Origin of the sequence: Shewanella mesophila (assembly GCF_019457515.1) — a bacterium.
GTDB classification, from domain to species: Bacteria; Pseudomonadota; Gammaproteobacteria; order Enterobacterales; family Shewanellaceae; genus Shewanella; species Shewanella mesophila.
Map to the genome: position 1 here is coordinate 3,517,963 of NZ_CP080421.1, position 57,671 is coordinate 3,575,633.

Here is a 57,671-nt window from a genome sequence, read left to right on the forward strand (position 1 = left end):
TGACCTGCCGCCCGGGTGCGCCTCAGATCATCATGATATGCGTCGATGACTTGTTGGTCATTCATTGCTGAGTGGATAGTGGTGATCGCCCCACTTTTAACCAGGAAGGCTCTATCGAGCACCTGAATAATCGGCACCAGACAGTTGGTGGTACAGGATGCATTAGAAACGACTGAGTGCTCGGCTTTCAAGTCATCATGATTAACGCCATAGACAATCGTGGCGTCGACATCGCTTGATGATGGGTGGCTGATCAATACTTGTTTAGCCCCTGCTTTCAGGTGCGCCTCACAAGCTTGCCTGTCGATTAAGACGCCCGTTGCTTCATAGACAATATCGATTCCCATTTCTGCCCAAGGCAGCTTTTCTGCATCGGCTTCATGAAGCAAAGTAATATGATCGTCGCCGACAGTTAATACATTATCATTGAGTGACGTCGGAGATTGAAAACGACCATGAGTGGTATCGTATTGAGTCAAATGTAACATGGCTTCTGGATTAGCAAGCTCATTGATGGCGACAATCTGAATTCGATCACGCTTACCCGATTCATAAAGGGCACGAAGAATTGAACGACCAATACGGCCATATCCATTAATAGCAACTCTAATCATTAAGCGCTTTGACTCCTCAAACCATCCCCGTAAGGGCAGACTTTTGATGCGACAACGGCTTATCTAATATTGCTATCAGATAAGCCGCTCCATCAGGCATTAGTTCTACAAAACCCAATGCCTCGACTACTGCTAACGCTTAAAATAAGCCGTTAACGGTAGCGACTACGTTATCAACGGTGAAGCCGAAATGTTTCATCAGTTCGCCACCAGGTGCAGACTCACCAAAGGTAGTCATGCCTACAACAGCGCCGTCGAAACCAACATACTTGTGCCAGAAATCAACATGTGCCGCTTCAATCGCAACACGCTTAGTCACAGCGCGTGGCAGTACTGACTCTTTGTATGCGGCATCTTGCGCATCGAAAGCATTGGTCGATGGCATAGATACTACACGAACTTGCTTACCTTGTTCTGTTAGGGCTGCTGCAGAATCAAGCGCGAGTTGCACTTCGCTCCCCGTCGCAATCAAGATCAGATCAGGCGTACCAGCACAATCACTCAGTACATAACCACCTTTAATGACGTTAGCTAACTGCTCTTCGGTACGCGCTTGAGCAGGTAGATTTTGACGGCTAAAGATAAGTGACGTTGGCGCATCACGACGTTCAATCGCATTTTTCCACGATACCGCGGTTTCAGCCGCATCACATGGACGCCATACCATCATGTTAGGGGTCATGCGTAGGTTCGCAAGCTGCTCAACAGGTTGGTGAGTTGGACCATCTTCACCTTGACCGATAGAGTCATGGGTATAAACGAAGATATTTTGAATACCCATCAAGGCAGACATACGCACTGCGTTACGGGCATACTCCATAAACATCATAAAGGTCGCGCCGTAGTTGATGAAACCACCGTGCAAAGAGACACCATTCATGATACCGCTCATACCGAATTCACGTACACCGTAATAGATGTAGTTACCCGCTGGATCGTCTTGAATACCTTTAGAGCCTGACCATAGGGTCAGGTTAGAACCCGCAAGGTCAGCAGAGCCGCCTAGAAGTTCTGGCAACATAGCGCCAAAGGCACCAATGGCGTTTTGTGACGCTTTACGGCTGGCAATGCCTTCGCCTTTCTCTTGACACTCTTTAATGAAGGCCTGTGCTTTGGCTTCAAAGTCCGCGGGTAATTCACCATCGATAACGCGGCGCTTATATTCGACAGCAAGCTCTGGATAGGCTTCGGCATATGCTGCGAGTTTGCCATTCCAGTTAGCTTCATTGGTTGCACCGGTATCTTTTGCATCCCAACCTGCATAAACGTTGTCAGGGATCTCAAATGCAGCGTGATCCCAGCCAAGGAATTCACGTGCCGCCGCGATTTCAGCATCACCCAGTGGTGCGCCGTGACAGTCGTGGCTGCCAGACTTGTTAGGTGAACCAAAACCAATGGTGGTTTTACAGCAGATCATGCTTGGCTTATCGGTAACCGATTTAGCTTCTTCGATTGCCGCGCGGATAGCGTCGCTATCGTGGCCATCAACATTAGCAATCACGTGCCAGCCGTATGACTCAAAACGCTTAGGTGTGTCGTCGGTGAACCAGCCTTCAACGTGACCATCGATAGAGATACCGTTGTCATCCCAGAACGCAACCAACTTACCAAGACCTAAGGTCCCTGCTAGTGAGCAGGCTTCGTGAGAGATACCTTCCATCAAACAGCCATCGCCTAGGAAGCAGTAAGTGAAGTGATCCACAATGTCATGACCTGGACGGTTAAACTGCGCCGCCAAGGTCTTTTCAGCAATCGCCATACCCACAGCATTGCTGATTCCAGCACCAAGCGGGCCTGTAGTCGTTTCAACACCAGGTGTATAACCATATTCAGGGTGACCTGGCGTTTTAGAGTGTAGTTGACGGAAGTTTTGTAACTCTTCAATCGGCAATGCGTAGCCAGTAAGGTGCAGCAAAGAGTAAATCAGCATAGAACCATGACCGTTTGACAGAATAAAACGATCGCGATCAGCCCACTCAGGGTTGTTTGGGTTGTGCTTAAGGAAGTCATTCCAAAGCACTTCAGCGATATCAGCCATTCCCATTGGGGCACCTGGGTGACCAGAATTGGCTTTTTGAACGGCATCCATAGTTAAAGCGCGAATGGCGTTTGCGAGTTCTTTACGAGATGACATGCTCTCTCCTGCTGATAGTTGGGGATTTTGCGGGCAATTGTGGACGCATATTTTCCCCTACTAGGCGGTGGGACGCAAATAAAAATCACCATTTGATGCAGATTAAACCGATATTACTGCCGATAGGCGTATTTACCTCGTCTACCCTAGGGCTTGTTGCGAGCTAAATTGAAATATTACGCTGCCTATATTGCAGTCAAATCAAGCGGACAGTGACAATAACCAAGCTTAACGCTAGATTTTCTAGCCTCTGTCATGGTCTATCACCTTGAAAAAATATTCATAATAAACAATAAAATAAAATCACCCACTCATTTATATAATGTGACCCATTAGAAAATTTACTGGGCTTTACAGCACAATTTTTATCGAAAAGGGTGTTATCCATTCTGTTTTCCACTAAAATAGCCGTCTAGATGTAGATACTTCTACACATTCAAATTGTTTAGACACGAGATTTTCCAATATGGCAAAGCACTTGTTCACCTCTGAGTCGGTCTCAGAAGGTCATCCAGATAAAATCGCCGATCAAATTTCTGATGCGGTACTCGACGCGATCTTAGAGCAAGATCCTAAAGCTCGTGTTGCGTGTGAAACATACGTAAAAACCGGCATGGTAATGGTAGGTGGAGAAGTAACCACTTCAGCATGGGTTGATATCGAAGAGATCACCCGTAAAACCGTGCGTGACATTGGTTATACTCACTCAGATATGGGCTTTGATGCCGATTCTTGTGCCGTGCTAAATGCCATTGGTAAACAGTCTCCCGATATCAACCAAGGTGTTGATCGCGCCGATCCTAAAGAGCAAGGTGCTGGTGACCAAGGGCTAATGTTTGGCTATGCCAACAACGAAACCGACGTTTTGATGCCAGCCCCTATCACATACTCGCACAAGCTAGTGAAACGTCAATCTGAAGTTCGTAAAGACAAAACCCTTCCATGGTTGCGTCCCGATGCAAAAAGTCAGGTGACTTTTGCCTATAACAGCGATGGCAGCATAGCGGGTATCGACGCAGTGGTATTGTCTACTCAACATTGTGACAGCGTAAGCCAAGCGGATCTGATTGAAGGCGTGATGGAAACCATCATTAAGCCTGTGTTGCCAGCTAAATGGTTAACTAAAGATACTAAATACTTCATTAACCCAACAGGCCGTTTTGTTATCGGTGGTCCAGTTGGCGACTGTGGACTAACGGGTCGTAAGATCATCGTTGATACCTACGGCGGTATGGCCCGTCACGGTGGTGGAGCTTTCTCTGGTAAAGACCCATCGAAAGTTGACCGCAGTGCGGCTTATGCAGCGCGTTATGTTGCTAAGAACATTGTTGCAGCAGGTCTTGCCGATCGCTGTGAGATCCAAGTTTCTTACGCCATCGGTGTAGCAGAACCTACGTCAATCAGCGTTGAAACCTTCGGCACGGGTAAAGTCTCTGAAGAAGTAATGATTAAGCTTGTTCGTCAACATTTCGACCTGCGCCCATACGGCCTCACTGAGATGCTAGATTTAGCTCGCCCAATCTATCAAGCGACCGCAGCTTATGGTCACTTTGGTCGTAACGAGTTCCCGTGGGAGCGCACCGACAAAGTTGAAGCACTTCGCGCAGACGCTAAGTTGTAATTAGCGTCGATAATAAAAAACCGCCTACATGGCGGTTTTTTTGTATTGATACCTTACCTTCATTAAATTAGTACCCATCAATCAGGGTTAACAGCTTGCCTGGTTTTACACAACTAATACCAATCAGTATAAAGATGTGATCGCCCAGCGAGAATTTAGCGCTTATGAGGCAAGGCCCTTAATTGCTCCCCCGCTCTAGCATCCTCGGTAACCGCTCCAAGCGTTACCCTATCGCCTAAATCCATATAGTCGTGCATTAAGGGCATTCACAACATCTGACGTCCAGAGATGGAGGAAATGTCTTAAGTATGTCGGCAACATGCAAGACCCTGTTGATTGCAACGAGTGAAGAGCATAGCTGTTCTTGGGCCTGTTGAACCTTCAAGGTTATTTTTGCAGCGAGTTGTTGGGTATTTATACAAGTAAAGAAGCTATGTGATGTAGTTATTCTACATAAGAAGCTGAGAACACAGTAGAAATGACCAACAAATGCTGCCCGAAGGGTTCGGCTAAAAACGTTTTACTCTTTGTTAAGTGAATTTTGCTTAGATCACTATACTGCAATCCACTCGCCTCGATTAATACGTTTTTGTCTCGAACAAAATTCAACCAGAAAAGAGCAACAGGCCCTAGGGACAAACTCGTTAACACAGCATCGAAAGCGCTAAAACTCACCTGTTAGGTGTGTTTTTCTTCCTACTTCTCAGCACACTTAAGGTACCAAACAATCTCATCATATCAATTGCCCATTCCTACCCAGTCGCTATGAGTGACTATATTAACAATGGTCAAAATGGCTGTATTCCATACACATAAAAGAAACTTGCTGTAACGTTAGTGTCGGAACGGCAACCTTTCGAGCAGTCTCTATTGCTTGTTGTGATGGCGGTAATACCTGTTCAATACTGGCACTGTAATCGTTGGTCCATCCACAATCGAACCAGTTACCTTGCCAATTCACATAATAGCCATTACGTGTTTCGCCTCCCTCTTTTATACGAGGTAGTTCAAGGCAATCACACCCTTCACCAAGCTCGTTTAATAAAGCCCTTATCAACTTCATATTGTCAAAGGCGCTTAAACTGAACTCTTCATAGGGTTGTAACAGTGTACTTAAATTTATCGACTTCATTGTTTTCCCCAAAAGCCTAAGCCTCATTGGCCGTAGCGAGCAGGTAGTAATCCCTACCGTCGAAACCGAAAAAGTCGACAACCTGCATAGAAGCCTTACGCGTATGTGCGGCAAAAGAGCGTTCATTATCCTCAGAGATAAAAGTCAGCATATAAGGATATTGCTGTTTTACCGCGAGTTTCAGCTCGGCCACCATAGCTTCAAATAGTCCTTGGCCACGGTGGTTAGGGCTTATCCAGATTGGCCCATACTGACAACAATTGGCTTTGGTCAAGGTTCGCCCTCCAATCTGATGCTCACCTAAACGAGTTAACAGGCGGCGATATATGGGCCAAGATTCGAAAAAGGACCATTTCCCCGCCATAACATAACCAACAATCTTGCCCTCAACTTCAGCGATAACGATCCAATGTTGCTCGACAAGTGTTGTTATATCCTGTTTGGAAAAAGCCTGCCCTTGCATGGTTCCACCGCGCTGAGATGGCTCAAGCTCGGCTTCGAGTTGAGACTGTTCCAGCTGCGCGATAGCTTGCACATCTGCCAGTATTGCTTGTCTTATTTCCATCAAATTTCTCAAAATTAAATCGACTCTAGGTTAATTGCGCTTAAAACAGATAAAGCAATGAAAAACCAGCGTTGATATTTGCTAAAAGCCGATTTGGCAACCACAATTAACCTACTTTTAACATTGAAGGTCACTGCTCTTATGCTGCCTGAAAACATCCACACTGGCGTTAGTATACTTGAAAACGATAATGCACAGATAAACTTAGTCCGTTGGATGCATCAATGTGAGCTGATGAAACGCTACTATCAAGCGGATGTCGCCTTTGTGGTTCAGAAAACCGACTTAGGTTTTGAGGTGATAGTCAGCTCTATCAACGACACCCGAAAATATCTGTCTGGCACTGTCTATAGTGACAAAATAGACCTATTTAACCGATTATCAAGCAGTCAGCCTGATGGCATTAACCTAGAGTTATCAAGTAACACCATGGTATTGCCCGATGACCTCGCCTCGGTGACCAACATTTTATCACGTCCAATTCTCTGGCCTGACGGCAGCATTTTCGGTTGCCTATGTGTGCTCAACACTGCCGATGATGGCACACCAGGGATCAACTCTTTCATGCTTGAACCTTTCCAAATCTTGCTGCAGCAAGATTTAGCCTTGCTATGCCAGAGTCAAAGGATCGAGTCGCTATCTATGCGTGACCGTGAAACGGGTATGCTCAATCACTATGGTTTCATCATGATGGCACCAAGGCAGTTGAACCTTGGACGCCGCTTTGGTGCCCATGCAGGCATTCTCTTTTTTGAGTTGTATCCTACGCCTCCTAGGCTTGAGGCCATTGAAGATAAACACATAAGACTGCTGGGAAATATCATCCAAGATACCATCCGCACTGCAGACATCGCCGCTCACTATAGTAAAGCCCAGTTTGTTGTTTTAGTCTTTATCGACTCTGAGCGAGACCTGCCCCACATAGGAAAACGTGTAGAAAAACTACTGAATCAACAAAATGATCAGCTACAACTCGACTGTGGATATGCCTTCTTCGCACCAGAATCCAGTGCTAAGTTAGCGCCCATGCTAGAGAAAGCAAAGAGTCAATTACGCTCTCAAAAATCGACCCAAGAAATAATCGAAACAGGTGAAACCACGAAGAGCTAAGATGATGACTCGATATAATCAAGCTTGATACACAAATGTGGTGAATTCTACAGAGTTAGCAATGAAGGTTCAGACAAAAAGCAGACAATGATCTCAAAAGTAAAGTTTACATTCTCACAACAATTGAATTTTGGTTATGATATGACCAGTATGGATTGTTGTGATTTTTCCTGATAAAACCAATATATTTAACAATAATAAGAGAGCAATATAATGCTACTGCAATGTACCGACCAAACTTTATGGTTAAGAGAGCGCGATCATCCCGCAATTACCCTTCCTCGCTGGCAACAACAAGTTGATCTGTTAAATGAGTTCTACCAAGCCGATGCCTGTGTTGTTTTACAATATATTAAGGATGAATTTCAGGTGGTCTGCAGTCGCCAAGCGACAAACTTGGATCTATACGCAGGCACAAAATTTAGCGATCCCCAGTTGTCTTCTTCGCTACTTGCACATGGTGGCTATGGCGTTTTAACGCTAACTCAGACCCAAGTAACCAGCAGTAAACTTTCACAATTTGAAAAATTTTGCGCCTTACCCATCTATTGGGCCGATGGTCAACTATTTGGTCTTATTGCGGTCTGTAACACTAAGCAAGCTAAACACTTTAATCGCTTACTTCCCATGCTTGAAAGCAGCAAAGCACTTCTGCAAGCCGAATTAAAGCATCTTTTCTTGATGCAACAAATACAGATGATGTCTGTACAAGATGAACTGACCTGCATGCTAAATCCCTACGGGTTTAATCTCATGGCTCCCAGACAACTAAGCCTTAGCCGCCGCTTTGGTTCTCATGCCGGCATAGTGCTGATTGAAGACATCAGCGAATACCCAGATAAAACCTCTCAAACCCAAGGGTTAAGGCAGTTGGCAAGGGTGATTCATCATCATATGCGGGATGCTGATGTTTCGGCGCGAATTGAAGATCGGTTATTTGCCATCCTTGCATTTGTCGATAATCAAGTGAACTTAGATAGCCTCACTAGACGCCTAAGAAAACAGATTGCTAAAGAGGAGATTAATGCACAAGTCGCTATAGGCTGCAGCTTTTTTACACCGAACACCCATCTTGCTATAGAGCCTATGCTGGAAGCCGCGCGACAAAATTTAATAACCAATAAATCGGACACGGCGAACCGGATCCATATTCCGTAACAACGCATTGCTCTAAACCACAGAGACGCGCAAGCCTGCAGGAGTGATATCTAGCAGGCGCTAACCAACGTCGTTATTGGGGTTCTTCCTGAGATCTTGCCCATTGAATAAACATAACAATCGGAAAGGGTGACATCATGACTAAGCCTAAACCAATTAAGGTAGCGACGAGCAGCATGCCGTTCACCTCTTGAGTGAGCGAAGTAAAACCATAAATGGCTAACCCCACAACTAACATACATAGCCCAAGCCAATGAGCAATTTTCAACCCTATCATCATCTCGTAATGGCCCTCTCAATACCATCTCTGACTATGATTCATGGGTTCATCAGTGTTCGCCACTCTAGATGAACTAAAAATCATGTGAAAACTCGCTATCATCTCTTTTTTATTACCACTAACATTGTCAAAATAGCGATCATATTTTTTTCTGGATTTCGTCATGTCAAACAAGCTCTTCATCGTCTCCAGCATGCTTATAGGTTTATCTGCTTGCCAAACAATCCCTGCAGAGGATACACCGGATATAGCCATTAATGGAACATGGTTAATTGAAGCGGTACAAGGTGAAGCTGTCATCGATTACAGCCCCGCCCAATTAGTATTTGCAGAAGATGGAAAACTCAGTGGCAATAACAGCTGCAACCAGTTCTTTGGTCAATATAAGCTAGATGGCCAACAACTTGAACTTTTACCTGCCGGTAGCACAATGAAAGCCTGCGTCGATGCGTTAATGAATCAAGAGCAACGCGTAATGCAGGCTATGGTACTAGTGACTCAAGCAGATGAATCAAAAGGTAAGTTATTACTTAAAGACGTCGACGGCAATATTCAATTAACGCTGACAAAAAGTAGCGCTGAGTAAAAATAGTGAGCGTTAGAATCGCCATGCTCGGCGATTTTAACGCTCCTCAACACAAAGGCAAGCTTTAGCTTTCGAGCCTTTCGGCCAAGATCTGACTCTGCTCGGCATCGGCATTGTAGTGCTCAACATCGAGTTCGTTTTCTGACTTTGCAATAATTGTAGTCGCTACTAAATCACCAGAAACATTCACCACTGTACGCGCCATATCTAAAACACGATCGATACCCGCAATAAGAGCAACACCTTCCAATGGTAATCCCACTGTCGTCAATACTAACGTCAGCATAACTAAACCCGCTCCAGGCACACCTGCGGTACCAATAGAGGCCAAGGTCGCCGTTAAGATGATGGTGATATAGTCAACCCAAGTGAGGTCGATACCAAATGCTTGCGCCACAAACAGCGCTGTCACGCCTTGATACAGCGCGGTACCATCCATGTTAATGGTCGTCCCCAACGGTAACACGAAACTGGAGATTTTCTTATTAACCCCTAAAGACTCGCTAGCGCACTTCATACTCGCGGGTAAGGTTCCTGCCGAACTCGAAGTCGTATAAGCAACCGCAAGCGCACTGCGGATCCCTTTAAAGAATTGCAGCGGATTAAGCTTAGCTACCGTGCTCAGCAACAGGCTATAGAAGCCAATAATGTGTAGCGCACAACCGACATAAACGGCAATGATCACCTTAAGCAAAGGGGCCAGCATGTCGACACCATATTGCCCTGCGACCCAGGCCATCAAACCAAACACACCGTAGGGTGCTAACTTCATCACCATATCGGTCAGCTTATACATGGCCTCTGCCAAGCTCTCAAACACTTTTATCGCGGGCTTACCATGATCACCGATTAATACCAAAGAGATCCCCAGCGCCACGGCGAAAACGATCACTTGCAGTATCTGGCCATTAGCTAACGCTGCAATAGGATTAGTTGGCACGATATTGATTAAGGTCTCCATCACAGAAGGGACCTCTTTTGCCACAGCAACGCCGAGATCAGAGGTCATATGTAACCCTGCACCAGGCTGCATAATATAACCAATAGCAAGACCTAGCGTGATGGCAATCGAGGTCGTTCCTAAATAGAAAGCAAACGATTTGAAACCGATCCGCCCCATCTTTGCCGTATCCTGCATAGAGGTCACGCCAACAATCAGAGAGCAAAACACCAGAGGAACGATTAACATCTTAATCGTATTAACAAAAAGCGTCCCGATAGGCTTGAGTACCACAGCTTGTTCGCCAAGCCCAATGCCCACTACGATCCCCAAGATCATACCAATAAGAATTTGCAGCCAAAGAGGCACAGACATCCAGCCAGACCAGACTCGGCCCAACCAAGAGGAGGATTGTTGAGACATGTTTTTAACCTTGAATTAGAGAGTGATTTCGCCCAGCGATAACTTAAGCTACTAGATACGCAGCCTGACTATCATGCAGACACAGTAAGGAACTTAATTTTATCACAGCAAACGCTAATGGTGTGTGATGCATGTCATGGCCAATATCAATTAAGACTGACGCCTCAAGCCTCAAACTGATAAGAGGGTTTTGGCTTATCAAACTCTAATGTATGTAACGCTGCAGGCGGCTGCTCTCTCTCAATTAAGTGACTCCAGTAAGCATCATCGAAGCCGTGAAAAAACTGCCCCTGCTTACCTTGTGACCGTAAGATAATTTGCCACCAGACGAGTCCCCAGACCCCAAAAGTGACTAAGGTTAATAGGAAGTGCCAATGATGTTCGATCTTATCGAGCTGAAAACGATACGCTTCTATACAACTAATATTGCAGTGATTTTTTCTAGATGCAGCCTTATCTTTATTCCTGGTGCGTAGCGGTTTTTGTGGCTGTTCATGTTTCATAACCTCACCTATTCCAGCTAACCATAGTGCATAATAAAAAGTCTAGCAGAGTTAGACTTTAGTCGTAGCCTATTGCTGAAATATTCTCTCTAACTCGCCGTAGAATACATGCTAAAGTAGCGATCTTATTAAGGAGAAAATGATGCAAATAAGAAAAGGTCAACAAGCAGATCTGAGCGCTTTAGTGCAATTTAATCAGGCGATGGCCAATGAAACCGAAGGATTACAACTCGATGAACAGATCCTATCTAAAGGGGTAAAAACCTTATTAGATCATCCCGAAAAAGGATTTTATCTAGTTGCTGAACAAGCTGGGGAAATTCTAGGATCACTCATGGTCACCTATGAATGGAGTGATTGGCGCGCCAAAGACTATTATTGGATCCAAAGCGTCTATATTCGTCCGCAGAATCGTCGCCAGGGGATCTATGGCAAGCTCTATCAAGCAGTAAAAAATATTGCCGAGAAAGACGGTGGCGCAGCTAGCTTTAGACTCTACGTTGAGCAGGAAAACAGTAAGGCACAACAAACTTACCAAGCCCTGGGTATGGAACAGAGTTACTACTTGATGTACGAAGAGAAATAACCAGACGTACAAATAGCAACGCCCTAGTCACTCCTAGGGCGTTTTTTTAGTTGTTAGCGCTAATACAAATCGTTATAACCAAAAGGTTAAGCACAAATACTGGTAACTTTAATAGCCAATCCACCTTGACTGGTTTCACGGTACTTCACGTGCATATCTTTGCCCGTTTCATACATGGTCGCGATCACCTTATCCAAGCTGACTCTAGGTTCGCTGTTACGACGCATCGCCATTCGAGTTGAGTTAATCGCTTTAACCGCTGCAATCGCATTGCGCTCGATACAGGGCACCTGAACTTGTCCAGCAACAGGATCGCAAGTCAAACCAAGGTTGTGCTCCATACCAATTTCGGCGGCGATACACACCTGAGATGGATTAGCGCCCATCAATTCAGCAAGTCCGGCAGCCGCCATTGAACAAGCCACACCCACCTCTCCTTGGCAGCCAACTTCGGCTCCTGAAATTGAAGCGTTGCGCTTGTACAAGCCACCAACCGCTGCAGCAGCGAGAAAGAATCTTGTATATTCCTTCTGACCAACAGGTTGAATGAACTTATCATAATAGGCCAGTACAGCAGGAATAATGCCCGCGGCACCGTTAGTGGGCGAAGTCACCACTCGACCACCAGCCGCATTTTCTTCGCTTACGGCAAGGGCAAACATATTGATCCAGTCAACAACCACCATAGGATCGGAAGAGAGACGTTCATTAGTGACTAACTGCCTAAACAGCGCTGGAGCACGACGCGGGACCCGAAGCGGACCAGCCAAAACGCCTTCGGTATGACAGCCGCGCTCAATTCCCTCTTTCATGGTTTGCCAGATAGCATCGAAACCTTGAGAAATGCGCTCTTCGCTATGAAATAGCTTTTCATTGGCCAGCATAATCGCACTGATACTCATACCTGTATCATCACATAATTTGAGCAGATCACTCGCATAGGCAAACGGATATGGCACCACAACCTCATTCGCAGCCGATAAGCCAAAGTGGGCCTCGTCAACAATAAAGCCACCGCCAATAGAGTAGTAGGTCTGGCTATAGACGCAGCTTTCACCAATCCAAGCACTTAGGGTCATGCCGTTTTCATGTAACGGCAAAGCGTGCTGATGAAAAACGACCGCTTCCTTTGGAAAATCAACCTTGTGCTTCTCACTACCTAAGGGTAAGGCTGAAGTGAGCTCAACTTGACGGATAAACTCAGGTGTTAAATCGATATCAACGCTTTCAGGCGTATTCCCAGCTAACCCCATAATAATGGCGGTGTCGGTATGATGCCCCTTGCCAGTTAATGATAATGAACCATAAATATCGACGGTGACAGAAGTGATATCAGTAAGCTCCCCACGTTGACGTAAATCATCAACAAAACCTTTAGCGGCCTTCATCGGCCCGACGGTATGTGAGCTGGAGGGACCCACACCTATCTTAAAAATATCAAATGCGCTAACCATAATTTACCCCAAATAAAGCAGGAAGGGCCGCTTACTTAACCTGTAAATAAGCGACCCAAAACAAACATCAAGCGAGAGATTAAGACAACATACCAAACACGATAGCTGTCATTGCCAATAGACCCGCAATGATGACGAAAATATTGCTAATACGACCGCGATACGCCTTTAACGCCGGCACCTTATAAACCGCGTACATTGGCATTAGATAGAGAATAGCCGCAATGATTGGGCCACCTAACGCTTCGATCATGCCAAGAATGCTTGGATTGATGATGGCAACGCCCCAGATAGTGAGGAACATAAAACCAAGGATGAACTTCTCAATTTTACTGTCGGCAACCTCTTTGTTAGCACTGCGTAGTTGCTTAGTAATAATCCCTTTCATCCCTTCTGTAGCCCCCATGTAATGACCAAAGAACGAAGAGACAATCGCAATCACCGCGATGATCGGGCCAAAATAGCTCACAAAACCACTAGAGTGGACGTTGGCTAAGTAAGAGAGAATAGGCAGATTCTGTGCTTTCGCTTCGGCAAGTTGCGCAGGACTTAATGACAGCACACAAGAGAAAACGAACAGCATCACAAAACCAACCAACATCAAGGTAGTGTTACGTAAAATAACGTCGGCTTTCTTTGCCGCGTTCTGACCATGTTGCTTCTTAAGTGATACAGAGAACTGAGAGATTGCTGGGGAGTGATTAAATGCAAACACCAATACAGGAATGGTTAACCAAACGGTACCGAGGAATTCTCCCGCGGCAGGCACTTGCATCAAGGCGTCGGTTTTCCAACTAGGGATAAGGTACAGCGACATGAAAGCCAAGATAGCAACCAGAGGGTAAACCAATAATTGTGTCACCTTAAGCATAAATTTCTCGCCAGCGACCATAACCGACATCATGCCCAGAATGAGCACTCCTGATAAAATGAAACGCGGTGGCGACGCCATGCCAAGCTGATTAACAATAAAGCTATCGACGGTATTGGTAATACCTACGCCATAGATCAACACGATTGGGTAGATAGCAAAGAAATAAAGCAAGGTGATCGCTTTACCTGCGCCGACACCAAAATACTCTTCAACTACATGGGTAATATCACTGCCCTGCTTTTGTGATGAACACACAAAGCGAGAAAGACCTCTATGGGCTAAATAGGTCATAGGGCCGATAATTGCAGCCATCATCACTAATGGCCAAAAGCCCCCCATTCCGGCATTGATAGGTAAAAATAGGATCCCTGCACCTACTGCAGTGCCAAACAGGCTTAACATCCAAGTGGTATCGGTGCGTGACCAACCCTGTTTGGTTGAAATCATTACTTCAGAAACGGTTGCTTCATTTTGCATAGATAAGACCTTTCGATGCTCTCGCATCTCAATGTTTCCAAGACTTCTAGTAGCAATAATCTAACTAGAAGGTCGACTAAATTCGCGCTCAGAATATAGGAGAAATGACTCGAAAAATTGATCCAACACGTTATTTTGTAGTTAAATTTCAGAATGAGCTAATGTTGTGAGCAACCTCTAAATAAGCCTGTAACTAATTTTCACATTAGCAATGAAGCCATAACCAGAGCGTACCGATCATTAACAGTTTCATCACTCAGCCCCCTTGCTACGCAGGAGATCATCGAGTACACAACATAGAAAGCACGCCGATATTTTGCTCTAAAAGCAACAGGCGCAAGAAGCCAAACGGTGCCTTATGCATTGTTCTCAGCTTTTCATGTAAAATGACGACACCACAAAGCTTCCGACTTGTATAAGTAATCAACAACTCTCTGTAAAACAACCAACAAAGGTCAACAGGCCCTAGAGATAACCGATGCCAACACTCAACAGCAAAAATACCATCCGCATTACCGTAGGATCTAAAAACCCAGTCAAAATTGGTGCAGCCAACAAGGCAATCTCATTACTATTTCCAAGTGCTCAAGTGATTTGCCAAGGCATGCACGCTCCTTCAGGCGTTGCCGACCAACCTATGACAGACTGCGAAACGAAAGCCGGCGCCATTAACCGCGCACGCTACTGCGAGCAGCAAGCACAATTAGATGCAGAGCTCAGGGCCGATCTTTATGTTGCAATGGAAGGTGGAGTCGACCGCTTTGACCACGGTGCGGCGACCTACGCTTATATGGCTGTGATCTATCAAGGAGAATTATCGATAGGACGAAGCGCCCAACTGCCGCTCCCCGAATCTGTCTATCAAGCACTCGAGGATGGTGAAGAACTCGGTCATGTGATGGACAGATTGTTTAATACTGTGAATATTAAACAAAAAGGCGGGGCGATAAGCTTATTTACCTATGGTAAGGCCAGCAGAGAAAGCGTCTATACTCAAGCAATAGTGCTTGCCATGGCACCGTTTTTAAACCCCAAGGTCTTTTGCTAGTCGAATAGATTTAAGCAGCTTAAGTTGAAGATCTTAAGCTGCGTCAGGTATTTGTAGTGGTTTTTTAGTTGCATTAGTAAAAACTTGCATTTCTAAATTAGGCCGTCTAAGTTAGATGTAAAGCGCAACTATATTTACTGATACGGATCGCCAATGTCATCGCCTTGCCAAGCCACCATAGATGAAAAGAGTCAATTGACTACGATAGAGCTGCCTCAAACCTGTTCCTCACTACGCAGTTTATCGAGATTATTAGTGAGACAATTAGGCCTGCTCAATTCAGCTTGTGGCGATCTACCTTTATCGCCGGTTCAGGCCCATGCAATGATAGAGATTGATTCACAAGAACTGTCGATCAAACAGATCTCTATGGCACTCAATATTGATAAGTCTAATGCCAGCCGAGCCGTAACCCAGTTGTGCGAAAAAGGCTATGCCAAAAGCCGCAATAATCCCCGCGACAGCCGCAGCTCTCTATGTCAGCTCACAGCCCAAGGCAAACGGCAACTCAAATGCCTTAATGAGCAGCAAAACCAGATGTTTACCCAGATACTGTCGCAATTGTCAGCCAGTCAAATCAACCAGCTGGAATCGTCATTAGCGCAATACACACGAGCGATTGACTATGCCAACATGCAGCAGGGGTACGAGATCCGCAGTATCACCCCAGAAGACAATCCGCATATTGCCAGAGTCATTCGCAATGTCTCTGCCGAGTATGGTCTAACGCCCGATAAAGGCTATGGTGTTGCCGATCCCACATTGGATGCCCTGTATCAAGTGTACGATAGGCCCAATGCTCACTATTGGGTTATTGAGTCTAAAAGTCTCATTTTAGGCGGAGCAGGCATTGCTCCACTTGATGGACACCCAAGTGTCTGCGAGTTACAAAAAATGTATTTTGACAACAAGATACGAGGCAAAGGGTTGGCTAGACGCCTAGCGCTTCAAAGCTTAGATTTCGCTCGTAACCAAGGTTATGACAGCTGCTATTTAGAAACCACGGCATGTTTAAAAGAAGCTGTGTTACTTTATGAAAATCTGGGCTTTAAGCATCTAGATAAACCACTTGGGAATACCGGGCATGATGCCTGTGAAATCCCCATGATGATTAAACTTTAACCAAAAATTTAACATAGAAATCATCGAGATAATCTATTAACAAATCGTGAAATAAATTATCTAGTGTTTCACAACAAAGCTTGCTAGCCTCAAAGGTAATCCTTGCTCATTCTGGAGATTTGAATGGACTATAGACGACTACCACATTCGAGCCTAGACGTTAGTCAGCTTTGCCTCGGCACCATGACCTGGGGCGAACAAAATACCCAAAGCGAAGCATTCGCACAACTCGATTACGCCATAGGTAAAGGGATCAACTTTATCGATACCGCCGAGATGTATCCGGTACCACCAAAAGCAGAAACTCAAGGTGAAACGGAGCGTATTCTAGGTCACTACCTTAAGTCGCGAGGTAACCGAGATAATTTGGTCATCGCCACTAAAGTTGCTGGCCCAGGTGGAAAGAGCGACGGTATCCGCGACAATATGGCGCTAGATTGGCGTAATATTCATCAAGCCGTCGATGATTCTCTCGAGCGATTACAGATAGAGACTATCGATCTGTATCAACTTCATTGGCCCGATAGAAATACCAATTTCTTCGGTGAACTCTTCTACCAGCAACAAGATTCGGAAAAACTCACCCCGATAATAGAAACCCTGGAGGCATTAGCTTCGCTCATCGCCGCGGGAAAAATTCGTTATATCGGTGTTTCAAATGAGACTCCTTGGGGTGTGATGAAGTACCTGCGACTCGCTGAAAAACATGGGCTACCGCGGATCATTAGCGTGCAGAACCCCTACAATCTGCTTAATCGTAGCTTCGAAGTGGGCATGGCAGAGATTGCTCACCGTGAAGAGTTACCGCTACTGGCCTACTCACCGTTAGCCTTTGGTGCGTTAAGCGGTAAATATATGGATGATCAATGGCCTGAAGGGGCGCGTTTGACATTGTTTAAGCGCTTCGCTCGCTATACTGGGTCAAGCATCGCACTCGAAGCAACCAAGGCTTATGTCGAACTGGCTCGTGAATTCAATCTTAGTCCGGCGCAGATGGCGTTGGCCTTCGTTAATACACGGCAATTTGTCGGCTCAAACATTATCGGGGCAACCAATCTTGAGCAGCTCAAAGAGAATATCGACAGTATCGAGGTGACGCTAAGTGCTCCTTTGCTTGCCAGACTCAATGAATTAGCAGAGCTATACCGTATTCCCTGCCCATAATCTAAGCGAACCTAGCTAAAAAGCCGCTTGCAATAGGCGCTAAGATCTCCCAAGATCTTAGCGCCTATTATTTATTATCCTTGGACCCATCGATGGACGTGAACCTACTGCGTGAGCAGTTTCCTGCACTTGCCCAAACATTAGAGGGCTATCCTCTATGTTACCTTGATACTGCGGCCACTAGCCAAAAGCCAAAGCAAGTACTCGATGCCATAGCAAACTACTATCAATATGATAACGCCAATGTCCATCGAGCGGCCCATCAGTTATCGACTCGAGCGACGATAAGATATGAGGCTGTGCGCGACAGCGTACAAGCATTTATTCATGCTAAACGGCGCGAAGAGATCATCTTCACCCATGGCACTACCGAGGGCATCAATATGATTGCCCACGGTCTGAGCCAACAAGTCAAAGAAGGCGATATGATCTTAATCGATACCGCGGCCCATCACGCCAACATCGTACCTTGGCAGATGCTGGCTCAGCACACTGGCGCCATCATAAAACCCATTCCACTCGATGATCAGCTGAGAATCGATCACAAGGCTTATCTTCAGTTACTTAAAGCGCAGCCCGTAATTGTGGCACTTTGTCACGTATCCAATGTGCTGGGCACGGTAAACCCAGTCAAACAGATGGTGGCGCAAGCAAAAGCGGTCGGTGCGATAACGGTTATCGATGGCGCTCAAGCGATTGCTCATATGGAAGTAGATGTGCAGCAGATTGATTGTGACTTCTATCTGTTCTCTGGTCATAAGATGTATGGTCCTACTGGAGTCGGTATTCTTTTTGGTCGTTATCGGCAGCTCGATAAACTTGCCCCCCTACTCACTGGCGGAGAGATGATCACCAGCGTGAGCTTCGAAAACACCGAGTTTAATGTTCTGCCTAATCGCCTCGAAGCAGGAACGCCACCCATAAGCGAAGTGATCGGCCTCGGTGAAGCCATCAGTTTTATCAACGCCTTACCAAAAGAAGAAACCCAAACACGAGAAGCAGAGCTACTTGCCTATCTACATACGTCACTGCGTGGCCTTGGGGATATCACTCTTTACGGCGCCCATGATGACAACCTTGGCGCAGTCGCCTTTAATCTGGCCGACGAACACCATCAAGATGTGGGAATACTGCTCGATCAACAAGGCGTTGCAGTGCGCTGTGGCCATCACTGCGCCATGCCACTGATGCAATCTTTGAATATTAAAGGTTGCTGCCGCGCATCGATTGGGGTTTACACCAATATCGACGATATCGATCGCTTTATCGATGCGCTAAAATCGGTCAAAGAACTGCTACTCTAAAGTAGAATAAGCAAGCACTAAAAAAAACCGTTAACGGCCAAAATGAGCCCGTCGCGATCGAGCAAGGATATTCATGAGTTCATCCCAAATTCCACAGCCAGCAAGGGCGCAATTTCTTGCATTAACCTTCGACAGTGAAGCGATATTGGCGCGCTTCAAGCACGCCGCAAACTGGCAGGAGCGTTATAGGGAAATAATGCTACTGGGAAAAACCTTACCTAAACTCGATGACGCCTTACGTGTTGAACAGGCGCAAGTGCGTGGCTGTGAAAGCAGCGCTTGGCTTTATCACTGTAATATCGAAGGAAAAAACTACTATTTAGCCGACAGCGATGCACGTATTGTTAAAGGCCTTATCGCATTACTGTTGGCGGTGACACACGGACAGAGTGCACAAACCATCGCCGCCTTAGATATCTATGCCTATTTCGATGAATTAGGGTTAACGGGTCAACTGAGTCCATCGAGAACCAACGGTTTATTCGCCTTAGCCACGGCCATCAAATCCGAGGCCAAATGAACGCTATTTTTATCTCGCTATAATTGATCTCTTTACAATATTGGTATTTAGTTAAGCGTGAGCCTTCACAAAAAATTCACGCTCTTACAAAAATAATATAGACATTCCGCTTCGATTAGAGAGCACTCTAATCGCCTAATGTTGCGGCACGTACTTGGAAAAGACAAGATGACACCAACCTTTGATAAAAAGATACCGGAACACTACTTTCGTAACCACCTATTACTCCCTGGATTACTCTTTATCACCATTGTTTCACTCATCGAATGGTCTCATTTTGACCTCACGCTTAGTCAATTCCTATTCCATTTAGAAGGCGGTGTCGATAGCTGGCCACTGCGCGGTGCCTGGCTAACAGAAACGGTGATCCATAAAGGCGGACGTAACTTCGTCATCCTCCTAGGCCTGATCATTATCGGGTTACTCATAGCCAGTATCAAAAAGGTCAATCTTCGACCCTATCGTAAAGGGCTGATATTTATTTTTCTAAGCGTATTAAGCAGTGTGGTATTAGTTCGCTTAGGCAAATCAATTACCGATATTGATTGCCCATGGAACCTGAAAATGTTTGGCGGCAGCGCCGATTACCACTCACTATTTTCAAGGGTAGGAGATTTAAATTCACCTGGACAATGTTTTCCAGCAGGGCACTCTAGCTCTGGATATGCGTGGGTCGTACTCTACTTTTTTGCACTTGCCTATGGCAAGCAGTATCGCTGGCTAGGACTCTCATTTGGACTCGGACTCGGGATGACATTTGGCCTAGCACAACAATTTAGAGGCGCACATTTTATCTCTCACGATCTATGGAGCCTGGCAATTTCTTGGTTTAGCGCAGCACTTTTATATTATGTGATGTTTGCCCGCAGCCAAAGCAAGAGCTCACCAGTCATCCAGAGCCAAGACATATCGGCTCTAGAAAATTAACCAGGGTTATATCACTGATGCCTGTCGCTTCGTCTGTTCAAACCCCTCATCGAGCCCAATCTGATATTGATTATCCCCTCGAGCTTTAGCAGCATACATCGCCTGATCTGCCACATGTAACAAGCCATCAATATTAGCCGCATGTTCAGGAAAAATAGCAATACCTAGACTAGCGTTGATCCCACTAGGTATAATATTTAGCGGCTGAGATAACTGATGTGATAGTCGAGTACAGATCTCTTTTGCTTGTTGGTCTAGGCTATTTTCACTAAACAAGTCCTCAACTACCATGACAAACTCATCCCCGCCAATACGTGCGACGAGATCGCTAGGCTGCTTAAGTGCAGTTAACCGTTTGGCGCAAGCAACCAAGACCTGATCACCAACTTTATGTCCTAAGGTGTCGTTAATCTCTTTAAATCCGTTTAGATCAATAAATACCAATGCGACTCTGGTATTTTGTCTCCTCGCTCGTTGAATAGATTTAACTAGGTGCTGCTCCAGCATCAGGCGATTAGGTAAGCCTGTTAACGCATCATGATGCGCTAAACGATGAAGATGATGTTGCTGCAGTTTTTCTTGGGTAATATCACGGACCACGCCCATCATTTTGACGACTTCGCCTTTCTCGTCTTTAACGAGGTTGCCCGTCTCTCTTACCCAGTGAACGCTATTATCGGGCCAAATGACACGATACTCTTCATCGTGATTTTCACCAGTTTCGATACACCTCAACTCCCCGGCTCGCACCTTCTGCCGATCCTCTGGATGAACACATGAGTAAAAGAACTTATAACTAGGGGTTATTTCACCAACTTTAAATCCAAAGATACCGTATATCGCTTCAGACCAGTAAAGAGTATCGGTACCCACATTCCAATCCCAAGTCCCTATTTGGGCAAAATATTGACTGCGCTTGAAACGCTCCACATCACCCGCAATATCGTCGCATAGATCTAATTTACGCACTAAAAACAGTAACTCAGCGCCGTTATCAGTTAAGCGAGTAAAACTTAAATCCATCTGACTGCTATTTAAACTTTTACCATATTGTCGATCGGGACAAGTTATCGACGACAGTTCGCTAATATTATCAAGCCACTCACCGATGAAACGATGAGATAAATCTTTAGAATCTCTGTCTAAAAGTTGTTGGGCACTGAGATTATGTTGCAACAGATACCCATCGTGACTGACTAACAACAAGCCGTCGTCAATATGTTGATTGAGGTTATCAAACGCTTCTTTAATCAGTTCATTCTTATGGGATAAACGGCGATGAGCGACTATCTTAAGCAGCAAGGATATAACACTCACCAAAGTGAGCGCTGAAATGGTAACGACAATCGCTATTTCTGCAACACTATTCATGCAGTATCTCTATTATGGAACCCAAAATAAGAAATTTATGATTTGTGAAGATGTATTGCACTTCCATGTTAATCAAACTCCATTTTCGATATCTAATTCAAGAAAGCCATAATAGATTGACCCAGACTGCTATGCACTCATATGTTACAACTATGGGCGATAGCTAGAGCCACAACAGGCCCTAATCATCGCGGGTCAACACTTCGAGCAATTCAATATTAAAACTCAGATCTGAGTGAGCTTTAATCAAATCACCGATTTGACGTTCACCATAGGCTAGGTGAGCAGGCACATTAAGCTTACGCTTACCACCGACTCGCATTCCCATCATGCCTAGATCCCACCCCTTGATAACACGCCCCGTACCAATAACACACTGAAACGCCCGTCCCTTATCATATGAGGAATCAAACTTAGTGCCATCGGACAAAAAACCTTCATATTGCACTGTAATTAACGCGCCTTTCACCGCTGCTTTGCCTTCACCGACTTCGACATCGATAATCTCTAAGTCACTACTCATTTAAACTCCTAATGAAGATAAAATAAAGCCCCCAATAAAGGAGGCAAATCATAACATAACGGCCCGTTCAGGCGGCGATAATGCAACGCGCTTACCTTATACTGATTACCATTAGGTATTATTAACAGCAATAGGTATCGACAGATTGATCTGACGACCCATATATCCCCCTAGCACCATAGCAAACACAAATAGAAAGATACTCGGTTCGAAAGAGGCCAAATTGACAATGCCGGGACCGGGACAGATCCCGACCATTCCCCAGCCAAGACCAAATAACACAGAGCCGATAAGCAAAGGCGCATCTATCGTTCGCTTAGTTGGCAAGTGGTATTGCTTATCGCATACTGGACCTTGTTTAGCTAACACTCTCGGCTTCACTACCAGCAAATATATAGGTAAATAGACCGCTAATGCCGCTGACATCACAAACATTAATGAAGGGTCCCACTCTCCAGTTAACAACAAGCTTAAATTTAAAAAACTAATCACCTTCGCAGGATCGGCCAGCCCAGATAACATCAAGCCAGTGCCAAAAAGCGTGCCGCATAACAGTGCCATAAATTGCTTCATATCAAGATATCCCTAGTGAAACACGATGGCGGCAAGCACACCAACAGAGATAAAAACTAAGGTTGCGACAATGGAACGAGGAGATAAACGACCTATACCACAGATACCATGACCACTGGTGCAACCACTACCTAAACTGCACCCGAGCCCAACTAACACGCCCGATATCAACAGCAAGGGAGTCGATACCTCTAAATGACTCATCTCTATCGGCGTAACACCAAACAGTAGCTCTAGCGGCCCCCCCATGAATAATCCACTCAGTAATAATCCAGCTAAAAAATACCATTGCCAAGCGATCCCTTTGGCATCGCTTTCTCTGCTAGACCAAAGTGCGCCAGACAGAATGCCACTGATCCCGGCAATTCTGCCATTGAACAAGAGTAACAATATGGCGCCTAAGCCGACTAATAAACCGCCGAGTGATGCGGTAACGAAGGATGAAAACATCAAATACCTCTTTCATCTAATACTGAATTGAAAGGTGCCCTAAACCATAGGAGCACCTTGAATATGAGGGATTAAGCCGTGGCAAACTTATAGGTGCGATAACCACCAATCAGATTACGAGCCTTGTAGCCGTTGTTGACCAGTTGACGGTAGGCCACGTTACCTCGTAAACCGACCTGACAATAGATGACGATCTCTTTATCTTTAGGTAGCTCGTCCATACGACCGCGTAACTCATCCACAGGGATATTTAGCGCACCGTCAATGAATCCGCCGTTTTGCAACTCACCAGGATTACGCACGTCCAGTAACAGTTGATCATCGCTTAGGCTATCGATCTCATCATAGTGAATCGGCATCGCATCGCCTTGCATTATGTTATAAGCGACGAAAGCCGCCTGATTGATCACATCTTTTGCACTGCCAAACGGCGGCGCATAACTCAGCTCTAGATGCTGTAACTGCGCAATGGTCATCCCCGCTCGCTGGGCAACCGCCATCACATCGATACGCTTGTCGATACCATCTTTGCCTACGGCCTGGGCGCCAAGGATTTTGCCTGATAGCGGGTCAAATAACAGCTTAAAGGAGACCACTTCGGCACCTGGGTAGTAACTGGCATGGCTAGCTGTGTGTACATAGGCTTTTTGATACGCGATCCCCTCTTTCTTCAGCAGCTTTTCATTCTTACCCGTAGAGGCCACCGCCAAGTCGAAAATTTTACAGATAGCTGTGCCTTGAGTTCCTCCATAGGTTTCTTGACGGCCAAACATGTTATTGGCAGCCATTCTCCCTTGACGATTAGCAGGCCCAGCCAAGGGAACTAAGCTTGCCTTACCCGTGACGAAATCTTGATCCTCGATGGCATCACCCACAGCGAAGATAGCGGGATCGCTGGTTTGCATCATCTCATTGGTGTAAATCCCGCCTAAGGGGCCAATCTCTAAGCCCGCATCACGGGCCAGCTGTGTCTCAGGCCTGACACCTATCGCCATGATTAACAAGTCTGTTTCTAAGGTTTCACCATTACTCAAAGACAAGTTTAAGTGCCCCTTAATATGTTGATGGGCGGTTTCTTCGCCGGCGGCATCGCTAGCCATATGGGTCTGCGGCACATACTCGACCCCAGACAATGCACTACCCAAACGCAGATCGATCCCCTTTTGTTTGATTTCGACATGGGCAAAACCCGCCATTTCACGATCGATTGGTGCCATCACCTGATCGCCTAATTCCAGCAGGGTCGTTTTAATGCCTAAGTGATGCAGTGACTCCATCATCTCAAGGCCAATAAAACCACCACCAACCACGGTGGCATGCTCAACATTGTTCATCTGAATCGTCTGTAGAATACGATCCATATCAGGAATGTTGCGCAGTGAATGGGTCAAAGGATTATCTATGCCAGGAATAGGCGGCACTATTGGCGAGGCACCAGGACTTAGCAGTAAGAAATCATAAGACTCGCTATATTCGCTGCCATCGCGGACATTTTTTACCGTGACGCTCTTATCCTGACGATTGATGGCAACAACTTCATTCATCACTCGCACATCAACATTAAATCGTGCCTTAAAGCTCTCAGGAGTCTGTAATACTAAGGCACTTCGTTGGCTGATCTCACCGCTGATATGATAAGGTAGGCCACAATTGGCAAAAGAGACATACTCACCACGCTCAAACATGATGATTTCAGCATCCTCACTGAGTCTACGTGCCCGTGCTGCTGCAGATGCGCCACCCGCGACGCCACCGATAATAAGTATTTTTTTCATCTTAATGCCTCTAATTCCTACCCAAACCAAGTCATGGCCGAAAGTGTATTACATTCGTTATTACATGCAAATTTGTTTTATTAGAAAAATCTAAGTGAAAATTTGAAACAGTGATCTCGGTTCAACTTATGGCATTTTACAAATAAATCTTGCTATTAAGATTGATCTGCCACTCAGCAACAATGTCTGACAAGTTTCCCCTTTACAGCGCTCACTCAGCCACATAAGATCCAGCCACTCTACGCAAAAGAAAGATATCTCAATGACCACAATAACCATTACTCGTCCCGACGATTGGCATGTTCACCTACGCGATGGCGATGTGCTTGCCGATACCGTCAGAGATACTGGCCGCTATATGGGGCGCGCCATCATCATGCCAAATCTCGTGCCACCCGCCACCAACCTTGATAGCGCCATGGCCTACTATGACCGCATCAAAGCGGTAACGACGACTAACTTTGAGCCTTTGATGGTGCTCTACCTGACAGATAACACCACGGCCGAAGATATTCGTACCGCTAAAGCTTCAGGCAAAGTGGTCGCCGCTAAGTTGTATCCAGCAGGCGCCACTACCAACTCAGATTCTGGCGTAACCGATGTGAAAAACATCTACCCAGTGCTTGAGGCGATGCAAGAGGTAGGCATGCTATTTTTGGTTCACGGTGAAGTCACCGACTCCTCTATCGATATCTTCGACAGAGAAGCGATCTTCATCGAGAACACCTTAAAGCAAGTGGTTGAAGACTTTCCAAAGCTTAAAATAGTGCTTGAACATATCACCACTCAAGATGCGGTCGACTTTGTGATGAACGCGCCAGACAATGTGGCGGCAACCATCACTGCCCATCACCTGCTCTATAACCGTAACCACATGTTAGCCGGCGGTATTCGTCCCCATTTTTACTGCTTGCCTATCTTAAAGCGCAACACCCATCAGCAGGCGCTGCTCGCTGCGGCGGCCAGTGGCAGTAAGAAATTCTTCCTCGGTACAGATTCAGCCCCTCACGCTAAAGATCGTAAAGAAGCAGCTTGTGGCTGCGCGGGTTCTTATACCGCTCACGCGGCTATCGAGCTCTATGCCGAAGCCTTTGAATCGGTCAATGCATTAGACAAACTAGAGGCCTTTGCTAGCTTTAACGGCCCAGATTTTTATGGCCTATCGCGTAACAGCGACACCATTACCTTAGTGAAACGCAGCTGGGAGGTGCCAGCAACTTATCCACTGGGTGACACTGGTGTGGTACCTATTCGCGCTGGCGAAACCATCGAGTGGCAAGTCGAGAGCTAATCTCTCTGGCTTTATAACATTAGCAAGCCTTAATAAAACACCGCCTATGGGCGGTTTTTTTTTACTCTAAAGAAAGGGGACTCATGCCTTATCAATCCCTCTCATCATTCGGCAACCAGAGCTTAACCATCAATCCCGCATCCGCGCGATTATGCAAGCTTATCCGTCCATCATGTGCTTCGATTATTTCCCGGCACAATGCCAAACCTAGGCCCGTTCCCGAATGTTTAGTCGAGTAGAAAGGCAGTAGAGCTTGAGTCAATACCTCAGGCGACATACCGGTTCCAGCATCTTTCACCTCGATGATCACCCCAGAAACTCCATCACTCAAGACACTGGTGGTAATCCGCAGCGATATCTCATCCACAGTCGATCCCGACTCATGGGCATTCTTAAGTAAATTGAGTAACACTTGCTCGATTTGAATAACATCGAAATAACCTGATTCTGGCGGCAATTCACCTTCGAGGGTGAAACCATAATGTTGCGCTAACTGCTCGGTCAAGCGCGCCCAATCGACTCGACTCTTTTTAGGTAAAGGCAACTTGGCGAAACGGGCGTAATTAAAGATAAATTGACTCAAATGGCTGGTTCTATCTTCAATGGTGTCGAAGATGAGCTTGAGTTTAGGATCTTCTAAAGGCGCGGTGATCTTGCGCCCCGATTTTACCATAGAAGCTATGGGCGCCACCGAATTATTCAGTTCATGGCTGATGATTCGAATCACCTTTTTCCACACAGCCACCTCTTGACGATTAAGTTCACGCGTCATCTGCTTGAGTAAAATAAGGTGATGATACTGGCCATTAAGCAGGAAACGTCCCCGAGACAGGTGCCAGGTTTCGTCCTCACTATCTTCAGTCTCACAGGCCAAGGTAAACAAGCCGCCCTTAGGGTTGTTAAGCGCTATCGCCAACTCTTCACTTAACCCTTTAAGTAATTCAGTTAGTTTCAGTCCTTCGATTCGAATGCCCTGATTAAACAAGTGCCGCGCGGCATCATTGGCATAGATAACCCGCTGTTGATCATCGAGCAGTAGCATCACATTGGGCGAACTTTGAATCACCTTATCGAGCAGCAATTCACGCTGATAGATATACTGACGCTCTCGCCGTAGCACCTCTGCAGACTCATTAAACAGGCTCGCTAACGCCCGTAGCTGACCACCACCTTGCAGGGGAATATGCACGCTAAAGTCGTTATCTTTAAAATTAAGTAAACCGACTTCTAAAGCGCTTAAACTGCGGGCGAGATCGCGAGTAAGATAACGACTCACCAGCAGTGAGATAATCACGCTAAGCAAGAGTGCACCACTAATAAGCGGCCAGCCTAAATCGGTTATCGCCATTGGGGCTAACCACCAAAAAAGTCCAATAACTAGCCCTATGGCGCATAAAGTTGAAAACATTGCGCCCAAGATGAGCTTACTGGGTAGCGACAGTCCAACGGATACTGCGGCGCTCTTATCTGAGCGCTTATTCGATGATTGGCTCACTTATCGATACCAAACTTGTCCATGCGCCGGTATAACGCTTGGCGACTTAATCCCAGAGACTTAGCGACCCGTGCTATAACACCGTTATGCTCGGCAAGGGCAGTTTCAATTTCATACTTGTCAGGTTCTATTTTGGCATCGATTTTTGCCACCGCCCCCCTATTGTTCTGGGCAGGAACATGAGAGAGAGTTTGCGCGTTAACGTGATGGCTATATGGCATCGGCTTATCCGCAGATGAGGTATCACGACTTGTAGGTATACTTAACAAGCCGAAATCGGCAATGGTCAGCTCGGTGCTTGGGGCTAAAATCACTGCCCGTTTACAGGCATTTTCTAACTCGCGAACATTCCCCGGCCAAGGATGATTAACTAAGGCTTGTTGGGTCGACTTAGACAATGAAAAATCAGGACCAATAAAATGCCCTACTAGAGGAAGAATATCGTCTTGGCGTTGACACAGTGGCGGCAAAGCAAGCTCAATCACATTCAGGCGATAGAAGAGATCTTCTCTAAATCGCCCGGTGGCAATATCCTCAGCCAGATCGGCGTTGGTCGCGCTAAGTACTCTCACCTTAACCTTGCGAGTCTGATGGCTTCCTAGCCGCTCAAACTCACCCGTTTGTAACACTCTCAGTAACTTGACCTGCCCAGAGAGGGGTAAATTACCTATTTCATCTAAAAACAGTGTGCCGCCGTCAGCCGCCTCGAAGCGACCGATACGGGCCTTATTCGCCCCCGTAAACGCCCCCGCCTCCGCACCAAACAATTCAGCTTCAAGCAGTTCCATCGGCAGAGCCCCCACATTCACCTTAATAAAAGGTTTATGCTTGAGTGGAGAATTAGCATGAATAATGTCGGCCAATTTATCTTTGCCCGCGCCATTAGGCCCAGTAATGAGTACCGATACATCTGATTTAGCAATTTGCAGCGCTAAGTCGATACAGCGCTGCATTGCACCACTGCCAAAAACAATGCCGCATAAGTCGGCATCTTTAATCGCCGTCATCCGCTGATGCTCACTGCGCGCTAGCTGAGTATTTTGTTTAGAGAGTGTGTGCAGCGAAATCAGGTTATTCACGCTATTGAGCAACTTATCGTCATCCCAAGGCTTACCCATATAATCGGCAGCGCCCTGTTTAACCAGCTCTACCGCTAATTCAAGCTGTGTCCAAGCGGTTAATAAGATAATCGGCAATTGTGGCTGCTGCGCTCGTAATTCAAAGAACAAACGCTTCCCCTCTTCACCGGATGTGGTGTCTTGGGTAAAGTTCATATCTTGAATTACTAACGCAAACTCATTTTCTGCAATGCAGGCTAAGGCCGCATCTGGCGAGAGGCAAGTATGAGTGTTAAATCCATGTAGTTCTAACATCAATGCCAGTGCACTGCACACAGCTTGATTGTCATCGACGATGAGAATGGTATCCATATCTTCTTATTAATTTTTTACACATCTATACAAGAACAACAAAACTACCCGAAAGTGCCAGCAATATAAAGACCATGGCACTTTCGAATACTGAAGCAAACCCGAAAACTTACACGCTACGCGTCGCCATCGCCGGAGAGATATTAGCCGCCTTACGCGCGGGCAATACCACGGCTACCGTCGTGACCAACAACATGCCAACCACTGTCATCACTGGATAGATAAGGTTAAGCTGTGGTAGATCGTAATGCTGCATCAGTTGTTGTCCAAGTAATATAGCCAACACGCCACCAACCACACCGCCAAGAATACAGATAATGTAGTTTTCGGTTAAGAACAGGCTCAATATATCGCCCTTAGTCGCCCCTAATGCCCGGCGTGTACCTATCTGTTTTGTGCGGCGCTGAATATTAAACATCACCATACCAGTCAGTCCTAAGCTGGTGATCAGTAGCAATAACACCACCATCATAGACAATACCGTCACCATCAACTCATGATCTCGATAAGAGTTGTTCTTCACTTCTGCAATAGATTGGAAATCATCGATCACTCGATTAGGATTCTCTTTCATCAAGGCATCGAGTATCTGCTTCTGCAACACCCCATGATGTTCGCTAGCGGCACGTACCATGTATGAGTTGCCGCTATAGTCAACATTTTGAATAATGCTGTACTCAAGATCGCTACTGTCAACCCAGGCGCCCTGCATCTTTTCAACGACACCAATAACTGTCACCTGCTCATCTTCTCCAGCCCACAATGTCTTCCCTACAGCAGTGTCGTTGGGCCAAACCTCATCCGCTAATGCTTTAGTGATCAGCAACAACTTATTTGAACTGTTGACATCATCACTGATTTCATCGGCATAAAAATTACGCCCCTCGACTAACTTGAGCCCTAGAGTTTCTAACGTGTGCTCGGTTCCCAGATACATGGCAAGCTGAGGCGTTGACTTGGCGGTTTCTGGATCGGGCCCAAGATTCAAGGTACTAGACCAACCACTGCCACTGAGCGGTAGCATGTTAGTCGACGTCGCGGCCATCACATTAGGCAGACTGCGTAGGATCCGCTGATCGACTTTATTTTGCAATTTCTGGTCTATTTGGGGGTCAAAGTTATAGACAGTAAAGGTCAATATCTCTTCTTCGGCTATTCCCGAGTCTCGCTGCATCATGGTCAGTCGTTCATGGATAATAAAGCTGGCATTGGCGACGATGGCAACGGACAAAATAATCTGCATTAATAAGAGTATCGGACCGCTCTTACTACGCAGTAAGCTGCTAAAAACTGGCTTAATATTAAACATTTTCAATCCCTTACTGGCTTTTCAAATAAACACTTGGTTTGGTTCTGCACACCACCCACGCAGGATAGAGCCCCGCTAACATTGCGGTCCCAACAGCAATGGCTGGCGTGATAAGCCACATGCTCAGCGACAAATGGGTTAAACCCTCCGCCACGCCAAAACGTGCAGATAAGCCATAGAGAGCTCCCCACGCCCATGCCAGACCGATTAAACCGCCAAACAGACCTATCACGCCCACTTCAACCATGTACTGAGAGAAGATCTGACCGCGACTGGCACCAATAGCCCGCCTAACCCCCACCTCGGGAGCACGCTTGAGAAACTTGGTGAGCATCAAGCCCAAAATATTAACCAAACAGACGCTTAAAAAGAGTGCACTCAAACCAAGTAGAATCTTATTATCTTCTGGCACGACATGATTGCGCTCCAGCCATGCATCAACGTTAGACAACTGCGCCGACTCAGCTGCAAGCTTACCGTCAGTAAAGCGGCCCAACTCTTTTTGCTGCTCCACATATTGGCTTAAATAACGCTTATAGGACTGACGGTCTTCGGCCGTAGGCAGATCAACCCAAAACTCTAACCAAACCTTCTCAGATGCCAGCCGCTCTTGATAACCGTTCAGCCGTTCGTACTTCCAGCCTGACATATTTCCCCAAATAGAAAACTCTTCGCTGGCAGCCAACGAGAAGGGGATATAGATCTGCTCCGCCTTAGAGAAAGCACCGCTGGTGGGATCGTAATACTTTGGCTGTGGGTTCCAATCATCGATGACCCCCACCACCTGGTAAGGTTTCCGGTTAAGGTAAATCGTCTTGCCGACACTGTTATCACCGCCAAACAGCTTCTGATTAAGCTTCTTACCTATTACAGCCTGAAAAGCAGCTTGTTCATCAACTGACTTGCCCCAACTATTTCCATAGATAAACGGCACCTCAAACAGGTTGAAAAAGCCACTATCGGTGACTCGTACCCCGTTTAACGAAGGTAAGACTTCAGGATCATCTATCTGTACCGCCATACCACTACGGAACATGGCGGCCTGCTCGCTAGCCTGTTTCCCCTTACGTAGGTTCATCGCATCCTGATAGGTCACCAACGAATGGAAATCATCCCAAGAATCCGGCCCCTGGCTCCACAACTGCACGGTATTAAGGCGCTCAGCGCGGTCCCCTGCGGGATTAAAAGCCATCATGCTGTAAACGTTCAAAGTGGTAATGGTGATCCCAATGCCGACCGAGATAGCAAGCACCATCAGCAGGGACAGTATCGGCGTCTTTTTAATGCTGCGCCACGCAAGATCCACGTAATATAAAAACATCCTGACTCTCCTTAGCTCGCCACTTGCTCGGCACTCTCAACCAGATGGGGTTGACCACCTTGATAAAGAGTAAAATCACACACTTGACCATCGACGATCTGAATATTGCGCTGAGCGCGGCGTGCCAGCTCAGGATCATGGGTCACCATAATAATGGTGGTGCCCGCCTTGTTGATCTCTTCTAAAAGCTCCATCACCTGACGAGCCATCAGGCTGTCCAAGTTACCTGTTGGCTCGTCGGCGAGGAGAAATCTTGGTTCGCCAGCAAGCGCTCGGGCAATCGCCACACGCTGCTGCTGACCACCGGAAAGTTGTGACGGTAGATGCTTCATCCGGGCGCCCAAGCCAACTTGCTCGAGCGCCTGTTTAACCCGTCGCTGACGCTCCTTAGCGCTAAAGCCGCGATAGCGCAGCGGTACTTCTACATTTTCGGCTAAGTTAAGATCGGGGATTAGGTTAAAACCCTGAAAGATAAAACCTATTTTCTCATTGCGGATCCCCGCGGCCTTGTTATCACTCAAATTAGATATATTGACATCGTCCAGATGATATTCGCCATGAGTAAAACCTTCTAGCAGGCCAGCGATATTGAGAAAAGTCGTCTTACCCGAACCCGAAGGCCCAGTGACGGCAACAAACTCGCCCTCTTGTACCTCTAGGTTGAAATCCCGTAACGCATGGGTTTCAACTAAATCCGTTTTAAACACCTTGCTGATATTTTTCATCGTTAACATGGGTTTGCTTCCTTTATGTTTGTATCGCGTTATTCAGTTTGTTATTTAACCGCGCAGACGGGTCAATAACCATTGGGGGAGATCACCGCCTACTTTGGCGACGTCGGGAAGTTGGTTTATATCGACGGTCTGCCCGTGCACGCCAGTCGCTTCTAATATGTTAAGTCCAAGCAGAAACCAGTCTGACGCATTGAGGGTATAGACCTGAGCCGCAATCAACAGCAGCATCAAAGCCAAGCCTGCGATCACACGTTCTAGATTAAGCTTTCGGGATAAGGTTTTCATTGCCAGACTCCTTAGCGCATCAACACTTGTTGGGCATTCTTAAAGGCATCTGTGGTTGAGATAACCCACTGTTCACCGGCTTCACCACCAGAGATAACTTCGATATGGCTCATACTACGTGCCCCCAGCTGAATCTTGGTTCGCTCAGCCAGATCTCCCTTGACTACGTAGACCAAACGACCACCGCCACTGTTAACAAAGGGGCCGCGCTTAACCATGAGTACATCGGGACGATTTTCCAGTAACACTCGGGCCGAAAGACGCTGATTCTGACGTAGGTGTAGAGCCGCATCTTGCGCGAAGCGCACTCGGGTAGTCACCTCACGATTACGCACCTCAGGCGAGATAGACGAGAGCTTACCCATCACGAGCTCGCCACCGAAGTTAAGCTCAACATCCATGCCTAGTCCCAGCTCATCGGCATAAGATTCGGGGACTGCCAGCTCGGCCTCGAAGGCACTGAGATCCACCACTGTGAGTATGGGTTGGCTCTGGTCAATACGGGCCTTCTGCTCAGTCAACCAGTTACCTATGATGCCGCCCACTGGCGCCGTGATATTCAACGCCATGACTTGTCGTTTCAGCTCAGCGACGACCAGCGCTTGGCGATCCACCTCTGATGCCTTGTTTTTCAACTCGAAACTAAGGGTATCTTTCATCAGGTCGGCTTCTTGCTGGGCGTGGGCAAAGAGCAATCTAGCCTTATGTAGCTCATCCTTATTCTTTTCGTAATCAATCTTGGAGATCAGATCGCTTTCGATAAGTTGATCGCCACGACGGCTCTCTCTATCAGCAGCGTCGAGATCCACCTTAGCCATATCTAACGTCTGAATCGCCTTAAGTTGATCGCGGCGAGCATCTAGCTTGGCTCTTTCTAGCGAACTCACCATCCCTTCCAACAATGCTTCTTGCTGTTTGAGGCTATTGGTCAGGCTATGACTCTCTATGGTGGCCACCACCTGCCCCTCTTCCACTTTGTCACCTGGATGGGCAATAAGGCTGACCGTCCCCTTCTCTGGGCTATAAAGAACTGGCGCGTTGGCCGCAACTATCTTACCCGTCGCAGCGATATCTCGAACTAAGGTACCACGCTCCAAGGTGGCAAAACGCAGCTCGCTACGATCGATAGACTCACTCACGCTACTGCCACTGACGCTCGCCCACACTAATCCGGAAACCAAAAGCACCCCAGCGCCAAGGCTTACAGGCCATTGCAAACGGCGTCCTAAGCTTGGAGCGACTTGTTTATCTTGTCCGCTAGTATCTTTAATCATTGTTGATCCCTGACTCTGTCCGTTAGCGTAAAATATTGCTATATAGATTTGGTATTACAATTGTCGTGCCAACTATAAATAAAATTAAAAACCAATAACTTAACATTATCCAGAGTGTTCTAGGACAGAGAAAAGTGTCCGCGGACACATGTTAAGTGTCCGATGTTATAGGGAAGTGTCCGTATATAGGGAGAGCGAGTCACTTGGTTAGGGCTTGAGGTTGAGTAATGGGAGATCGGGAGTGAGAAGTGTATTTGAAAGTCGTACCTTAGTGGCAACTTATCGCCTGCGGTGAGCGAATATGCAGATACCTTTATCGGGACGCTGTACGCCATCCTCTGCCGCTTACCACATGATGAAAAAGTTAGTATTACTTTGTTTAGTTGTCTTAACCATTAACGCCTGCAGCAAACCGCTACCAAACGGTAAACGATCTGTTTGAGCAAAGGTCTTTTAAACTATTCGCAATAAATGCTGGTTATCACACAATTGGGTTCACAATAATGGGGGCTATTTTAGGTGGCTGGCACGAATTATGACAAATAAGGATAGGCCGCGCGCAGCCGCGTCCTTATCTCAAATGTTGACCAAGCCTGAACATGTGAAATATTGCTCTTTATTATGTAACCTGAACTCGGGTTAAGAGATGGAGTATCGCTAGATTAATTAGCCGTTTCACGCTTACTTCATCTCAAACTTGTCATTTGTTTTGCGAACAAGGCGTATTTACGCGCCAATAGCCCGCCTATTGCAAGCGAATCCAACGTAGTTAGCGGAATAAAGGGCTGTTTGAGAGACGTTTATTATCCCAAGTTCAGGTTATGTAAATAACCGCTCGAGAAAGTGCGCTGTATGACGTGATCGTTATCATGCTATTTTTCATGAGGCAACATGAAGGTTGGCGCCGGTCATCTAGGATATAAAAACCAACTAAAGCAACATGCTGTCCGTTAAAATGCTGATACCTTCATTCGAAGGCACTTTATCACTCGAAAATGGACATCTTCGAACCAGAGGGTCTATACCAATCAGCATAAAAAATTGATCTGCTCCGCGTGCTTTTTGCCAACTAATTCAAGACGAATGGATGATGGAATAATCGATCCCTTGTGAGGCCATTCAACGCCGAAGTAGGCAGGTAAAAAGCACGCCTGCAAGGCGAGTTTTAGCGCATCCGATACTATGTTAACGAGTTTGTCCCTAGTGCAACTATGCTCTTCACTCGTTGCAATCGACATGGACGTTATGAATTCCCTCAATGCGGGAGCAATTAAGGGCCTTACCTCATAAGCGCTAAATTCTCGCTGAGCGATCACATCTTTATACTGATTGCTATTAAGCCCCTAGATAGTCAACTCGGCGCGCTTCATAGCGCTCAACCATCTCATTTAGTCCATCTTCTTCGAGTGGTCGCAGACCACTTAACACTAAGGTTTTACGACCTGTTCCAATGAGCTTATCGCCACAATGCAACTCAAATTTGAGTGTCACATCACCGCGCTTACCGTCGATTTCTAAGTGTTGTTCCACTAAGGACAGGTCGATATGGTTAAAATCGAGAGTGGTTAGATCAAACGACATACTCTCATAGATCACCAATGGCCTAGCAGGGTTTATCATCACCCCATGTGTGCGCATCATAGGCACTAATACATGAGTAAAGTTAAGCCCAGAAAAAGCCACGTAGCTGCGGATAAATGACTCGGTCTGAACGTCACACAAGGTGCTAGCACCACTGCGTTCGACACTTAAATACTGTTTCTGTTTATCATCAAAAATCGTAAAACTATCGCCTACGCTATCGGGGAAAACGAGTTTAACCCCACCACCAACCATACCTTCAAAGCTAAAGCTCATCTTCTGGCTCAAGCCATATTGACCCAATACTAAGGCAAATAGCAGATCACCTGGGACACAGAAGCGCTTGGCCGCGACATCATGGATGGGATTAAAGTCTTGCGCCACGCCTTTAGCAAACTCACTCGCTTGCAGGGCCGAGACAGAAACAAGTTGTAGTTCTTTTTGAAAATAAGGACTTAGAAACATATTGGCTCGATAAATCAAGGGGTTCTAAAAATAAGGAGCCATAGTGTATCGCAAAAAATGCAAATCACTCACCCGATGACTCCCTTACTTCTATATAGCTCCCAATTATTAGCAACAACAGTTTCCAATAAAAATAACACATACATCACAATTCTTAATCGCAAACAGCACTCTAAATGATAATTGTTTGCATTATTATGCGTAATAAGTAAAATCCTCAGCAATTAAATAACCCTGACACAACAATTGGGAAAATAATGATGAGAAAAACACTGATTGCCGCAGCTTTACTTGCTACTTTCGCTAGCCAGGGCGCTTATGCATCTGAGGAGACGCAAGAGCTCCGCAACATTATCGAGCAACAACAAAAAGTGCTTAAAGACCTAGAGAAGCGTCTAGAAGAAACCGAAAAGCGCGTTGAAAAAACAGCAGATGTGGTTGAAGAATCAAGCTCAGCTAAGAGCGCTACCACCATTGGCGGCTACGGTGAACTTCATTACAACAACATCACTGACAATAAATCAGGCAAAGACAAGAAAGAGTTCGATTTCCATCGTTTCGTATTGTTCGTTGGCCATGAGTTCACGGCTAATACCCGTTTCTTCTCTGAGCTAGAAGTTGAACACTCTATCTCTGGTGACGGTCAAAATGGTGAAGTTGAGCTAGAACAAGCCTATATCGAACATGATTTTAGCGATGCATTAACGGCTAAAGCGGGTCTATTCCTAATGCCTGTGGGTATCATCAACGAAACTCACGAGCCACCAGCATTCTACGGTGTTGAGCGTAACCCTGTTGAGAAAGATATTTTACCAGCCACTTGGTGGGAAGCAGGTCTAAACCTCAACATCAAAGCCGCTCCAGGCTTAGCGTTCGACGCAGCGGTCACTTCAGGCCTTAATGTGGGCGATGATTACAAGATCCGTGGTGGTCGTCAAAAGGTATCAAAAGCCAAAGCCGAAGACTTAGCCTACACGGCGCGCGTGAAATACACCGCTGTACCTGGCCTAGAGCTAGCAGCTACCGCTCAGTACCAGTCAGATCTGACTCAAGGTGCTGGTGATGTAGATACTGCATCAGCAACGCTAATTACCGCTCATGCTATCTACAGCATTGAAAACTTCACCATTAAGGCTCTTTATGCTCAGTGGGATATTGACGGTCAAGAAGCTAAAGCCCTTGGACGCGATGAGCAGAGCGGTTATTACATCGAACCTTCATATCGTTTTAATGAGAGTTTTGGCATATTCGCTCGTTACAATGCATGGGACAACAATGCAGGTAATGGCGATGATACCGAAATCACTCAAACCAATGTGGGTGTGAACTATTGGTTACATGAGAATGTGGTTTTCAAAGCGGACTATGAAAAAGTCGGCGGCGCGAAAGACTCAGATGGTTTCAACCTTGGGATTGGCTATCAATTCTAAGCCAAAACCTAGGTAAAACCTCGGCGTTGCAGCGTTCAACATAGGTTGAACGCTGCAACAAAAAACTGATTTAGGTTCTAGTTATGCACGCTTTCAGATCACTTTCCACTGCACTACTAATTTTATTTTTATGGGCTCCATTTGGTCACGCTCAAGCCACAAGCGTTTACCAAACATCTGACGACTTTATTAGCCAAGCCTTTAACGCCGCTACGCCTAAGGCGAAAGTATATTGGTTAGAAGATAAAGACAAGAAGGTGATTGAGCAGATTTTATCTCATAAATTCAATAAAATGCGCATACGTTATTGGCAGCAAGCCAATGAAACGGTTTGGATCATGGACGAGATAGGCAAAGAGTCTCCCATTACCGTTGGTATCCATATTAAACAGCAAGCCATTGTGAAAACTAAGGTGCTTGTTTACCGCGAGAGCCGCGGTGATGAAGTGCGCCACGACTTTTTTACCGACCAATTTAAAATGGCCAGGCTGACACAAGATCAGCAGCTAGATAGGCATATCGATGGCATTACGGGCGCAACCTTATCGGTTAGGGCTTTAACTAAATTATCTCGTATCGCCTTGTATCTCGACAGTAAGATTGATGCTTAGCACCACAGGATTGAATGTTGGCGGTTTCACTCATTAATAGATTGAACAAACCCAATGTTATTATTGTCAATTGTGTAATATCATCGCTAGCCAATTAACCTTATTCCCCCTAGGCAAGTTTGCCGATCTAGCGCAGATAGAAAGATAACCATTAATGACTAATAAACCTCGCCACCCTCATCGTAAATCACTGTCTCAAAAGCTGGCGAAACTGTTTCGGCCTTGGCATCGACGAGTAGGCATTATTAGTGCACTTTTTGTTGTTTTGGTGGCCTCAACAGGCATGTTAATCAACCATAGCCATCATCTGGCATTAGACAGCATGCCCGTACAGCAAAAATGGTTACTCGATCATTACGCTATCAAGGCGCCGGAAAAAACCAGTGTCTTTTCACTTTCCCCACTGCTCGCCAGTACCGATAACTTACTGTGGCAAGCCGACACTCAGCTTTTAGAAGCAGCAAGTACCATCCTTAGCGCCGTCGAGTATCAGGGCCTCATAGTGGCAATAGATAACAACAACCTCTACCTCATATCCCAGCAGGGTGAATTACTGGAGAAGCAAGATAGCTCAACAGGATTACCCTCAGATCTTAAGGCACTAACCGTCATAGTTAATGGCAATGACAGCGAACTTTGGCTTAACAGCGATAACGGTATTTACCTTGCAGATAGCGAGCTTATCGAATGGGGCACCGCGGTGCCCAATAGTCAACCCAAGTGGCAAACCCCAATAAAATACAAGGCTAATCAAGCCATCATAGAGAAGCTCACTCAACAAGCGCGAGCGAGCCATCTCACCTGGGAGCGAGTGTTACTCGACCTTCATAGTGGTCGTATTATCGGCTTATCTGGGCCTTGGTTGATGGATATTGTCGCACTATCGTTAATCATGATGGCTATTTCGGGACTCTATCTTTGGCAACAAACCAAACCCAAAAAACACAAATCTAACGCTTAGTTTATCCCCCCGCAGTAGCAATATTAAACAGCGTAACGACGATACCAGCATGCATGTTGAGATGGTGCAGATAATCTTCATTTACGCATCACGATTTTCTGGCTAAAACCCAAAACCTGAGTTAATTTTAGCGAAGATAAGTTCTCTGGTGCTATGGGACCCACAAACGCCTGCAGAATGGTTCTAGACTATGTCGATTTTCGACATTGATACCAACACCTTGCTGAGATTTTACAACCTATGTCTAATGTGGCTCCTATCCTGTCGTCTATCGACACCCAGTTGCATCAGCTAGTTAAAGATATTGATATTCTTGAGGCGGTTAAACCGCTCAACTATCTGCAACAGAGAAACGCATTTTTCGAAAATCATTTTTCAATCGAGCCAAGATTTATCTATGCCGATACCTCTATCGATCCTTTCACCCTCAAACGCAGCTTGTTCAACTTGCCGTTAGAGGAGATTGAAGATCCTGATATCTATACCCTATATCTCGATGTAATTGACTCCTATGTCGATAAGATTGACCAGTTTAAGTCGATTGGGAGCAGTGAATTTCTGTATGATTCTCTACGCTATTATGGCGAGCCAAGCGAAAAAGATATCCGTAATGCTCAGTTTATTTTGCATCTACCTGACAATCCAGACGAGCAAACTGGTGAGCTACTCGATGCTCAGGCTATCAGCGAGATCTTGGCCAAAATGGCAGTCGAAGAGAACTACAACTGGCAATTACAGATGGATGAAACCATGGTCGCTAATGCCTTAGTATCTGGCACTAAGGTTCGCATCAACAGCCACGCTATTTTATCGACAATCGATGCCCAAGCGCTTGCTCACCATGAATTAGGCGTGCACTTAGTCACCTCTCTCAATGCTAAGGCTCAGCCACTGCAGATCCTCTCTTTAGGTTGCCCACTCAATACCATGACCCAAGAAGGGCTCGCCATCTTAAGCGAATATCTATCTGGTAACCTGAGCGTAAAACGTCTCAAGACACTTGCCTTGAGGGTGATGGCCGTTAACTCGATGATTGAAGATAAAAACTTTCGCACCACATTTTTAATGCTCAAAGAAAACTATGGTGTAGACGATAACTTAGCCTACACCATTACCGCACGCGTATACCGTGGTGGCGGTTACACCAAAGATCATCTTTATCTAAAAGGATTCAGCATGATTTTAAGCGCTTACGAACAAGAGAAGCACTTTAACCACCTCCTAACCGGGAAGACATCGTTGGCCTACCTACCTTTGATCTCTCGTTTGATTAGTAAAGGGATATTACTCGAGCCGGAGTTCATCACTCCTGCATATCGTAAGCCTGTAGCCAATGGTGCAGTGAGTAGATTCATTACTCACGCAATCCGTTGATCGCTTGATTTAACTGAATCAATAGGCTTAATTCAACACATTACGCATCACAGTAACCGATGCGTAAATTGAGAAGGGATTTTATGATGAAAGTGCTTGAGCAATATAAGCAAGCAGCAAACATGCTCTGTCAGTCATTTAGGCACAGTGAATGTCAGGCCAATATTTCGCCATTAGTCGACGATGACATTACGACACTAAAGCAGATTGGCACAGATCCTAGCATCTGGCGTTTTGCTCGTTTTCCTAAAAGCGAGCAAGTTGTTTTCAATCGTTATTTTGAATCACTACTCAAAGATCCAAGCAGTTTTCTGTTTACGATAAGAGACAACCCCACCCAAGAGGTGATTGGATTTACTCGCCTTAAAAGCATTGATTTCAACCTAAAACGAGCGGAAACCGGCACCTGGTTAATGGGTGACTTTCAAGGTAAAGGCCTCAATAAATACATTAAAAAACAGCTACTCACCGTAGCCTTTGAGATACTAAAACTTGAAGAAGTCTACTGTTATGTCAACCGCGAAAATCAACCTTCGGTAAAGAGCTTACTCTCACTAGGCTTTGTCATTAACGAGGATAAAAATCGCCTTTCCCCAACCCATAAAAAAGAGGTTGATATGGCGCAGTACTATATCCATATCACTGCCGAACGCTTTGCTAAAACGCTTTGCTAAAACGCTTTGGCAACAGCAGGCATAAGGTTTGAAAGAAAGGGGGCTAGCCCCCTTCTCTATTTCAGCCCCACCAAAGCTCAACCCTCGCTAGCTGCCCGTTAACTTCTGCCACCATGAAAGCGGTTTGCCACAATTTTTGGTTGGCTGGTAACTTTCACGTAAAGCAGGCAATGCCACCACATCTGCGCACTCGGGTTCTTGTGCAATACCCGCCTTGTCGAAATAGCCTTGTACCACACCATCAACAGGCGTACGTCTCAAACTGATGGGCGAGCGATTATCTAGAAAGGCCTGATAGACAGCCATAGCGCCGCTGCTGCCATAGAGGCTGGTCTTACCGTTATCATCGAGACCGACCCATATGGCGGCGACATTTCGCTCATCGAAACCTGCAAACCATGAGTCACGAGAATCGTTACTGGTGCCCGTTTTCCCCGCAAGGGTTACGCCTGGAAATGCCTTGCCAAGCCTCGCCGCCGTGCCTGAATGAACCACCTGGGTCATCGCATGCTGCACGAGGAAATCACTGGCGACATCAATCGCTTGGTTCGTACTTGTACTCGCGCCCACCAAAGGATTGTTATTCACATCCAACACATGGGTCACCGCATTAAGCTGACGGTAACGACCATTATCGGCCAAGGTTTGATAAACCTGCGCTACCATCAATGGCGAGCCATTGACTGCGCCGAGCAGCATAGATGGATATTCAGGGATCTTATCGGCCCACCCAGCCTTGTCCAAGGTAGTTGCTACCGCTCCCGTACCAATTGCCATACCTAAGTTTACAGTCGGCACGTTCATCGACTTCTTAAACGCGGTCAATAGAGGCACTTGTCCAGAAAACTGCTTGTTGACGTTTTGTGGTGACCACGTCTTACCTTGCTCATTTTTAAGGGTGATAGGTTCATCCTTAAGTGGCGTGGCCAAATTATATTTATCGCCTTGGCTAAGGGCTGTGGCATAAACAAAGGGTTTAATCAGCGAACCTATTGGTCGTCTAATCTCTACCGCGCGGTTAAAGCCCTGATAACTTGGCACCTTGTCACCTACCATAGCGGCGATTCCCGCCGAATATTTGTCGGTCACTACCATGCCAACCTGTAGATTCTTATCACGACCCACTAAGTGTTTCATCGTCGACTCAACCGCTTTTTCCGCCGCCTCTTGCGCCATAGGATCGAGCGTGGTGTATACCTTCACCCCTGACTGTTGTAGCAAGGCATCACCAAAGCGTCTAGCTAGCTCACCTCTGACTACCGCAAAGAAAGCGGGAAGTTTTTGATGCACAGGTCGGTCGAACTTACGTAATCCCAGCGGAGATTCGACCGCCGCCTTATACTGACCGACCGATAACTGCTCAGCTTCCATTAGTAGTCGCAACACCAGATCTCGGCGCTCTTGGGCGCGCTCAGGGTAGCGCCAAGGGTTGTAATAAGAGGGCCCCTTGATCGCGGCTACTAAGAATGCCTGTTGCGGTAAAGTTAGCTCCGCAATGGGGCGGCCAAAATAGAATTGTGAGGCGAGTCCCATGCCATGAACCGCGCGCGCTTTATCTTGCCCCATATACACTTCATTTAAGTAGGCTTCTAAGATCTCATCCTTGTCATAGCGAAAATCTATGATGATCGCCATCAAGGCTTCACGTACTTTACGTACGATTGAGCGCTCACTGGAGAGGAAGAAGTTTTTCGCCAACTGTTGCGTCAGGGTTGAACCACCTTGTACGGTTCGCCCAGCGCTGATATTCACTAATGCAGCACGTAAGATGGCAAAGGGATTCACCCCATGATGCTCATAGAAGCTGCGATCTTCCACTAAAATCAACGCATTGACAATTGCAGGGGGAATTTTGTCTGTCGGCACAAACAGACGATCTTCACCGTCGCCTGTGATCATTCTGTCGAGTAATACGGGCTCTAAATGGAACACCGCCATTTGACGATGATCGCTTTGACGCGCAACTGACTCCACCCCTTGGCTATCGAAGGTGATCATCACTCGCTGCTCAGCCTGCGAGCCTTGTGGATGCTGAAACGGGCGACGCCAGAGATCGACCTTAGTCTTTGACGCAGAAAACTCGCCGACTTGACGAGGATTCGCGACCTTGCGATACCCCAGAAGTTTAAGTTCGGCAATCAACTGTTCATGGCTGACCGCGGCCCCAGGGTAAAGCGCCATAGAGCGGCTAAAAACCTGAGCCGGAAGATGCCATTTCTGCCCTTCAAATTTACGGGCAATGATCTGATCGAGATAGATACTATAAATCGTTAAGCCTGCGATAACGATAAGCGCGAGCTTCCACGTAATAGACCATAACTTACGTCCCCAGCCTTTAGATGCTGACTGTGGTTTTTTAGACTTGGTCTTAGCTGACTTATTCGTCGGCTTCTTCGCTACACGCTTTTTAGGTGTCTCTTTGGTTGTCATTTCATTTCCATTAAAAATAGATAACGACGCTTTATTGGCCGTTATTTAACGTCTTTTTCTTGGTATATTTGGTCGGCAATGTGTTTGCAGGATCATCAGGCCATAAATGTTTGGGGTAGCGCCCTTTCATCTCTTTCTTCACCTCGACATAGGGACCAACCCAGAAGTTGGCTAAATCCGCGGTCAAGGCTAACGGACGCTGTGCTGGAGACAATAACTCCATAGTAACCACCAGCTTACCTTGTGCCAAGGTTGGACTTTGCGCCATGCCTAACGCCTCTTGCAGGCGAACACTCAACAGAGCACGCCCCGATTCTTCATAACGGATCTGGGCTCGAGTCCCCGTTTTCATCGGCCAATGGGTGGGTAACTGCTCCGCCAACACTTGTTGCTGCGACCAAGGTAAAAGGTTGTGTAACAGGCTATAAAAATCAAGCGCTTTAAGTTGAGTTAAACGCCTAACATTGTCCAAGTAAGGGCCTAGCCAGGTCTCTAAACTGAGTAACAAGCTAGCATCATCCATGGCTGGCCAATCCCCTGATAATTGATGATCTTGAGCTAGACTAACTCTTTGTCTAAGCTGGGCAACCTTATCATCAAAACTCAATACGGCTATGCCTTTAGTACGAATTAAATCATAAATCGCCTGCTTGATTAACTGCTCGTTTAGCTGCGCTATGGGGCATTGCGCTAATACAATCGCACCAATACGACGCTGCTGCTCGGCATAGAAACCTGCCTTATCATCATCCCAGCCACAAACAACCTCTTGCGACACACAGTGACTTAATCTGTCCTTAAAACGCTCGGGGTTAACCGCCGCAGCCAGATATATTCTGCCGCTGCTTTTTCCTTGAGTCTCTTGAAACTCAACCACCACTAACCATGGCTCACCACTGAGTCGATCATCTTCGGCTAGCGACACGCCCGCACCACCAGAGAGTTGGTAACCGCTGCTACCGCGCGCCTTCGCAATCCTATCGGGAAAGGCCAAAGCAAGCAGTACCGCAATATCATCTGGATGAACCAAACTTATCGCCTTATCTAAACTCGCTCTACTCTGTATACGAGTCAGATAACCTTGAGCCAACTGCGCCGTTTCACCATGCCGAGCATCGGCTAAATAGTCAGTAATATCGGCGCCGCGACGCGCGCGACTGCGGGATTCTATGATCCCAGCCAACAGACAAGCAAGGCCCAGAATCTGGCTTTCAGGCTCGGTTTGCTGCCATTGTTTCGCCGTTAATAGCATATGCGCTAACCTCGGATGACAGCCTAGCTGATAAGCCTGCTTACCATGAGGCGTTATTCGGCGCTTATCATCAACAATCTTAAGCTGCGCTAACAAAGCCCAAGCCACCGCCTCATTCGCACTCGCAGGCGGACTGAGCAGGGGTAATTGCTCAAGGGAACTCTCGCCCCAATAAGCCACATCCAGCACCATAGACGTTAAGTCACTATGAAGGATCTCTGGCTCATCGGCTTGTAATAGGCGCCCTTGCTCCTCTTGTCCCCACAGGCGAATACAGTGTCCAGGAGATAGACGTCCCGCTCGCCCTGCCCGCTGATCCGCTGATGACTGACTAATACGCTTAAGAGACAACCGACTGACCGCCGTCTTAGGATTAAAACTCGCTTGACGTTTATAGCCACAATCCACCACCAAGGTTATCCCCTCGATGGTCAAACTGGACTCGGCAACGTTGGTAGAGAGCACGACTTTACGCATGCCCTCTGGCGCAGGGGCGATGGCACAATCTTGTAGCTTGGCCGACAAACTGCCATATAAGGGCGCGAGCAAATATTGTTTAGGATCGAGGCGCGTAGATAAGCGCTGCATCAGACGATTAATCTCTCCTTGGCCGGGCAGAAAAGCCAGCATGGAGCCTTCAGCTTGGTTATTGAGGGCCTCAACAATCACCTGCGCCATATGGTCGAGCCAGTCTAGGGATGAACGAGGAGCACGATACTCGATGCTAACGGGAAAACTACGGCCTTCACTTTGCAGATTTATCGCGTTGGGCATGAGCGCTTGTAAAGGCAAGCCCGATAGGGTTGCCGACATCGCCAAAATCGAGAGGTCTTCACGAAAGGAGGCTTGCACCTCTAACGCTAAGGCAAGCCCGAGATCGGTCGTTAGATGACGCTCATGGATCTCATCAAAGATAATCACAGCATATCCCGTCAACTCAGGGTCTTGCTGGATCATTCGGGTTAACACCCCTTCGGTGACGACTTCTAGGCGCGTCGCAGTTGTCACCTTAGACTCGCCACGCACCCTAAATCCGACGGTTTGTCCTATGGTTTCTCCGCGCTGCTTAGCAATAAACTGCGCCACATTACGCGCTGCCATACGACGGGGTTCTAGCATCAGGATCTTGCCCTCGATCTCAGACCAATCGAGCATGGCTAGTGGTAAAGCGGTAGACTTCCCCGCGCCTGTTGGCGCCTGCAAAATCAGCTGGTGCGATTGAGCTAACGCCTCTCTTAAGGCGGAAAGCAGATCATGAATGGGTAGTTGGTTCAAAAGAGGCTTTCAATACGCTAAAAACTGCCACAAGTGTACAAGGTATGAAGGCAAAACAAAATGCTGACTTAGATCTACGAAATAAGGACTGGGCTCACTAGGCTAGGCTTTCCCTGAGAGTAGCTTATACCACTCTAAGCTTTGACCCGATAACAAACTGTTTAAGGGCATAGGCCGAGCAATGCCAAAACCTTGGCCATATTCAACCCCAAGTTGGGCCAAATGCTGGCCTATCTCAATGGATTCAACATATTCAGCCACTATCTTAAAATCCATATCTCGCCCAAGCTGACATATAGCAGACACAATAGCCTGATCAGCCTTATCACTACATAAGTTTTGTATAAATTGGCCATCGATTTTAACATAGTCAATATCGAGCAGTTTTAGGTAAGCGAAGCTTGAAAAACCTGAGCCAAAATCATCCAGCGCTAACTTGCATCCCATAGGCTTCACCATATTGATCAACTCAGTGGCTAAATCTAATTGGCTAACGGCGGCAGTTTCGGTGATCTCAAAGCAGATTTTATTCACTAACTCAGGCTCAGCTAACAACCTCATTTCAAGCCAATTAACAAAATCTCGATCACCAATGGAGAGCGCCGACAAATTGATAGAGACTAACGAAAGCTGTTGCCATATCGCAATATTCTCGCTCCCCCAGCGTAGCATCTGCTCAATCACCCAACGATCGATCTTAGAGACTAAATTAAAACGCTCTGCCGCGGGCAAGAAAATCCCAGGGAGCAGGTATTCTCCATTCTCCAACTGCATCCGCAGTAAGATCTCTAGGTGGAGTCCACCGCCATCTTCCAGTAGCGTCTCAATGGGTTGAAAATAGAGTTCAAACCGGTCATTGGCCAGCGCACCTATAACATCAACAGAGGTATTCATGTCGGCATTTAGACGCTCAACTTCGGGATCGTCACTGGCATATAAATACCAACCATTGCCCCCACCTTCTTTAACGACGCGGCACGCTGCGCTGGCTCGTCGCAAGAGATCTGAAATCGAATCAGCATGGCAATCACATTCGGCTAACCCCATACTGACGCTAACGCTATGCTTTCTTCCGCCCCAAATAAACTCATGTTTGTTGAGAGCATTACAGATCCGATGCGCGACTTGCTCGGCGATAGCTTGATCGACGGTGGGCATTAAAATACCAAATTCATCACCGCTGAGCCTTGCCACCACATCATTTCTGCGCACTAATTGATTTAATCTCTCGGCCACCTCGCGCAGCAATTGATCTCCCGCTTGATGGCCACTCACATTGTTAATGACCTGAAAGCCATCGAGGTTGATAAATCCCACGAATGTTCGACGTATACCAACACAAGGTTCAATATGAGAATATAACGACTCAAAATAGGCTCGATTGGCTAGCCCTGTTAATACATCGAAATTAAATAAAATATCCTTTGGTTTATCTTGACGCTCTTCTGTCGCCGCCTCAACAAACATCATCAGCGAATCATCTGCATCTGATAGAGAAAGAAAAGTCACCTTAGCCTTATCTTTACTATCATGGCGCATCATTAGATCGCAGCTGGCTTGCTCTAACACTTGTTCACGCACTAATGCCATAGTGTCACGAAACAAGGGGAGATCTATAGGATGAATCAAACTATAAATATCTTGCAGGGTTTCAACACCCAGCTCTTGTGTCGCCTGGGCATTAAATCGTACCACTCGATCATCTGCACCGATATGTACACAAGACATAGGCATGCGGTACAAGTGTTCAATGCACACTAACTCATTACTTTTAGCCACTTGCTCAAGACGATACACCTCTTGAGAATACCCCAAAACATTACCTGCCAATGTCAATGCTTCGACTAAATCCTTGTCCCAAATGCCATCACATTCATAACGATAAGCACCAAAGATATAGTACCTATCTCCACAGGCAGGGAGTAATAGCACGCTGCGAACACCAGCCTGAGCAAGTTGCTGCTGACTATCTAAATCATCGATAGCCGTTGAAATATCTTCAATAATTGTGGGATGTTTTAATGAGGCATAGCTTTGAAGGTTGTTGTTATTAGAAACCCGTCTTAATAATAATTCGGCATCACGCTGGCTAAAGACAGAATCATCACTTCGATACATGGCTTCAATATTGACGCGGCGACGCCCCGCTGTGACACGTAGTAAGAATAAACCATTGCAGTTCGTTCTCTGGGCGAGACCTTGCAGCAGAAGATCAATTTCGTCATCTAAATCATAATCACAAAGATAGGCAGCCACCTGTTGCAACAGTGTCGAATGGTTTTGCTGACTATTTGACATGTAACCTCGCTTCCTTATGATGATCCATGTGGTATCTCAATTAATTATAGACAAGATCATAAGATTAGCGTCTTAGAAGTCACTATTGAGATCAACCACTACACCACTGACTCAAAATATGAAAAACCTATACTCACGCAAGTCACTCTCAACAAACTAATCGTTCAGTTGAAACATTACGCTTTCACTCAACTTAGCAATAAATAGATACCATACTCAAGTACTATTCGAGTAGTGAACTTAGGTATACAGCAAGATGTTCGATGGTTATGGAGCATAGCAAATGATTAAACGACTATTTCTAGGTATTAGCCCATCATCAGAGCAAGCCAATATCTTAGCCCACACTCAATCTCTTATCAGTACCGATGGACGAGCTATCCCCAAAGATAATTTTCATGTCACTCTCTATTTTCTTGGTCAAGTTGATGAGCAGCAACAAACTCAGCTGATAAAGACATTGAATCAACTTAATGCTCAAAACAAACTTAAACCCTTTAGTGTCGATTTAGAAGCCATCGAGTGGTGGCAGAAACCTAAGGTGATCTGTCTGGCGGGGATAGCAAAGGATCCCGCCCTTATCAAACTGCATCAAACGTGTCGGCAGTTAAGTCATGAATTAAATTTGCATCAAAGCGAACGCCTGTTTACACCTCATATCACCTTGTTTCGTAAAGCTAGGGAGTACTCCCCACAGCAAATAGCGCCGCTAACAATAACGGCTCATGAGTTACATCTTTATCACTCAGTAAGCAGCGAAAGTGGCATCAGTTACCCTATTATTCATTCATGGCAACTCACGGCATCTACTCATTGTTCCAAAAAAAATGCGCCCAATTAGGCGCATCTAGTCTCATCAACACAACTTAATCTTCTAATAGACCCGCAATGGTTAGCATGCCATGGGTCGTCGCACCTGCCGCCCATAAACCGTTAGCCGTATCGGCGAAGGCTGCGGCTAAATCGACATGCAGCCATTGTGCCTCTGGTGATACAAATCGCCATAAGAAACCGGCAGCATTTGAAGCACCACCCGCTCCACCACCTTTCACTGGGCGGCTATTAGCCGTATCCGCGTAAGGTGATGGACACATCTCTTTATGCCAAGGATCTAATGGTAATGGCCACACTCGCTCAGCGACTTCAGAAGCCTTACTTTGCGTGCGCATAAGTAATTCACTGTTTGGTGAGAAAATAGCATTGTAGTTAGTGCCCACTGCCATCACCGCTGCACCCGTTAAGGTTGCTGCGTCGATAATCAGCGGAGCACCAGTCTCCGACGCCGCTTGCAAGCCATCGGCCAGCACCAAACGCCCTTCTGCATCTGTGTTAACCACTTCGACTGAAACACCATTTTTATAAGTCAAGATGTCGCCTAACTTGTATGCATGACCACTGATCAAATTCTCGGCGCAGCAAAGGAACAACTTAACACGCTTGTTAAGACCTGATTTAATCGCTAATCCCAGTGCAGCGGTCACCGTTGCCGCACCGCCCATGTCGCACTTCATCCCCAGCATACCTTCAGAAGCTTTGATGCTGTATCCACCCGAATCAAAGGTGATCCCTTTACCTACTAGAGCGGCAGATACAGGAGCATCAGCATCTAACGGATTAAAATCCAGCTCTAACAGTGCGGGCGGACGCTCACTACCACGGCCCACGGCATGAATACCGATCCACTTATGCTCGAGTAACGCCTCACCTTCGATGATCCGATAAGTCACTTTGTCGCCACCTAACTTGGCTAACCATTTAGCGGCTTGAGTCGCCAAGGTCACTGGGGATAAGTTTTCTGGGGTTTCATTGATTAGCTGTCTGGCAAAATTTGCACTCTCAAGGCGAGCATTTAATGCCGCTTGCAAAGCCTCATCCCCACTCCAATGAATCTTCCCCTCAGCCTTAGCAGTAGCAAATCCAAGCGCAAACGCCCACTGACTGTTAAGATCCCAATCAGCGCCACTCAACACAACCTCTAAAAGGCCTTGACCACGGATCTTACGTGCAGCTTGCTGTACCTGACGCAACTGATCGCCTGTCTGTAGATGGATATTGGCTTGATCTTGGGTAAATGTTACGTCAGCCTTGCCCCAATGGGCAGCTGGTGCGTCGTTAGTCAGAAAAATCTTCATCGCGTCGCTCATATTGATTCCTTGTTTTGTACCGCTATTATTAGGCTCAGTTGATCTCTCGAGCTGAGTTTTTGCGACCAAGTATAACCCAACTGAAATAAGATCATCACCTATCAATTAGTGTCAATCAGGGCTTTCTGATAACCTGCGGTTATCGCCCATGTATAGCCGTGCAGAGTATGCTTTTTAGTCCAACCTTCGAACAAGGTATCTTAATTAAACGTTACAAACGATTTTTAGCGGATGTCCAACTAAAGGATGGTTCACAGATCACCATTCATTGCCCAAATACGGGCTCGATGCGCAACTGCTTATTCCCCGGAGAAAAAGTCTGGTTCTCTACATCTGACAATCCCAAGCGAAAATACCCTCACACTTGGGAGCAAGCGCAAACCGATACTGGCGATATCATAGGTATCAACACCGGCCGAGCCAATGATCTCGCCGCCGAAGCGATCGCCGATAATGTCATCACCGAACTCGCCGGCTACGCCAATCTACGCAGAGAAGTCAAATATGGCAGCGAAAATAGTCGTATCGATCTATTGTTAGACGATCCCCAATTAGGGCTCTGCTATATAGAAGTTAAAAGTTGCACCCTGTTAGAAGAGGGTCAGGGTTACTTTCCCGACGCCGTCACCACCCGCGGACAAAAACACCTCAGAGAACTGATGGAGATGGTAGCACTAGGTCATAGGGCGGTACTGTTATTTGTAGTTCAGCATACAGGGATTGCCTCTGTTACGGCAGCGCAACATATCGATCCCCACTACAGCGAACTATTACAAAAAGCCCATCAAGCAGGCGTTGAAGTACTCGCCTATAGCACCGAAATGTCACTCCAAGGTGCCTACTTGACTAAATCCTGCCCTGTCAAACTGTAAATGAGCGGTAAAAGTTGAATAAATGCTAAATAGAGGACATAGTCAAAAGATAGATAAACCGCAGCATAAAAAATTTGCGTGGTATATAAGATTCTGATATAGATATCGGCCTTTAATGAAAGCCGCCCTACAACGCAAATGATTAACAGGAGATGCGTTATGCCTGAAGGCACTAAAAAACTTGGCGTACTCGCTATCGCAGGAGTAGATCCTTACCAGGAAAAACCCGGTGAGGAGTACATGAATGACGCTCAACTGAATCACTTCAAGAAAATTCTCGATGCATGGCGTGGTCAGCTTCGTGAAGAGGTCGACCGTACTCTTAGTCATATGCAAGATGAAGCTGCTAACTTCCCTGATCCTGTGGATCGTGCAGCTCAAGAAGAGGAGTTCAGTTTAGAACTTCGTGCACGCGACAGAGAGCGCAAACTGATCAAGAAGATCGAAAAGACACTACAGAAAATCGAAGATGATGATTTTGGTTTCTGTGACTCTTGTGGTATCGAGATCGGTATCCGTCGTCTCGAAGCGCGTCCAACAGCCGATCAGTGTATCGACTGTAAGACCCTTGCAGAGATTAAAGAAAAGCAGATGGCTGGCTAGTCTGACTTTTTAATGGAAGCGGGGTTTATCCCCGCTTTTTAGTATCCGCTTTTTGCAAAGGCTGCAACGTGCACTCTAAAGCCTACATTGGTCGTTTCGCTCCCTCGCCTTCGGGTCCTCTCCATTTTGGATCATTGATTGCTGCCCTAGGCAGTTATTTACGTGCCCGCGCGCTGCAGGGTAAGTGGTTAGTACGCATCGAAGATATCGACCCACCCCGAGAGGTTGCTGGTGCAAGCCAAGGGATCTTATCAACCTTAGAGGCTTATGGCCTGCATTGGGACGATAGCGTGCTATTTCAGAGCTCGCGTTTGGCCGATTACGAGGCTCAGCTACAGCAACTGCTTAGCCAAGATAAGGCGTACTATTGTCAATGTACCCGCAAGCAGATCCAAGCAATGGGACACAGTTACGATGGCCGATGTGGTCGGCTAACACCCGCCTTAAATGCTGGCGCAATACGTATCCGTAACACACAACCAATAGCTCAATTTACCGATCAGCTAATGGGGAAGATTAGGGTTGAGGAGGATTTTGCCAGCGAAGACTTTATTATCAAACGCCGTGATGGTCTTTATGCTTATCAATTAGCGGTCGTCATGGATGACGGAGATCAAGGGATCACCGAAGTGGTGCGCGGCTGCGATCTGCTCACATCCAGCGCCCGCCAAACGACCCTGTTTAACCTCTTTGAATATCACACACCAAATTGGCTTCATCTGCCACTAGCCTGCGCCGAACCGGGACGTAAACTGTCCAAACAAAACCATGCTCCAGCGATCGATAACCGTGCGCCACAGCAAAGCATTCAGGCAGCGCTTCGCTTCTTAGGTCAACCCAGTGTCGATATCGACACTCCAGAGATCATGCTCGCTCAAGCGGTTACGCAGTTTAATTTAGACGCGATTCCTAAGCAGCAACAGATTATACTGTAACTGTGGCACAGCCTAAACACTAACCCCATCACGAAAGCCGCACTTGAGCCCCTCCTATGGGTATACTCTTTAACCCATATTTGAGTTATGATAGCGGCCTTATTTTAACCCTTAGTTAAGATCCATGTTCGAGGTGTCCTATTTTTCGCCGTATTAGTCAATTCTGTAAGCAGCTTTTTGACGACAATCAAAACACAACAGAAACCACACAAGCGGGACTAAGCTTGGAGATCGTTGCAAGAAAAAATCATGCAATTTCTCGTAAGCAGATTAGCGAAAACGCTATAAAGGTACTCTACCGACTGCATAAAGCAGGCTTTAAAGCCTATCTTGTCGGTGGTGGGGTGCGTGACATTTTACTGGGCCTCGAACCTAAAGATTTCGACGTTGTCACCAATGCGACGCCTGAAGAGATCAAAAGATTATTTCGAAACTGTCGCCTAGTCGGTCGTCGATTCCGTCTGGCCCATATTGTCTTTGGCCGTGATGTTATCGAAGTTGCGACCCTACGTGGCCACCATGTCGACAATGAAGAGAAGATCTCCAAGGTCAATGCAGAAGGTCGACTACTGCGTGACAACGTGTACGGCACCATAGATGAAGATGCTGAGCGCCGCGACTTTACCGTTAATGCTCTCTATTACGATATCAGTGACTTTTCGATACACAGTTATGGTGGCGGATTACAAGATTTAGAATCTCGCACCCTTCGCCTGATTGGTGATCCGCAAAAGCGCTACCGTGAAGATCCGGTTCGTATGCTCAGAGCCGTGCGTTTTGCCACTAAGCTAGGGATGGACATAGATAAAGGTGCTGCCGACCCTATCTATGAACTCGCGCCACTGCTTAAAGATATTCCAGCCGCTCGCATGTATGAAGAGGTGTTGAAACTCTTCTTTAACGGTCAAGCGCAGAATAACTACACTATGATGCGTGAATATGGCTTATTTGAGCCGTTATTCCCATTAGTTGAAAATGTCTTAGTAGAAGATCCTCATGGGCCTGCCACTAAGATGAACAACGCCATCATGCGTAACACAGATCAACGGGTACTGGCCGATAAAACGGTCACCCCAGCATTCTTCTATGCGGCTATGTTATGGTATCCACTGAGTCAACGCGCCGATGATATAGCAGTAGAAAGCGGCCTAAGTACCTATGATGCATTCTATGCCGCTATGGGTGATGTGATGGAGCAGCAATGTCGCTCAATCAGTATTCCCCGTAGGTTCAGTACACCAGCAAAAGATATTTGGCAGTTACAGTTACGTTTCGACCGTAATCAAGGCACTCGCGCATTTAAGTTCATTGAGCATCCCAAATTCCGTGCTGCCTACGATCTTCTGTTACTTCGCGCCGAAGCTGAGGGTGGCAATTTAACCAAGTCGGCGGCATGGTGGAAGAGTTTCGTCGAGGGCAGCGAAGAGCAGCGCAGTGTGATCGCACGAAGCACAGCCAAAGGCAATCGCAACCGTAATAACAATCGTCGCCGCCGCTCACCGAAAAAAACCACTAAACCAGAAGAATAATGACCCAGGTTTATATCGCATTGGGGGCCAATCTTGAGTCCCCAAGACAACAGCTCGATGAAGCGGTTATCGCACTAAGTGCGCTCGCAGAAGATGCCGAAGTGCAAGTGTCTCCCTACTATCGTAGCGCGCCTATGGGGGATGTTGAGCAGCCCGACTATATCAATGCCGTTGCTTGCCTTACCACCCAATTAGCCCCGATTGAACTGCTCGACGCCTTGCAAACTATCGAGCTACAACAGGGACGAGTGCGCAATGTTCGCTGGGGGGCTAGAACCCTAGATCTCGATCTGCTGCTGTATGGCGATGAGCAACTCTCATTACCGCGATTAACTGTGCCTCACTATGGAATGAAACAACGTAGTTTCGTATTGGTGCCCCTAAGCGACTTAGCACCACAACTGATATTGCCTTGCGGTACGCCAATTAGCGCATTAATCGATGACAATCTCCGAGCCGAAGTGCAACAACTCGGCGCAGATCATTGAACTTAAGCCAGAGTTAGCTTATAAAGCACTCTACTGTGAATACAGAATCCTTTTTAAATCAGATTTAAGACCTTCATTATGTCTAAGATAACTAGCTCTACCCTGCTCAAATTTAAGCAGGAAGGAAAAAAGTTCACTTCAATCACCGCCTATGATGCCAGTTTTGCTGGTGCATTCGACAGTGAAGGAATCGATGTCCTGCTTGTTGGTGACTCATTAGGGATGGTACTTCAAGGCCATGATGACACCTTACCTGTCACCATTGAAGATATCGCCTATCACACACGCTGTGTGCGCCGTGGTATCAAACGTGCCTTACTGATAGCCGATATGCCCTTCATGAGCTACGCCACGCCTGAGCAGGCGATGACCAATGCCACGGTCTTGATGCAAGCTGGCGCTAATATGGTTAAGATCGAAGGTGGCCATTGGCTACTTGAAACCGTAACTAAACTCACCGAACGCGGCATTCCCGTCTGTGCTCATTTAGGCCTGACTCCACAGTCTGTTCATGTGTTTGGTGGTTTTAAAGTCCAAGGACGTGACGCTGATAATGCACAGCGGATCTTAGATGAAGCCAAAGCCCTCGAGGCTGCTGGCGCGCAGTTATTAGTGGTAGAGTGCATCCCGGCGGCGCTCGCTAAGACCATCGCAGAAGCGCTAACCATCCCCGTTATTGGTATTGGCGCTGGTGCCGATACCGATGGTCAGATCTTGGTCATGCATGATGTACTGGGCATTTCTAGTGGCTATATTCCTCGCTTTTCAAAGAACTATTTAGCCCAAACGGGCGAAATTCGTAGCGCCATTCGCGCTTATATTGAAGAGGTGGCAAACGGCACCTTTCCTAGCAGCGAACATACGTTTAACTAAGGTAAGTAGTAAAGATGTTTACCACTCAAGATATCGCTCAACTCCGAGAACAAGTGCGCCTTTGGAAACGCCAAGGTGAGACAGTAGCATTTGTACCAACCATGGGGAATCTGCACCTAGGCCATATTACCTTGGTAAAGGAAGCCGCTAAGCACGCAGACCATGTCGTGGTCTCTATCTTCGTTAACCCTATGCAGTTTGGTGCAAATGAAGATCTCGATGCCTATCCTCGCACCTTAGATGCAGACAAGGCGGCGTTAGTAGACGCTGGTGTAGAACTGCTATTCACCCCAACACCAGAGATCATTTACCCCAAAGGTATGGATAAGCAGACTTTCGTCGAAGTCCCGAAGATCTCAGATGAACTCTGTGGTGCTAGCCGTCCAGGTCATTTTCGTGGCGTGGCAACCATAGTCTGTAAGCTATTTAATATTGTTCAACCCGATATCGCCCTGTTTGGTAACAAAGATTTTCAGCAGCTAATGGTGATTAAAACCATGGTAGAGGATCTATCACTACCGATAGAGGTAATTGGTGTAGATACCATACGTGAGCAAACAGGTTTAGCCATGAGTTCACGCAATGGTTACTTAAGTGCAGCACAAAAGCTGCAGGCAGCCACACTTAAACAAACCATGGATGAAATGGCTGACGCGATTCGCCGCGGTGAAGCTATCCCTAATGTAGTGCAAGCTTCAGAAGCTAAATTGATGCAGGCGGGTTTTAAACCCGATTATCTGGCGGTACGTAACGCCAATAATCTCCATGAAGTCATCGAGCAAGATAGTGCCCTAGTGATCTTGGCGGCTGCCTATATGGGGACAACACGCTTGATTGATAACCTGACATTCCAGCGCTAGCCACTAAAATGAGCCAAGGGTGATCAAGTCACGACTAATTGATGGGTAACTATCACATCCCTTAGCTTGTAATTTGATCAATAAAACGAGGAGCAAGAACCTGAGCTCCTCGTCTATTCCCTTACCAGTAATGGCTACAATTCAACCAAATCTAGCCCCATTATTGCATCACGACTTTATTTTTATCTCACAAAATGGCGTTTACTCGCCCCAAATTGGTGCAGACAAAATCAGCTTCATTCTCCGAAAATCAGAAATAAAATTACCTATTTGAGAAAAATGGATAAAGTGAGCTAGATCGAGATCACATACATAATTTTTACACGGGTCTTTTGTGAAATTTTACAGATAATGACTAACTTACTGAATATTATTGGTAATACCTTTTTACCAACATATATCACCTACTACCGACAATTAACAGAGTGATTTAGATCACTCCCCCTAAAAACCAACGCTTTCATTAATGAGTTCTAAACTGAAATTATGAGATCAGATATTTCCATAAACGAGACCATTTTAGAGTAAAAACTCTCTAAAAAACACCTTCCCGAACTATACACATTGTTTTTGATTCCATTTAGTTATAACAAACTGCGCAGACCAGTGAGCCAGATCACACTTTAACGCTAGCGCAACAGAC

General features: G+C 46.4%; 52 protein-coding genes (1 of these 52 running past the window's edge). 26 read left to right on the forward strand and 26 right to left on the reverse strand.

What is annotated here, in order from left to right; genetic code table 11:
- Together epd and tkt are read right to left on the reverse strand one after the other, a co-directional pair.
- Nucleotides 1–614, reverse strand: the 5' portion of a protein-coding gene (gene epd, locus K0I73_RS15590) for an erythrose-4-phosphate dehydrogenase (protein WP_220061969.1). The gene continues 403 nt to the left of window position 1, outside the view; 614 of the gene's 1,017 nt are visible here — the first part of the coding sequence; its start codon is at nucleotides 612–614; the stop codon falls past the left edge of the window.
- 139 nt (nucleotides 615–753) lie between these two features.
- On the reverse strand, nucleotides 754–2,748 hold the full coding sequence (gene tkt / locus K0I73_RS15595) for a transketolase (RefSeq protein WP_220061970.1): 1,995 nt from the start codon (nucleotides 2,746–2,748) through the stop codon (nucleotides 754–756).
- Nucleotides 2,749–3,214: 466 nt separating this feature from the next.
- Between tkt and metK the strand changes: the two genes are divergently transcribed.
- Nucleotides 3,215–4,369, forward strand: coding sequence for a methionine adenosyltransferase (gene metK / locus K0I73_RS15600; RefSeq protein WP_220061971.1), 1,155 nt, complete (start codon nucleotides 3,215–3,217; stop codon nucleotides 4,367–4,369).
- 778 nt (nucleotides 4,370–5,147) lie between these two features.
- On the opposite strand, the gene K0I73_RS15605 is transcribed toward metK, so the two are convergent.
- Nucleotides 5,148–5,501, reverse strand: a complete 354-nt coding sequence (locus K0I73_RS15605; RefSeq protein WP_220061972.1) for a hypothetical protein — start codon at nucleotides 5,499–5,501, stop codon at nucleotides 5,148–5,150.
- Nucleotides 5,502–5,517: 16 nt separating this feature from the next.
- Nucleotides 5,518–6,066: a GNAT family N-acetyltransferase gene (locus tag K0I73_RS15610; RefSeq protein WP_220061973.1), complete on the reverse strand. Its 549-nt coding sequence runs from the start codon at nucleotides 6,064–6,066 to the stop codon at nucleotides 5,518–5,520.
- 141 nt (nucleotides 6,067–6,207) lie between these two features.
- On the opposite strand from K0I73_RS15610, the gene K0I73_RS15615 reads away from it, so the two are divergent.
- Together K0I73_RS15615 and K0I73_RS15620 are read left to right on the forward strand one after the other, a co-directional pair.
- Nucleotides 6,208–7,176 (forward strand): GGDEF domain-containing protein, encoded by a 969-nt coding sequence (locus K0I73_RS15615; RefSeq protein ID WP_220061974.1) that lies wholly within the window; start codon nucleotides 6,208–6,210, stop codon nucleotides 7,174–7,176.
- 213 nt (nucleotides 7,177–7,389) lie between these two features.
- A complete protein-coding gene (locus K0I73_RS15620) occupies nucleotides 7,390–8,334 on the forward strand; it encodes a GGDEF domain-containing protein (RefSeq protein ID WP_220061975.1) in 945 nt (314 codons plus the stop codon).
- A gap of 73 nt (nucleotides 8,335–8,407) precedes the next feature.
- Here K0I73_RS15620 and K0I73_RS15625 read toward each other — a convergent pair whose 3' ends face one another.
- Nucleotides 8,408–8,614 carry a hypothetical protein gene (locus tag K0I73_RS15625; RefSeq protein WP_220061976.1) on the reverse strand — a complete coding sequence of 69 codons (207 nt, stop codon included), beginning with the start codon at nucleotides 8,612–8,614 and terminating at the stop codon, nucleotides 8,408–8,410.
- A gap of 163 nt (nucleotides 8,615–8,777) precedes the next feature.
- Between K0I73_RS15625 and K0I73_RS15630 the strand changes: the two genes are divergently transcribed.
- A complete protein-coding gene (locus K0I73_RS15630; protein ID WP_220061977.1) occupies nucleotides 8,778–9,200 on the forward strand; it encodes an META domain-containing protein in 423 nt (140 codons plus the stop codon).
- 64 nt (nucleotides 9,201–9,264) lie between these two features.
- On the opposite strand, the gene K0I73_RS15635 is transcribed toward K0I73_RS15630, so the two are convergent.
- Nucleotides 9,265–10,563 (reverse strand): dicarboxylate/amino acid:cation symporter, encoded by a 1,299-nt coding sequence (locus K0I73_RS15635; protein ID WP_220061978.1) that lies wholly within the window; start codon nucleotides 10,561–10,563, stop codon nucleotides 9,265–9,267.
- A gap of 164 nt (nucleotides 10,564–10,727) precedes the next feature.
- Complete coding sequence (locus K0I73_RS15640) at nucleotides 10,728–11,066, reverse strand: DUF4234 domain-containing protein (RefSeq protein WP_258405212.1); 339 nt, start codon at nucleotides 11,064–11,066, stop codon at nucleotides 10,728–10,730.
- Between the two features lie 142 nt (nucleotides 11,067–11,208).
- Between K0I73_RS15640 and K0I73_RS15645 the strand changes: the two genes are divergently transcribed.
- Nucleotides 11,209–11,652, forward strand: coding sequence for a GNAT family N-acetyltransferase (locus tag K0I73_RS15645; RefSeq protein WP_220064418.1), 444 nt, complete (start codon nucleotides 11,209–11,211; stop codon nucleotides 11,650–11,652).
- A gap of 86 nt (nucleotides 11,653–11,738) precedes the next feature.
- Here K0I73_RS15645 and K0I73_RS15650 read toward each other — a convergent pair whose 3' ends face one another.
- Together K0I73_RS15650 and K0I73_RS15655 are read right to left on the reverse strand one after the other, a co-directional pair.
- Entirely contained in the window at nucleotides 11,739–13,106 is a 1,368-nt protein-coding gene (locus K0I73_RS15650) for an L-serine ammonia-lyase (protein ID WP_220061979.1), read from the reverse strand.
- A 79-nt stretch (nucleotides 13,107–13,185) separates the two neighbouring features.
- Complete coding sequence (locus tag K0I73_RS15655; RefSeq protein WP_220061980.1) at nucleotides 13,186–14,457, reverse strand: aromatic amino acid transport family protein; 1,272 nt, start codon at nucleotides 14,455–14,457, stop codon at nucleotides 13,186–13,188.
- A gap of 478 nt (nucleotides 14,458–14,935) precedes the next feature.
- Here K0I73_RS15655 and yjjX point away from each other — a divergent pair, with 478 nt between their 5' ends.
- From yjjX to K0I73_RS15685, 6 genes are all read left to right on the forward strand, one after another.
- The gene (gene yjjX, locus K0I73_RS15660) at nucleotides 14,936–15,505 is read left to right on the forward strand and encodes an inosine/xanthosine triphosphatase (RefSeq protein ID WP_220061981.1); all 570 of its coding nucleotides are present in this window, start codon (nucleotides 14,936–14,938) and stop codon (nucleotides 15,503–15,505) included.
- Between the two features lie 153 nt (nucleotides 15,506–15,658).
- Nucleotides 15,659–16,627 (forward strand): bifunctional helix-turn-helix transcriptional regulator/GNAT family N-acetyltransferase, encoded by a 969-nt coding sequence (locus tag K0I73_RS15665; RefSeq protein ID WP_220061982.1) that lies wholly within the window; start codon nucleotides 15,659–15,661, stop codon nucleotides 16,625–16,627.
- Nucleotides 16,628–16,750: 123 nt separating this feature from the next.
- Nucleotides 16,751–17,791: an NADP(H)-dependent aldo-keto reductase gene (locus K0I73_RS15670; protein WP_220061983.1), complete on the forward strand. Its 1,041-nt coding sequence runs from the start codon at nucleotides 16,751–16,753 to the stop codon at nucleotides 17,789–17,791.
- A 92-nt stretch (nucleotides 17,792–17,883) separates the two neighbouring features.
- Nucleotides 17,884–19,095, forward strand: coding sequence for an aminotransferase class V-fold PLP-dependent enzyme (locus K0I73_RS15675; protein ID WP_220061984.1), 1,212 nt, complete (start codon nucleotides 17,884–17,886; stop codon nucleotides 19,093–19,095).
- Nucleotides 19,096–19,168: 73 nt separating this feature from the next.
- On the forward strand, nucleotides 19,169–19,615 hold the full coding sequence (locus K0I73_RS15680; protein ID WP_220061985.1) for a SufE family protein: 447 nt from the start codon (nucleotides 19,169–19,171) through the stop codon (nucleotides 19,613–19,615).
- 168 nt (nucleotides 19,616–19,783) lie between these two features.
- Complete coding sequence (locus tag K0I73_RS15685; protein WP_220061986.1) at nucleotides 19,784–20,542, forward strand: phosphatase PAP2 family protein; 759 nt, start codon at nucleotides 19,784–19,786, stop codon at nucleotides 20,540–20,542.
- Nucleotides 20,543–20,548: 6 nt separating this feature from the next.
- Here the strand turns inward: K0I73_RS15685 and K0I73_RS15690 are convergent, their stop codons facing one another.
- The 5 genes from K0I73_RS15690 to K0I73_RS15710 form a co-directional block, all read right to left on the reverse strand.
- Nucleotides 20,549–21,913, reverse strand: a complete 1,365-nt coding sequence (locus K0I73_RS15690) for a diguanylate cyclase domain-containing protein (protein ID WP_220061987.1) — start codon at nucleotides 21,911–21,913, stop codon at nucleotides 20,549–20,551.
- A gap of 181 nt (nucleotides 21,914–22,094) precedes the next feature.
- Complete coding sequence (locus K0I73_RS15695; RefSeq protein WP_220061988.1) at nucleotides 22,095–22,436, reverse strand: FKBP-type peptidyl-prolyl cis-trans isomerase; 342 nt, start codon at nucleotides 22,434–22,436, stop codon at nucleotides 22,095–22,097.
- 111 nt (nucleotides 22,437–22,547) lie between these two features.
- The gene (locus tag K0I73_RS15700) at nucleotides 22,548–23,009 is read right to left on the reverse strand and encodes a YeeE/YedE family protein (protein WP_220061989.1); all 462 of its coding nucleotides are present in this window, start codon (nucleotides 23,007–23,009) and stop codon (nucleotides 22,548–22,550) included.
- A gap of 12 nt (nucleotides 23,010–23,021) precedes the next feature.
- On the reverse strand, nucleotides 23,022–23,459 hold the full coding sequence (locus K0I73_RS15705) for a YeeE/YedE family protein (RefSeq protein ID WP_220061990.1): 438 nt from the start codon (nucleotides 23,457–23,459) through the stop codon (nucleotides 23,022–23,024).
- 71 nt (nucleotides 23,460–23,530) lie between these two features.
- Nucleotides 23,531–25,234, reverse strand: a complete 1,704-nt coding sequence (locus K0I73_RS15710; RefSeq protein WP_220061991.1) for an FAD-dependent oxidoreductase — start codon at nucleotides 25,232–25,234, stop codon at nucleotides 23,531–23,533.
- Nucleotides 25,235–25,496: 262 nt separating this feature from the next.
- On the opposite strand from K0I73_RS15710, the gene pyrC reads away from it, so the two are divergent.
- Entirely contained in the window at nucleotides 25,497–26,525 is a 1,029-nt protein-coding gene (pyrC, locus tag K0I73_RS15715; RefSeq protein ID WP_220061992.1) for a dihydroorotase, read from the forward strand.
- A gap of 91 nt (nucleotides 26,526–26,616) precedes the next feature.
- On the opposite strand, the gene K0I73_RS15720 is transcribed toward pyrC, so the two are convergent.
- The 7 genes from K0I73_RS15720 to K0I73_RS15750 form a co-directional block, all read right to left on the reverse strand.
- A complete protein-coding gene (locus K0I73_RS15720; RefSeq protein WP_220064419.1) occupies nucleotides 26,617–27,933 on the reverse strand; it encodes a sensor histidine kinase in 1,317 nt (438 codons plus the stop codon).
- A gap of 83 nt (nucleotides 27,934–28,016) precedes the next feature.
- Nucleotides 28,017–29,450 carry a sigma-54-dependent transcriptional regulator gene (locus K0I73_RS15725; RefSeq protein ID WP_220061993.1) on the reverse strand — a complete coding sequence of 478 codons (1,434 nt, stop codon included), beginning with the start codon at nucleotides 29,448–29,450 and terminating at the stop codon, nucleotides 28,017–28,019.
- 109 nt (nucleotides 29,451–29,559) lie between these two features.
- Nucleotides 29,560–30,759: an ABC transporter permease gene (locus K0I73_RS15730; protein WP_220061994.1), complete on the reverse strand. Its 1,200-nt coding sequence runs from the start codon at nucleotides 30,757–30,759 to the stop codon at nucleotides 29,560–29,562.
- A gap of 10 nt (nucleotides 30,760–30,769) precedes the next feature.
- Entirely contained in the window at nucleotides 30,770–32,080 is a 1,311-nt protein-coding gene (locus tag K0I73_RS15735) for an ABC transporter permease (RefSeq protein ID WP_220061995.1), read from the reverse strand.
- An 11-nt stretch (nucleotides 32,081–32,091) separates the two neighbouring features.
- Nucleotides 32,092–32,814: an ABC transporter ATP-binding protein gene (locus K0I73_RS15740; RefSeq protein WP_220061996.1), complete on the reverse strand. Its 723-nt coding sequence runs from the start codon at nucleotides 32,812–32,814 to the stop codon at nucleotides 32,092–32,094.
- 45 nt (nucleotides 32,815–32,859) lie between these two features.
- Complete coding sequence (locus tag K0I73_RS15745; protein ID WP_220061997.1) at nucleotides 32,860–33,099, reverse strand: hypothetical protein; 240 nt, start codon at nucleotides 33,097–33,099, stop codon at nucleotides 32,860–32,862.
- Nucleotides 33,100–33,110: 11 nt separating this feature from the next.
- Nucleotides 33,111–34,373 (reverse strand): efflux RND transporter periplasmic adaptor subunit, encoded by a 1,263-nt coding sequence (locus K0I73_RS15750; protein WP_220061998.1) that lies wholly within the window; start codon nucleotides 34,371–34,373, stop codon nucleotides 33,111–33,113.
- A gap of 434 nt (nucleotides 34,374–34,807) precedes the next feature.
- Here K0I73_RS15750 and K0I73_RS15755 point away from each other — a divergent pair, with 434 nt between their 5' ends.
- On the forward strand, nucleotides 34,808–34,912 hold the full coding sequence (locus K0I73_RS15755) for a DUF1761 domain-containing protein (protein WP_220064420.1): 105 nt from the start codon (nucleotides 34,808–34,810) through the stop codon (nucleotides 34,910–34,912).
- Between the two features lie 796 nt (nucleotides 34,913–35,708).
- Here the strand turns inward: K0I73_RS15755 and K0I73_RS15760 are convergent.
- A complete protein-coding gene (locus K0I73_RS15760; protein WP_220061999.1) occupies nucleotides 35,709–36,419 on the reverse strand; it encodes a DUF3581 domain-containing protein in 711 nt (236 codons plus the stop codon).
- 260 nt (nucleotides 36,420–36,679) lie between these two features.
- On the opposite strand from K0I73_RS15760, the gene K0I73_RS15765 reads away from it, so the two are divergent.
- The 5 genes from K0I73_RS15765 (at nucleotide 36,680) to K0I73_RS15785 (ending at nucleotide 41,469) form a co-directional block, all read left to right on the forward strand.
- Nucleotides 36,680–37,849, forward strand: a complete 1,170-nt coding sequence (locus tag K0I73_RS15765) for a porin (RefSeq protein WP_220064421.1) — start codon at nucleotides 36,680–36,682, stop codon at nucleotides 37,847–37,849.
- Between the two features lie 83 nt (nucleotides 37,850–37,932).
- Nucleotides 37,933–38,460, forward strand: a complete 528-nt coding sequence (locus tag K0I73_RS15770) for an FMN-binding protein (RefSeq protein WP_220062000.1) — start codon at nucleotides 37,933–37,935, stop codon at nucleotides 38,458–38,460.
- Between the two features lie 154 nt (nucleotides 38,461–38,614).
- On the forward strand, nucleotides 38,615–39,421 hold the full coding sequence (locus tag K0I73_RS15775) for a PepSY-associated TM helix domain-containing protein (RefSeq protein WP_220062001.1): 807 nt from the start codon (nucleotides 38,615–38,617) through the stop codon (nucleotides 39,419–39,421).
- 240 nt (nucleotides 39,422–39,661) lie between these two features.
- A complete protein-coding gene (locus K0I73_RS15780; protein ID WP_220062002.1) occupies nucleotides 39,662–40,795 on the forward strand; it encodes a flavohemoglobin expression-modulating QEGLA motif protein in 1,134 nt (377 codons plus the stop codon).
- An 83-nt stretch (nucleotides 40,796–40,878) separates the two neighbouring features.
- Nucleotides 40,879–41,469 (forward strand): GNAT family N-acetyltransferase, encoded by a 591-nt coding sequence (locus K0I73_RS15785; protein ID WP_220062003.1) that lies wholly within the window; start codon nucleotides 40,879–40,881, stop codon nucleotides 41,467–41,469.
- Between the two features lie 87 nt (nucleotides 41,470–41,556).
- Here the strand turns inward: K0I73_RS15785 and mrcB are convergent, their stop codons facing one another.
- The 3 genes from mrcB to K0I73_RS15800 all read right to left on the reverse strand — a co-directional run bounded on the left by mrcB (nucleotide 41,557) and on the right by K0I73_RS15800 (nucleotide 48,724).
- Nucleotides 41,557–43,899 (reverse strand): penicillin-binding protein 1B, encoded by a 2,343-nt coding sequence (gene mrcB, locus K0I73_RS15790; protein ID WP_220062004.1) that lies wholly within the window; start codon nucleotides 43,897–43,899, stop codon nucleotides 41,557–41,559.
- 31 nt (nucleotides 43,900–43,930) lie between these two features.
- Entirely contained in the window at nucleotides 43,931–46,426 is a 2,496-nt protein-coding gene (gene hrpB / locus K0I73_RS15795) for an ATP-dependent helicase HrpB (RefSeq protein WP_220062005.1), read from the reverse strand.
- Nucleotides 46,427–46,528: 102 nt separating this feature from the next.
- Entirely contained in the window at nucleotides 46,529–48,724 is a 2,196-nt protein-coding gene (locus K0I73_RS15800; RefSeq protein ID WP_220062006.1) for a putative bifunctional diguanylate cyclase/phosphodiesterase, read from the reverse strand.
- 283 nt (nucleotides 48,725–49,007) lie between these two features.
- Here K0I73_RS15800 and thpR point away from each other — a divergent pair, with 283 nt between their 5' ends.
- Nucleotides 49,008–49,565: an RNA 2',3'-cyclic phosphodiesterase gene (thpR, locus tag K0I73_RS15805; protein WP_220062007.1), complete on the forward strand. Its 558-nt coding sequence runs from the start codon at nucleotides 49,008–49,010 to the stop codon at nucleotides 49,563–49,565.
- Between the two features lie 25 nt (nucleotides 49,566–49,590).
- Here thpR and pepB read toward each other — a convergent pair whose 3' ends face one another.
- Nucleotides 49,591–50,868 (reverse strand): aminopeptidase PepB, encoded by a 1,278-nt coding sequence (gene pepB, locus K0I73_RS15810; RefSeq protein ID WP_220062008.1) that lies wholly within the window; start codon nucleotides 50,866–50,868, stop codon nucleotides 49,591–49,593.
- 167 nt (nucleotides 50,869–51,035) lie between these two features.
- On the opposite strand from pepB, the gene sfsA reads away from it, so the two are divergent.
- The 7 genes from sfsA (at nucleotide 51,036) to panC (ending at nucleotide 57,028) form a co-directional block, all read left to right on the forward strand.
- The gene (gene sfsA, locus K0I73_RS15815) at nucleotides 51,036–51,740 is read left to right on the forward strand and encodes a DNA/RNA nuclease SfsA (RefSeq protein WP_220062009.1); all 705 of its coding nucleotides are present in this window, start codon (nucleotides 51,036–51,038) and stop codon (nucleotides 51,738–51,740) included.
- Nucleotides 51,741–51,899: 159 nt separating this feature from the next.
- Nucleotides 51,900–52,343, forward strand: coding sequence for an RNA polymerase-binding protein DksA (gene dksA / locus K0I73_RS15820; RefSeq protein ID WP_220062010.1), 444 nt, complete (start codon nucleotides 51,900–51,902; stop codon nucleotides 52,341–52,343).
- A 68-nt stretch (nucleotides 52,344–52,411) separates the two neighbouring features.
- Nucleotides 52,412–53,278, forward strand: a complete 867-nt coding sequence (gene gluQRS / locus K0I73_RS15825; protein WP_220062011.1) for a tRNA glutamyl-Q(34) synthetase GluQRS — start codon at nucleotides 52,412–52,414, stop codon at nucleotides 53,276–53,278.
- 140 nt (nucleotides 53,279–53,418) lie between these two features.
- Entirely contained in the window at nucleotides 53,419–54,807 is a 1,389-nt protein-coding gene (gene pcnB, locus K0I73_RS15830) for a polynucleotide adenylyltransferase PcnB (protein ID WP_220064422.1), read from the forward strand.
- Nucleotides 54,807–55,295 (forward strand): 2-amino-4-hydroxy-6-hydroxymethyldihydropteridine diphosphokinase, encoded by a 489-nt coding sequence (gene folK, locus K0I73_RS15835; protein ID WP_220062012.1) that lies wholly within the window; start codon nucleotides 54,807–54,809, stop codon nucleotides 55,293–55,295. Before pcnB ends, folK begins: the two co-directional genes overlap by 1 nt.
- Before the next feature lie 78 nt (nucleotides 55,296–55,373).
- On the forward strand, nucleotides 55,374–56,168 hold the full coding sequence (panB, locus tag K0I73_RS15840) for a 3-methyl-2-oxobutanoate hydroxymethyltransferase (protein WP_220062013.1): 795 nt from the start codon (nucleotides 55,374–55,376) through the stop codon (nucleotides 56,166–56,168).
- Nucleotides 56,169–56,182: 14 nt separating this feature from the next.
- Nucleotides 56,183–57,028: a pantoate--beta-alanine ligase gene (gene panC / locus K0I73_RS15845; protein ID WP_220062014.1), complete on the forward strand. Its 846-nt coding sequence runs from the start codon at nucleotides 56,183–56,185 to the stop codon at nucleotides 57,026–57,028.
- The last annotated feature ends 643 nt before the right edge of the window (nucleotides 57,029–57,671 follow it).

Excerpts from the sequence above, each read along its gene's own strand:
- K0I73_RS15620 (WP_220061975.1), top strand. The coding sequence starts at position 7,390 with ATGCTACTGCAATGTACCGACCAAACTTTATGGTTAAGAGAGCGCGAT.
- metK (WP_220061971.1), top strand. The coding sequence starts at position 3,215 with ATGGCAAAGCACTTGTTCACCTCTGAGTCGGTCTCAGAAGGTCATCCA.
- K0I73_RS15785 (WP_220062003.1), top strand. The coding sequence starts at position 40,879 with ATGATGAAAGTGCTTGAGCAATATAAGCAAGCAGCAAACATGCTCTGT.
- mrcB (WP_220062004.1), bottom strand. The coding sequence starts at position 43,899 with ATGACAACCAAAGAGACACCTAAAAAGCGTGTAGCGAAGAAGCCGACG.
- K0I73_RS15740 (WP_220061996.1), bottom strand. The coding sequence starts at position 32,814 with ATGTTAACGATGAAAAATATCAGCAAGGTGTTTAAAACGGATTTAGTT.
- K0I73_RS15625 (WP_220061976.1), bottom strand. The coding sequence starts at position 8,614 with ATGATGATAGGGTTGAAAATTGCTCATTGGCTTGGGCTATGTATGTTA.
- K0I73_RS15750 (WP_220061998.1), bottom strand. The coding sequence starts at position 34,373 with ATGATTAAAGATACTAGCGGACAAGATAAACAAGTCGCTCCAAGCTTA.
- K0I73_RS15800 (WP_220062006.1), bottom strand. The coding sequence starts at position 48,724 with ATGTCAAATAGTCAGCAAAACCATTCGACACTGTTGCAACAGGTGGCT.
- K0I73_RS15675 (WP_220061984.1), top strand. The coding sequence starts at position 17,884 with ATGGACGTGAACCTACTGCGTGAGCAGTTTCCTGCACTTGCCCAAACA.
- K0I73_RS15735 (WP_220061995.1), bottom strand. The coding sequence starts at position 32,080 with ATGTTTTTATATTACGTGGATCTTGCGTGGCGCAGCATTAAAAAGACG.
- K0I73_RS15630 (WP_220061977.1), top strand. The coding sequence starts at position 8,778 with ATGTCAAACAAGCTCTTCATCGTCTCCAGCATGCTTATAGGTTTATCT.
- K0I73_RS15670 (WP_220061983.1), top strand. The coding sequence starts at position 16,751 with ATGGACTATAGACGACTACCACATTCGAGCCTAGACGTTAGTCAGCTT.
- K0I73_RS15635 (WP_220061978.1), bottom strand. The coding sequence starts at position 10,563 with ATGTCTCAACAATCCTCCTCTTGGTTGGGCCGAGTCTGGTCTGGCTGG.
- K0I73_RS15615 (WP_220061974.1), top strand. The coding sequence starts at position 6,208 with ATGCTGCCTGAAAACATCCACACTGGCGTTAGTATACTTGAAAACGAT.
- K0I73_RS15640 (WP_258405212.1), bottom strand. The coding sequence starts at position 11,066 with ATGAAACATGAACAGCCACAAAAACCGCTACGCACCAGGAATAAAGAT.
- K0I73_RS15765 (WP_220064421.1), top strand. The coding sequence starts at position 36,680 with ATGAGAAAAACACTGATTGCCGCAGCTTTACTTGCTACTTTCGCTAGC.
- K0I73_RS15745 (WP_220061997.1), bottom strand. The coding sequence starts at position 33,099 with ATGAAAACCTTATCCCGAAAGCTTAATCTAGAACGTGTGATCGCAGGC.
- folK (WP_220062012.1), top strand. The coding sequence starts at position 54,807 with ATGACCCAGGTTTATATCGCATTGGGGGCCAATCTTGAGTCCCCAAGA.
- tkt (WP_220061970.1), bottom strand. The coding sequence starts at position 2,748 with ATGTCATCTCGTAAAGAACTCGCAAACGCCATTCGCGCTTTAACTATG.
- dksA (WP_220062010.1), top strand. The coding sequence starts at position 51,900 with ATGCCTGAAGGCACTAAAAAACTTGGCGTACTCGCTATCGCAGGAGTA.
- K0I73_RS15720 (WP_220064419.1), bottom strand. The coding sequence starts at position 27,933 with ATGTTTTCAACTTTATGCGCCATAGGGCTAGTTATTGGACTTTTTTGG.
- thpR (WP_220062007.1), top strand. The coding sequence starts at position 49,008 with ATGATTAAACGACTATTTCTAGGTATTAGCCCATCATCAGAGCAAGCC.
- pepB (WP_220062008.1), bottom strand. The coding sequence starts at position 50,868 with ATGAGCGACGCGATGAAGATTTTTCTGACTAACGACGCACCAGCTGCC.
- K0I73_RS15695 (WP_220061988.1), bottom strand. The coding sequence starts at position 22,436 with ATGAGTAGTGACTTAGAGATTATCGATGTCGAAGTCGGTGAAGGCAAA.
- sfsA (WP_220062009.1), top strand. The coding sequence starts at position 51,036 with ATGCTTTTTAGTCCAACCTTCGAACAAGGTATCTTAATTAAACGTTAC.
- K0I73_RS15700 (WP_220061989.1), bottom strand. The coding sequence starts at position 23,009 with ATGAAGCAATTTATGGCACTGTTATGCGGCACGCTTTTTGGCACTGGC.
- panC (WP_220062014.1), top strand. The coding sequence starts at position 56,183 with ATGTTTACCACTCAAGATATCGCTCAACTCCGAGAACAAGTGCGCCTT.
- K0I73_RS15690 (WP_220061987.1), bottom strand. The coding sequence starts at position 21,913 with ATGAATAGTGTTGCAGAAATAGCGATTGTCGTTACCATTTCAGCGCTC.
- K0I73_RS15775 (WP_220062001.1), top strand. The coding sequence starts at position 38,615 with ATGACTAATAAACCTCGCCACCCTCATCGTAAATCACTGTCTCAAAAG.
- K0I73_RS15705 (WP_220061990.1), bottom strand. The coding sequence starts at position 23,459 with ATGTTTTCATCCTTCGTTACCGCATCACTCGGCGGTTTATTAGTCGGC.
- yjjX (WP_220061981.1), top strand. The coding sequence starts at position 14,936 with ATGCCAACACTCAACAGCAAAAATACCATCCGCATTACCGTAGGATCT.
- K0I73_RS15725 (WP_220061993.1), bottom strand. The coding sequence starts at position 29,450 with ATGGATACCATTCTCATCGTCGATGACAATCAAGCTGTGTGCAGTGCA.
- K0I73_RS15685 (WP_220061986.1), top strand. The coding sequence starts at position 19,784 with ATGACACCAACCTTTGATAAAAAGATACCGGAACACTACTTTCGTAAC.
- K0I73_RS15680 (WP_220061985.1), top strand. The coding sequence starts at position 19,169 with ATGAGTTCATCCCAAATTCCACAGCCAGCAAGGGCGCAATTTCTTGCA.
- K0I73_RS15650 (WP_220061979.1), bottom strand. The coding sequence starts at position 13,106 with ATGGTTAGCGCATTTGATATTTTTAAGATAGGTGTGGGTCCCTCCAGC.
- K0I73_RS15605 (WP_220061972.1), bottom strand. The coding sequence starts at position 5,501 with ATGAAGTCGATAAATTTAAGTACACTGTTACAACCCTATGAAGAGTTC.
- K0I73_RS15665 (WP_220061982.1), top strand. The coding sequence starts at position 15,659 with ATGTCATCGCCTTGCCAAGCCACCATAGATGAAAAGAGTCAATTGACT.
- K0I73_RS15770 (WP_220062000.1), top strand. The coding sequence starts at position 37,933 with ATGCACGCTTTCAGATCACTTTCCACTGCACTACTAATTTTATTTTTA.
- K0I73_RS15780 (WP_220062002.1), top strand. The coding sequence starts at position 39,662 with ATGTCTAATGTGGCTCCTATCCTGTCGTCTATCGACACCCAGTTGCAT.
- K0I73_RS15645 (WP_220064418.1), top strand. The coding sequence starts at position 11,209 with ATGCAAATAAGAAAAGGTCAACAAGCAGATCTGAGCGCTTTAGTGCAA.
- K0I73_RS15655 (WP_220061980.1), bottom strand. The coding sequence starts at position 14,457 with ATGCAAAATGAAGCAACCGTTTCTGAAGTAATGATTTCAACCAAACAG.
- pyrC (WP_220061992.1), top strand. The coding sequence starts at position 25,497 with ATGACCACAATAACCATTACTCGTCCCGACGATTGGCATGTTCACCTA.
- K0I73_RS15760 (WP_220061999.1), bottom strand. The coding sequence starts at position 36,419 with ATGTTTCTAAGTCCTTATTTTCAAAAAGAACTACAACTTGTTTCTGTC.
- K0I73_RS15610 (WP_220061973.1), bottom strand. The coding sequence starts at position 6,066 with ATGGAAATAAGACAAGCAATACTGGCAGATGTGCAAGCTATCGCGCAG.
- K0I73_RS15730 (WP_220061994.1), bottom strand. The coding sequence starts at position 30,759 with ATGTTTAATATTAAGCCAGTTTTTAGCAGCTTACTGCGTAGTAAGAGC.
- panB (WP_220062013.1), top strand. The coding sequence starts at position 55,374 with ATGTCTAAGATAACTAGCTCTACCCTGCTCAAATTTAAGCAGGAAGGA.
- K0I73_RS15710 (WP_220061991.1), bottom strand. The coding sequence starts at position 25,234 with ATGAAAAAAATACTTATTATCGGTGGCGTCGCGGGTGGCGCATCTGCA.